45 protein-coding genes are annotated in these 56,582 nt (G+C 67.7%); 18 read left to right on the top strand and 27 right to left on the bottom strand.

The window, feature by feature from the left end:
- Positions 1 to 1,040: saccharopine dehydrogenase family protein (locus tag NON22_RS00510; RefSeq protein ID WP_257384924.1), on the top strand; the 1,040-nt coding region annotated here is incomplete at its 5' end.
- A 54-nt stretch (positions 1,041 to 1,094) separates the two neighbouring features.
- On the opposite strand, the gene NON22_RS00505 is transcribed toward NON22_RS00510, so the two are convergent.
- The 3 genes from NON22_RS00505 to rluD are packed head-to-tail and all read right to left on the bottom strand — an operon-like array spanning position 1,095 to position 4,023.
- Positions 1,095 to 1,502, bottom strand: coding sequence for a thiol-disulfide oxidoreductase DCC family protein (locus tag NON22_RS00505; protein ID WP_257384923.1), 408 nt, complete (start codon positions 1,500 to 1,502; stop codon positions 1,095 to 1,097).
- Positions 1,495 to 3,021: a peptidoglycan editing factor PgeF gene (gene pgeF / locus NON22_RS24770; RefSeq protein ID WP_306673565.1), complete on the bottom strand. Its 1,527-nt coding sequence runs from the start codon at positions 3,019 to 3,021 to the stop codon at positions 1,495 to 1,497. Before pgeF ends, NON22_RS00505 begins: the two co-directional genes overlap by 8 nt.
- Before the next feature lie 3 nt (positions 3,022 to 3,024).
- Positions 3,025 to 4,023 carry a 23S rRNA pseudouridine(1911/1915/1917) synthase RluD gene (rluD, locus tag NON22_RS00490; RefSeq protein ID WP_257384922.1) on the bottom strand — a complete coding sequence of 333 codons (999 nt, stop codon included), beginning with the start codon at positions 4,021 to 4,023 and terminating at the stop codon, positions 3,025 to 3,027.
- A 95-nt stretch (positions 4,024 to 4,118) separates the two neighbouring features.
- Here rluD and NON22_RS00485 point away from each other — a divergent pair, with 95 nt between their 5' ends.
- From NON22_RS00485 to glk, 3 genes are all read left to right on the top strand, one after another.
- On the top strand, positions 4,119 to 4,928 hold the full coding sequence (locus NON22_RS00485) for an outer membrane protein assembly factor BamD (protein WP_257384921.1): 810 nt from the start codon (positions 4,119 to 4,121) through the stop codon (positions 4,926 to 4,928).
- Between the two features lie 77 nt (positions 4,929 to 5,005).
- On the top strand, positions 5,006 to 5,530 hold the full coding sequence (locus NON22_RS00480; RefSeq protein ID WP_257384920.1) for an ECF-type sigma factor: 525 nt from the start codon (positions 5,006 to 5,008) through the stop codon (positions 5,528 to 5,530).
- A 183-nt stretch (positions 5,531 to 5,713) separates the two neighbouring features.
- A complete protein-coding gene (gene glk / locus NON22_RS00475; protein WP_257384919.1) occupies positions 5,714 to 6,703 on the top strand; it encodes a glucokinase in 990 nt (329 codons plus the stop codon).
- Positions 6,704 to 6,820: 117 nt separating this feature from the next.
- On the opposite strand, the gene NON22_RS00470 is transcribed toward glk, so the two are convergent.
- The 5 genes from NON22_RS00470 to sucC all read right to left on the bottom strand — a co-directional run bounded on the left by NON22_RS00470 (position 6,821) and on the right by sucC (position 16,691).
- Positions 6,821 to 8,452: an NAD+ synthase gene (locus NON22_RS00470; RefSeq protein WP_257384918.1), complete on the bottom strand. Its 1,632-nt coding sequence runs from the start codon at positions 8,450 to 8,452 to the stop codon at positions 6,821 to 6,823.
- Positions 8,453 to 8,730: 278 nt separating this feature from the next.
- On the bottom strand, positions 8,731 to 9,027 hold the full coding sequence (locus NON22_RS00465) for a hypothetical protein (RefSeq protein WP_257384917.1): 297 nt from the start codon (positions 9,025 to 9,027) through the stop codon (positions 8,731 to 8,733).
- Positions 9,028 to 9,569: 542 nt separating this feature from the next.
- Positions 9,570 to 14,426, bottom strand: coding sequence for an RHS repeat-associated core domain-containing protein (locus NON22_RS00460; RefSeq protein ID WP_257384916.1), 4,857 nt, complete (start codon positions 14,424 to 14,426; stop codon positions 9,570 to 9,572).
- 217 nt (positions 14,427 to 14,643) lie between these two features.
- Positions 14,644 to 15,519, bottom strand: a complete 876-nt coding sequence (sucD, locus tag NON22_RS00455; RefSeq protein ID WP_257384915.1) for a succinate--CoA ligase subunit alpha — start codon at positions 15,517 to 15,519, stop codon at positions 14,644 to 14,646.
- Positions 15,520 to 15,530: 11 nt separating this feature from the next.
- Positions 15,531 to 16,691: an ADP-forming succinate--CoA ligase subunit beta gene (sucC, locus tag NON22_RS00450; RefSeq protein WP_257384914.1), complete on the bottom strand. Its 1,161-nt coding sequence runs from the start codon at positions 16,689 to 16,691 to the stop codon at positions 15,531 to 15,533.
- Positions 16,692 to 16,944: 253 nt separating this feature from the next.
- On the opposite strand from sucC, the gene NON22_RS00445 reads away from it, so the two are divergent.
- The 3 genes from NON22_RS00445 to tfpZ all read left to right on the top strand — a co-directional run bounded on the left by NON22_RS00445 (position 16,945) and on the right by tfpZ (position 20,889).
- The gene (locus tag NON22_RS00445; RefSeq protein ID WP_257384913.1) at positions 16,945 to 18,585 is read left to right on the top strand and encodes a sensor histidine kinase; all 1,641 of its coding nucleotides are present in this window, start codon (positions 16,945 to 16,947) and stop codon (positions 18,583 to 18,585) included.
- A gap of 77 nt (positions 18,586 to 18,662) precedes the next feature.
- The gene (locus NON22_RS00440; RefSeq protein WP_257384912.1) at positions 18,663 to 20,063 is read left to right on the top strand and encodes a sigma-54-dependent transcriptional regulator; all 1,401 of its coding nucleotides are present in this window, start codon (positions 18,663 to 18,665) and stop codon (positions 20,061 to 20,063) included.
- 79 nt (positions 20,064 to 20,142) lie between these two features.
- Positions 20,143 to 20,889 carry a TfpX/TfpZ family type IV pilin accessory protein gene (tfpZ, locus tag NON22_RS00435; RefSeq protein WP_257384911.1) on the top strand — a complete coding sequence of 249 codons (747 nt, stop codon included), beginning with the start codon at positions 20,143 to 20,145 and terminating at the stop codon, positions 20,887 to 20,889.
- 262 nt (positions 20,890 to 21,151) lie between these two features.
- Here the strand turns inward: tfpZ and NON22_RS00430 are convergent, their stop codons facing one another.
- Positions 21,152 to 24,160, bottom strand: a complete 3,009-nt coding sequence (locus NON22_RS00430) for a fused MFS/spermidine synthase (protein ID WP_257384910.1) — start codon at positions 24,158 to 24,160, stop codon at positions 21,152 to 21,154.
- A gap of 190 nt (positions 24,161 to 24,350) precedes the next feature.
- On the opposite strand from NON22_RS00430, the gene NON22_RS00425 reads away from it, so the two are divergent.
- From NON22_RS00425 to NON22_RS00400, 6 genes are all read left to right on the top strand, one after another.
- A complete protein-coding gene (locus NON22_RS00425) occupies positions 24,351 to 24,782 on the top strand; it encodes a pilin (RefSeq protein WP_257384930.1) in 432 nt (143 codons plus the stop codon).
- A 403-nt stretch (positions 24,783 to 25,185) separates the two neighbouring features.
- Positions 25,186 to 25,638, top strand: a complete 453-nt coding sequence (locus NON22_RS00420) for a pilin (protein WP_306673563.1) — start codon at positions 25,186 to 25,188, stop codon at positions 25,636 to 25,638.
- 72 nt (positions 25,639 to 25,710) lie between these two features.
- Positions 25,711 to 27,708: a tetratricopeptide repeat protein gene (locus tag NON22_RS00415; protein ID WP_257384909.1), complete on the top strand. Its 1,998-nt coding sequence runs from the start codon at positions 25,711 to 25,713 to the stop codon at positions 27,706 to 27,708.
- 85 nt (positions 27,709 to 27,793) lie between these two features.
- Complete coding sequence (locus NON22_RS00410; protein ID WP_257384908.1) at positions 27,794 to 29,674, top strand: tetratricopeptide repeat protein; 1,881 nt, start codon at positions 27,794 to 27,796, stop codon at positions 29,672 to 29,674.
- A 28-nt stretch (positions 29,675 to 29,702) separates the two neighbouring features.
- Positions 29,703 to 30,575 (top strand): glycosyltransferase family 2 protein, encoded by an 873-nt coding sequence (locus NON22_RS00405; RefSeq protein ID WP_257384907.1) that lies wholly within the window; start codon positions 29,703 to 29,705, stop codon positions 30,573 to 30,575.
- Positions 30,575 to 31,483 carry a hypothetical protein gene (locus NON22_RS00400; protein WP_257384906.1) on the top strand — a complete coding sequence of 303 codons (909 nt, stop codon included), beginning with the start codon at positions 30,575 to 30,577 and terminating at the stop codon, positions 31,481 to 31,483. The genes NON22_RS00405 and NON22_RS00400 overlap by 1 nt, the downstream gene beginning before the upstream one ends.
- Positions 31,484 to 31,488: 5 nt before the next feature.
- Here NON22_RS00400 and NON22_RS00395 read toward each other — a convergent pair whose 3' ends face one another.
- The 8 genes from NON22_RS00395 to NON22_RS00360 are packed head-to-tail and all read right to left on the bottom strand — an operon-like array spanning position 31,489 to position 38,688.
- Positions 31,489 to 32,289, bottom strand: a complete 801-nt coding sequence (locus NON22_RS00395; protein WP_257384905.1) for a cephalosporin hydroxylase family protein — start codon at positions 32,287 to 32,289, stop codon at positions 31,489 to 31,491.
- Positions 32,286 to 33,353, bottom strand: a complete 1,068-nt coding sequence (locus NON22_RS00390; protein WP_257384904.1) for a class I SAM-dependent methyltransferase — start codon at positions 33,351 to 33,353, stop codon at positions 32,286 to 32,288. The genes NON22_RS00395 and NON22_RS00390 overlap by 4 nt, the downstream gene beginning before the upstream one ends.
- Positions 33,350 to 34,189 (bottom strand): NAD-dependent epimerase/dehydratase family protein, encoded by an 840-nt coding sequence (locus tag NON22_RS00385; protein WP_257384903.1) that lies wholly within the window; start codon positions 34,187 to 34,189, stop codon positions 33,350 to 33,352. Before NON22_RS00385 ends, NON22_RS00390 begins: the two co-directional genes overlap by 4 nt.
- A complete protein-coding gene (locus NON22_RS00380) occupies positions 34,189 to 35,415 on the bottom strand; it encodes a class I SAM-dependent methyltransferase (RefSeq protein ID WP_257384902.1) in 1,227 nt (408 codons plus the stop codon). Before NON22_RS00380 ends, NON22_RS00385 begins: the two co-directional genes overlap by 1 nt.
- Positions 35,412 to 35,975 carry a dTDP-4-dehydrorhamnose 3,5-epimerase family protein gene (locus NON22_RS00375; RefSeq protein ID WP_257384901.1) on the bottom strand — a complete coding sequence of 188 codons (564 nt, stop codon included), beginning with the start codon at positions 35,973 to 35,975 and terminating at the stop codon, positions 35,412 to 35,414. Before NON22_RS00375 ends, NON22_RS00380 begins: the two co-directional genes overlap by 4 nt.
- Positions 35,972 to 37,057 (bottom strand): CDP-glucose 4,6-dehydratase, encoded by a 1,086-nt coding sequence (rfbG, locus tag NON22_RS00370; protein ID WP_257384900.1) that lies wholly within the window; start codon positions 37,055 to 37,057, stop codon positions 35,972 to 35,974. Before rfbG ends, NON22_RS00375 begins: the two co-directional genes overlap by 4 nt.
- Positions 37,042 to 37,812, bottom strand: a complete 771-nt coding sequence (gene rfbF, locus NON22_RS00365; protein ID WP_257384899.1) for a glucose-1-phosphate cytidylyltransferase — start codon at positions 37,810 to 37,812, stop codon at positions 37,042 to 37,044. The genes rfbG and rfbF overlap by 16 nt, the downstream gene beginning before the upstream one ends.
- 24 nt (positions 37,813 to 37,836) lie before the next feature.
- Positions 37,837 to 38,688, bottom strand: coding sequence for a glycosyltransferase family 2 protein (locus NON22_RS00360; protein ID WP_425507944.1), 852 nt, complete (start codon positions 38,686 to 38,688; stop codon positions 37,837 to 37,839).
- A gap of 178 nt (positions 38,689 to 38,866) precedes the next feature.
- Between NON22_RS00360 and pilB the strand changes: the two genes are divergently transcribed.
- Genes pilB through coaE form a run of 4 tightly spaced genes read left to right on the top strand, consistent with a single transcriptional unit; the run spans position 38,867 to position 43,401 of the window.
- Positions 38,867 to 40,594: a type IV-A pilus assembly ATPase PilB gene (gene pilB, locus NON22_RS00355; RefSeq protein ID WP_257384898.1), complete on the top strand. Its 1,728-nt coding sequence runs from the start codon at positions 38,867 to 38,869 to the stop codon at positions 40,592 to 40,594.
- A 2-nt stretch (positions 40,595 to 40,596) separates the two neighbouring features.
- Positions 40,597 to 41,877 (top strand): type II secretion system F family protein, encoded by a 1,281-nt coding sequence (locus tag NON22_RS00350; protein WP_257384897.1) that lies wholly within the window; start codon positions 40,597 to 40,599, stop codon positions 41,875 to 41,877.
- Between the two features lie 10 nt (positions 41,878 to 41,887).
- Positions 41,888 to 42,763 (top strand): prepilin peptidase, encoded by an 876-nt coding sequence (locus NON22_RS00345; RefSeq protein WP_257384896.1) that lies wholly within the window; start codon positions 41,888 to 41,890, stop codon positions 42,761 to 42,763.
- Positions 42,760 to 43,401 (top strand): dephospho-CoA kinase, encoded by a 642-nt coding sequence (gene coaE, locus NON22_RS00340; RefSeq protein ID WP_257384895.1) that lies wholly within the window; start codon positions 42,760 to 42,762, stop codon positions 43,399 to 43,401. Before NON22_RS00345 ends, coaE begins: the two co-directional genes overlap by 4 nt.
- 133 nt (positions 43,402 to 43,534) lie before the next feature.
- Here the strand turns inward: coaE and NON22_RS00335 are convergent, their stop codons facing one another.
- The 3 genes from NON22_RS00335 to NON22_RS00325 all read right to left on the bottom strand — a co-directional run bounded on the left by NON22_RS00335 (position 43,535) and on the right by NON22_RS00325 (position 48,376).
- Complete coding sequence (locus NON22_RS00335) at positions 43,535 to 44,521, bottom strand: Nudix family hydrolase (protein ID WP_306673562.1); 987 nt, start codon at positions 44,519 to 44,521, stop codon at positions 43,535 to 43,537.
- A gap of 26 nt (positions 44,522 to 44,547) precedes the next feature.
- The gene (gene secA, locus NON22_RS00330; RefSeq protein WP_257384894.1) at positions 44,548 to 47,277 is read right to left on the bottom strand and encodes a preprotein translocase subunit SecA; all 2,730 of its coding nucleotides are present in this window, start codon (positions 47,275 to 47,277) and stop codon (positions 44,548 to 44,550) included.
- Positions 47,278 to 47,434: 157 nt separating this feature from the next.
- Positions 47,435 to 48,376: a M23 family metallopeptidase gene (locus tag NON22_RS00325; protein WP_257384893.1), complete on the bottom strand. Its 942-nt coding sequence runs from the start codon at positions 48,374 to 48,376 to the stop codon at positions 47,435 to 47,437.
- 35 nt (positions 48,377 to 48,411) lie between these two features.
- Here NON22_RS00325 and NON22_RS00320 point away from each other — a divergent pair, with 35 nt between their 5' ends.
- A complete protein-coding gene (locus tag NON22_RS00320; RefSeq protein WP_257384892.1) occupies positions 48,412 to 48,903 on the top strand; it encodes a DciA family protein in 492 nt (163 codons plus the stop codon).
- A gap of 44 nt (positions 48,904 to 48,947) precedes the next feature.
- Here NON22_RS00320 and lpxC read toward each other — a convergent pair whose 3' ends face one another.
- The 7 genes from lpxC to NON22_RS00285 form a co-directional block, all read right to left on the bottom strand.
- On the bottom strand, positions 48,948 to 49,859 hold the full coding sequence (gene lpxC, locus NON22_RS00315) for a UDP-3-O-acyl-N-acetylglucosamine deacetylase (protein ID WP_257384926.1): 912 nt from the start codon (positions 49,857 to 49,859) through the stop codon (positions 48,948 to 48,950).
- 466 nt (positions 49,860 to 50,325) lie between these two features.
- Entirely contained in the window at positions 50,326 to 51,501 is a 1,176-nt protein-coding gene (ftsZ, locus tag NON22_RS00310) for a cell division protein FtsZ (protein WP_257384891.1), read from the bottom strand.
- Between the two features lie 177 nt (positions 51,502 to 51,678).
- Entirely contained in the window at positions 51,679 to 52,914 is a 1,236-nt protein-coding gene (ftsA, locus tag NON22_RS00305) for a cell division protein FtsA (RefSeq protein WP_257384890.1), read from the bottom strand.
- On the bottom strand, positions 52,911 to 53,684 hold the full coding sequence (locus NON22_RS00300) for a cell division protein FtsQ/DivIB (protein ID WP_257384889.1): 774 nt from the start codon (positions 53,682 to 53,684) through the stop codon (positions 52,911 to 52,913). Before NON22_RS00300 ends, ftsA begins: the two co-directional genes overlap by 4 nt.
- The gene (locus tag NON22_RS00295) at positions 53,681 to 54,613 is read right to left on the bottom strand and encodes a D-alanine--D-alanine ligase (RefSeq protein ID WP_306673561.1); all 933 of its coding nucleotides are present in this window, start codon (positions 54,611 to 54,613) and stop codon (positions 53,681 to 53,683) included. The genes NON22_RS00300 and NON22_RS00295 overlap by 4 nt, the downstream gene beginning before the upstream one ends.
- The gene (gene murC, locus NON22_RS00290) at positions 54,613 to 56,055 is read right to left on the bottom strand and encodes a UDP-N-acetylmuramate--L-alanine ligase (RefSeq protein WP_257384888.1); all 1,443 of its coding nucleotides are present in this window, start codon (positions 56,053 to 56,055) and stop codon (positions 54,613 to 54,615) included. The genes NON22_RS00295 and murC overlap by 1 nt, the downstream gene beginning before the upstream one ends.
- Positions 56,052 to 56,582, bottom strand: a 531-nt coding sequence (locus NON22_RS00285) for a UDP-N-acetylglucosamine--N-acetylmuramyl-(pentapeptide) pyrophosphoryl-undecaprenol N-acetylglucosamine transferase (protein ID WP_306673560.1), incomplete at its 5' end; no start/stop codon positions are given. The genes NON22_RS00285 and murC, both read right to left, overlap by 4 nt.

Raw genomic sequence — 56,582 nt, 5'->3', positions numbered from 1 at the left:
CCCTGCTGCTGGCCGGGCGCGACGCGCGGCGCGCGCAGCAGTGCCGCGAGCGGCTCGCCGCCGATCCGCAGTGCCGCGCCGCGCTCGAGGCCGTCGCCGTCGACGCACAGACGCCGGCGCTGGCGGAGCTGCTGAAGCGGGACCGGCCCGATCTCGTGATCCATTGCGCCGGGCCGTTCCAGGGCCGCGACTACGCAGTCGCCCGGCAATGCCTCGACATGGGCGCGCACTACGTCGACCTCGCCGACGCGCGCGACTACGTCGGCGGCTTCGCGGCGGCCGTCGACGGTCCGGCCCGCGCGCGCGGCCTGCTCGCGGTCGCCGGCGCGAGCACGGTGCCCGGCGTTTCCGCGGCCGTGATCGACCGCTACCGCGGCGAGTTCGCGCGGCTCGACGGCATCGCGACCGGCATCAGTCCCGGCAACCGCACCGAGCGCGGCCTGGCCACCGTCGCGGCCATCCTGTCCTATGTCGGGCGACCGCTGCCGTGGCGCCGCGACGGGCGCGATGTCGCCGTGCACGGCTGGCAGCGGCTGCAGCGGCAGCGCTATTCCGCACCGGTCGGCATGCGCTGGCTCGCAGCCTGCGATGTGCCGGACCTCGATCTGTTCGCGACGCGCTACGGCCCGCTGCAGGAACTGAGCTTCCGCGCCGGGCTCGAACTGCGCCGGCTGCATTTCGGCCTCTGGCTGCTGTCCTGGCTCGTACGTGCGGGACTGGTCCGCGATCTCGCGCGCCACGCGGCGCTGCTCAAGCGGCTCAGCGAAAGGTTCGCCGCAGCCGGCAGCGATTGCGGCGCGATGCACGTCGAGCTGCGCGGCGCCGGCACCGACGGCCGCGCACTGCGCCGGCGCTGGGAGATCGTCGCATGCGGCGGCGACGGCCCGGAGATTCCGGCCACGGCCGCGGTCGTGATCGCGCGCAAACTCGCGCGCGGCGAACTCGGTGTCCGCGGCGCGCGGGCCTGCCTGGACCTGTTCACGCTCGACGAATGCCTGGACTCGCTGGCCGGGTATGCGATGCGCGTGCGCGTCGATTGACTGAATCGGGAATCGCGGCGACGGGCGGACTTCCCGGCGACGCGGCGTCCGCGTTCAGTCGAGGAACCGCTGCGCGCTCGCCGCATCCGGCACGAGGCACTGCGCCGCGCGGCCGAACCAGCGGTAGCGGTTGCGCGCGATCAGGCGGTAGCCGGCGTCGCGCAGCGGCGCCGGAACGGCGCGCACCAGCGCGAGCAGACGCCAGGCGCCGCCGAAGCCGGCGACGAGGCGCAGGATCGCGTCGCTGTTGCGATAGCCGCGTCCGTCCGTGACGAGCAGGAACGAGGTCGGATCGTCCGGGTCGAGGCCATGCTGCAGCAGCAGCGCGCGCCCGGTGCGGCCCTGCATCGCGGCGAAGCGCAGGCATCCGTCGCGATCGTGCGCGAGCAGGAACGCCACCCAGCGGCTGCACAGGAGGCAGACGCCGTCGAAGACGACGACGGGCGCGCAGTTCTCAGTCATCGGCGTCGAAGCCGTCGCCGTCGTGATGATGCGCGGAGCCGGAGTCGTCGCCGTCGTCGTCCGGACCGTCGATTTCCTCTTCGCCGTCCTCGTCGGCGCGCGGCGTGGTGTTCCGGTGCGGATCGACCGCCAGCCAGCCGGCGTAGTGCACGAGCTCGCCGGCCAGCGGCAGCGCCGCGGCGACCTCGAAGTGATAGCGGCCTTCGGATTCCCACTCGCGCGCCCGCACGCCGCGGAACCAGCGCGCCGGCAGCGGAATGCCGAGCGCGCGCACGGAGTCGACCTGCCAGCGCAGCGCGCCGCGATCGACCCGCAGCGCGAAGCGGAACGTGACGAGGCCGAGGCGTTCGCAGAGACGGCGGTTGCGGCGCCAGAGCCGCGAACGCATGCGGTGGCCGTCGAAATGGCGTGTCCATTCCTCGCTGCGCCCGGTCGCGCGTATGTCCACGCCGAGCGGCGCATCGCTCATGGCCGGCGGCATGCCGGTGACCAGCGCGCAAAGGCGCGCGAGCGCGCTGCCGCCGCGGCGTATCGTGACGCGGCCGTGATAGCGGCTCAGTCCGCGTGCGAGATGCAGCGCCCGCACGGTCGGCGGCAGCCGCGCGAACGCGTCGCCGAGCAAGGTCGGGAACACGAGCCGCGAACGGCTCGCCGGCCGCGTCGTCGCCGGCGAGTATTCCTGCGTGAGCCCGGCCGGCGACGAAGACCCGTCGTGCCGGCCGGCCGGCGGCGCGACAGGCTCGATCCAGATCAGGCTCGCGAAGCGGCCGGTGGGCCGCTCGCGGCGGTGCGAATAGAAGCGCGCATCGGTAAAGGTATCGAGACCGCCGCCGCCGACGCGGCCGACGCCGGCCGACTGCAGGCGCCGCCGCGCGAGCGTGTAGAGATCGCACAGCCAATGGCCCGGCCGCGTGGCCGTGAACGCCTCGGTCGCGCCCGGATCGCGCTCGAGGAAGGCCGCACGGACTTCGTCGCCGACCTCGTAGCTGGTCGCCGCGATGGCCGGTCCGAGCCAGACGCGCAGCCGCTGCGGTGGCGCGCGGAACCGGGCGAGGGTCGCCTCGATGACGCCGGCCGCGAGCCCGCGCCAGCCCGCATGCACGGCGGCGACCTCGCCGCCGTCGTCGCTCGCGATCAGCAGCGGCAGGCAGTCGGCCGTCTGCACGGCGCAGACCAGGCCCGGCCGGTCCGAGTAAGCCGCATCGGCCATGGGATCGTCATGCGCGTCGCGCGCCGGATTGCCGGGCAGATCGAGCACTTCCACGGCCGTGCCGTGGACCTGGCGCAGCCAGACCGGCTCGGACGGCAACGCGAGGAACTCGCGCAGCGCCGCGCGGTTGGCCGCGACGTTCGCCGGCGCGTCGCCGCAGCGCGCGCCGAGGTTGCAGGCATCGAACGGCGACGGCGACACGCCGGGCATGCCGCGCGTGGTCACCGCCGCGCGCACACCGGGCGGCCAGGCGAAATCCGGGAGCAGGGCTCCGGCTGTGGACGGCGCGGCGAGCGGCGGCTCGGCCATGGCCTAGCGGCGCAGCCGCACGTCGCCCTCGCTGCCGCTGTGCGCCTGGGTATCGGCACGCAGCGCGAGGACCAGCGCGGCCAGATCGGCCGGACGCTCGGCTTCGACCGCGATGGTCTTGCCGCCGACCGGATGGGCGAATTCCAGCCGTTCCGCATGCAGGGCCTGGCGGCGGAAGCCGCGCAGGACCTCGGCCAGCTCCGCGCTCGCGCCCTTGGGCAGGCGCAGGCCGCCGCCGTACAAGGTGTCGCCGACCAGCGGATGGCGGATGTGCGCCATGTGCACGCGGATCTGGTGGGTGCGGCCGGTCTCGAGGTTGCACTGGACCAGGGTGTGGGCGCGGAAGCGCTCGCGCACGCGGTAATGGGTCACGGCCGGCCGGCCGGTCGGTTCGTCGACGACGGCCTGCTTGACGCGGTCCTTCGGGTGGCGGCCTACCGGCGCGTCGACCGAGCCGCCGGAGATCATCAGACCCATGACCAGGGCCTCGTACTGGCGGTGCATCGCGCGCTCGGACAGCTGTTCGACCAGGGCCGTATGCGCGCGCAGGGTGCGCGCGACGACCATCAGGCCCGACGTGTCCTTGTCGAGGCGGTGGACGATGCCGGCGCGCGGGATCTCGACGAGCCTGGGATCGTGGTGCAGCAACGCATTCTGCAGGGTGCCCGCCGGGTTGCCGGCGCCCGGATGGACGACGAGGCCCACGGGTTTGTTGATGACGAGGACGTCGGCGTCCTCGTAGCGGATGTCCAGGCTGATGGCCTCGGGCGCCAGCGGCACCTCCTGCGAGGCCACGGCGCGGACGCTGACCGTCTCGCCGCCCTTGACGATCTGCCGCGGCGGCGCAATCGCGCCGTCGAGCAGGGCGTCGCCGGACTTGATCCAGGCGGTCAGGCGCGAACGGGAATAATCGGGAAACAGCTCCGCGAGGACCTGATCGAAGCGGCGGCCGGCCTGAGCCAGCGGGATCTGCAGGGTCTGCGGGGGGATGGAGTCATTCATGCGGGATTTGGCCTGGCCGGGGCGCGGGCGTGGTTCTTTGGGCTATGATCGCGGCCCGCATTTTCGCAGAGCGTGGCCGTCCCATGCGAGTTTCCGTGCTGATCCGACTGGTCTTTGTCGTCGCGCTCCTGGCCCTCGGCGCCTGCTCGCGCGGCGGCAAGAAGGCCGATCCGGTCGAAACCCTGCCGGTCGATCAGGTCTATGCCCTCGGCAAGGAAGCCTTGCAGAACGGCAATCTCGACCGCGCCGCGCGCACGTACGAACGACTGGTCGCGCGCTTCCCGTTCGGTCCGTATACCGAGCAGGCGCAGCTGGAACTGGCCTATACCCAGTACAAGGACCACAAAGAGGAAGAGGCCTATTCCTCGGTCAACCGCTTCATCAAGACCTACCCGACCCACAAGCACATCGACTACGCGTTCTACCTGCGCGGTCTGATCAACTTCGGCCGTTCCGACGGCCTGCTCGAGCGCTACATCAACCGTGACGAGACCAAGCGCGACCAGGCCTACGCGCTGCAGTCGTTCGAGGATTTCAGCGAGCTCGTCAAGCGCTACCCGGACAGCCGCTACGCCGGCGAAGCGCGCCAGCGCATGATCTACCTGCGCAACAACATGGCTCAGGCCGAAGTCGGCGTCGCGCTGTTCTATCTGCGCCAGAAGGCCTATGTGGCCGCCGCCAACCGCGCCGAGAAAGTCGTCGAGACCTACCAGCGCACGCCCCAGGCGGGCGACGCGCTCGCGATCATGAGCGAGGCCTATGCCAAGCTCGGCCAGGAAAAGCTCAGCGCCGACGCGCGCCGCGTGCTCGAGCTCAACTACCCGGAACACCTCTACCTGAAGGGCCAGTACCCGCCCAAGCGCCATGCCTGGAAGCGCCTGATCCCGTTCACCGACCGCAGCTGAGCCGCCCCGCGCCGCGCCCGCCGTGCGGCGCGGACGACGGTACACTGCCGGCGGCGCGCAACAGGGATGGGAATGCGGTGAGCGAACTGACGAGGCTGCTGGAGCAGGCCAGGGACGGCGATGCGACAGCCTGGCAGCGCCTCTCGACCCTGTTGCAGGACGACCTGCTGCGCCTGGCCCGCTGCGCGAGCACCTCGGACAACCCGGCCGGTCTCGACGCCCCTGCCCTGGCCCAGGAATGCTACCGGCGCATCGCCGGGGAGATCGGCAATGGCGCCGTGGCCAACCGCTCCGAATTCCTCGCCTTGGCCGGCCGTGTGCTGCGCGAAATACTCGTTGATCATGCGCGCGGCCGAGAGGCTGCGGGCGACGGCTTCGCGGCCTCGGCGGTCGGCCGCGAAACCGGCGATCTGCTGCAGCTCGACACCGTGCTCGCCGAACTCGCCGAGGAAGACCCGCGCCTCGTGCAGATCATCGACGGCCGCGTGTTCGGCGGCCTCGGCGAAGTCGAGCTCGCCGAAGCGCTGCACCTGCCGCTGCGCACGGTGCAGCGCCTCTGGGACCGCGCGCGCAGCCGCCTGCGGAGCCTGTCGGGCACCTGACGCAACGGCCGCGGCAGCCGTGTCGCCAGACCGTCTTTCCTGCTGCGCCTAGGCGACATCCCCCACGTCAGCCGCATCGCCGCCGGGCCCTGTCGGCCGGAGACCGCCATCGGCCGTCCGGCCAGGCTGCAAGGACGCCCGCGCGGCAGCTATGCTTGCAGGTCCCTCAGCACGGAAGCGGCCATGTCCGATGCCAACCTGATCCTGCTCGCCGACATCGGCGCGACCAATCTGCGCTTCGCGCTCTGCGAGTCCGCAGCCGTGCCGCTGCGCGCCGGCAGCATCCGCCGCTACCGGGCCGCCGACCATTCCAGCCTGTCCGAAGCGGCCGCGCGCTATCTGCAGGACGTCGGCGCGCGGCCGAGCCATGCCGTGTTCGCGATCGCCGGCCGCGTCGACGGCTGCGAAGTGAAGATCACCAACCTGCCGTGGACGGTATCCGCGGCCGAAGTTGCGCAGACGCTGGGCTTGGACTCGGTGCGCCTGGTCAACGATTTCGCGGCGCAGAGTCGCAGTCTGCCGCTGCTGCAGGCCGCCGATCTCGAAGTGCTCGGCACGCCGCCGGCGCCGCTGCTGGACGGCCGCATCGACCGCTGCGTCGCCGTGGTGGGTCCGGGCACCGGTCTCGGCGCCGGCGCGCTGCTGCTGCGCGGCGGGCAGGCTATCGTGCTCGAAACCGAAGGCGGCCATCTGGGCTTCGCGCCGGGCACCGACGAGGAAGATGCGATCCTCCATTACCTGCGCCGCGAGTTCGGCCGCGTCTCCAACGAACGCCTGCTCTGCGGCAGCGGCCTCGTCAATCTCTACGGCGCGCTATGTCAGATCCGCACGTCGCCGCGGCTCGCGACGACGCCGGAACGGGTCATGCAGAGCGCGCTCGACGGCAGCGATGCGACCGCCGTGCGTGCGGTCGACCTGTTCGCCGAACTGCTCGGCGACGTCGCCGGCGATCTCGTGCTCGCCTGCGGCGCCTGGGACGGCGTATTCCTCGGCGGCGGCCTGCTCGAACCGCTGCTGCCGGTGCTGCGCCGCGGCGGCTTCCGTGCACGCTTCGAAGCCAAGGGGCGCCTCGCCGCGACGATGGCGCGGACGCCGACGGTCGCGATGCGCCATCCGAACACGGGCCTGCTCGGCGCCGCCGGCATCGCGCTGGACGCGCGCGCGGCGCGTTGAAGCGATGGCAACGCTGTCCACGTCGACGCCCTGCCGGACGTCGGTCCGGACATTCCTGTCAGCACGCCGATCCGCAAGCGAAGCCGCACCGGCAACCGCCGCGAACGGGCAGCGCGCTCAGCGCCAGCCCGACGTGATCGGATAACGCCGCTCGCGGCCGAACGCGCGCCGCGACACCTTCGGACCGGGCGCCGCCTGGTGCCGCTTCCACTCGCTGATGCGTACGAGGCGCAGCACGCGGTCCACGGTCGCGGCGTCGAAGCCCGCGCGCACGATGTCGTCGCGCGACTGCTCCTGGTCGACGTGGCGCAGCAGGATCGCGTCGAGCACGTCGTACGGCGGCAGCGAATCCTGGTCGGTCTGGTTCTCGCGCAGTTCCGCCGACGGCGGCCGCGTGATCACGACTTCCGGAATCACCGGCGCGCCGGCGATCGTGTTGCGCCAGCGCGCGAGCGCGAACACCTCGGTCTTGTAGAGGTCCTTGATCGGCGCGTAGCCGCCGCACATGTCGCCGTAGATCGTCGCGTAGCCGACCGCGTACTCGCTCTTGTTGCCGGTGGTCAGCACGAGGCCGCCGAACTTGTTGGCCAGCGCCATCAGGATGCTGCCGCGGCAGCGCGACTGCAGATTCTCCTCGGTCGTGTCGACCGCGCTGCCGGCGAACAGCGGCGCGAGTGCATTGAGGAAGCCGCGGAACGGCGCCTCGATCGGTACTTCGAGAATCTTGACGCCGAGCACGCGTGCCTGCTCGTCGGCGAGATCGTTGCTGAGCCCGGAGGTATAGCGCGACGGCAGGCGCACGCCGGTCACATTCCCGGCGCCCAGCGCGTCTACCGCAATGCACAGCACCAGCGCCGAATCGATGCCGCCGGACAGCCCGAGCCAGACCTTGTCGAAGCCGTTCTTGCGGCAATAGTCGCGCGTGCCGCGCACGATGGCGCGCCAGGCCAGCGAATCGCGGCTCTCGTCGCCGTCGACGGGCCAGGCCTGCGGCGTGAAGCGGCGCGTCGCGGCATCGAAGTCGGCGACCAGCCAGTGGTCCTCGAACGCGCATGCGGCCGGATGCACGTGGCCGTCGGCGTCGGCGAGCACCGAGGCGCCGTCGAACACGAGCGCGTCCTGGCCGCCGACGACGTTGAGATACGCGAGCGCGACGCGCGACTCGGCCACGCGCGCCGCGAGCAGCGCGTCGCGCTGGGCATGCTTGTCGCGCTCGAACGGCGAGGCGTTCGGCACGAGCACGACCTCGGCGCCGGCGCGCACGCTCGCGGCCAGCGGCTCGGAGAACCAGAGATCCTCGCAGATCACGAGGCCGACGTTGACGCCGTTGACCTCGACCACGCAGGGCTCGCCGTCGGGATCGACCTCGAAATAGCGGCGCTCGTCGAAGACGGCGTAATTGGGCAGCTCGCGCTTGCGATAAGTGCGCTCGACCGCGCCGTCGCGCAGCACGCTGGCCGCGTTGTACACCACGGCGCCAGCCGACTCGGGCCAGCCGACGACCGCGACGATGCCGCGCACCTGCCCGGCGATGCGCTGTATCGCCGCCTGGCACTCGGCCAGGAAGCCTGGCCGATACAGCAGGTCCTCGGGCGGATAGCCGCTGAGCGCGAGCTCGGGAAACAGCACGACGTCGGCACCGTGCCGATCGCGCGCTTCATGGATCAGCTCGACGATGCGCTGCTCATTGCGCAGCACGGCGCCGACCGGGAAATCGAACTGGGCGAGAGCGATGCGTAGAGCGGCCATGGCTTACCGACGGGTGACACGGAGGCAGCGAATCATAGCCTAGGCGGCCGGTTCGGGTCCGCCACGCGGCTTGGGGTAATGAAGTGCAGTGGGCCATCGCTCGCCCGCACCGCTAGAGATCATCGAATCTCGCTCATTTAACTTATTGCCGGCCGCTGCGATGCAGCGGCCGGCCTGACACCTCATGTCCTCGTATCGAAACCCTGAGCTACGCCGCCTCGAATTCGGGCTACTCGCTCATTGATCACTTCAGACCATCTTCTAGTGATCAGGAGTAGTCACTCAGGCGGATGAGAAAGCCTCCCAGAAAAACTAAGCTCCAAAAAGCGCAGTAGTTGGGGTTTATCGAGTACGAGATCAGAAACATCTTCCTTACGGACAAAAAAAGGGGTTTCATTTCCCGCATGACCAAGCTGAACAAAGTAAGCGCGCTGACTGTCACGCTCTCTTAAGTGCTCTCCAACGTAGCGAAGTGTTTGGATGATCGGAATAGAAAGCTGTTCGTCATCGAACATGACAACGAAATACGTTTCTCCGGCCTTGAGACCGTCGAAGCTCATTTTTTCAGGAAACATGAAAAACCTAATTAGTCACACCGACAAAACTTCCCTCTATCGATACACCTATCAAACACCCGACCCCGATCGCGATTCCAGCGTTACATAAAATGGGATTGTTCTGACAGAAATCTTCTTCGCAGTTACACAGCTCGTTTGACAGACCCAGTCGATGATCACTTTTATCACCGACTTGGCCTTTATTAGCAGCACCTCCATTCTATGCAGCTGCACTGAAGAGTCATTGCACAGCCATCATGCTCAAGGCAGTTTCGAATGGGGAACATCAAAGAAAACGAACCCCTCGTTTACAAACAACATCCAAAAACCCAATCCGCACTCAATCTCATCCACTATCAGATCGATCGACCCGTCCTCTGGAAAAACAACCCCAATCTTCGTTCGCAACCGACAAAGAACGCGACGCTTGGCTTTTTTCACAGCAGCCGTTTCCGACGTAGCAAAGACGTACTCTGTCTTTACAAAACCGCAAATCTCGCACCCACGACCGGCGGCGACAAATACGGCGCAACCGCTAAGCATTACGCGAAATACACCCATCATTCGAATTCATCAATAATATCGAGAACGTCTTCACCCGTACTCAATGGATTAAAGAAATCCAGCACTTCAAACAGTGTTTCTTTTGTGCAGTCTTCACATTCGGAATAGTTCGCCAGACTCAATGCAGCCGAAATACTGTAAAAAACATGAACCCCTGTGCGTGGACTTGGATGGTAGTGTGGCATACGGCCTTCAATACTACCCGTAATTGGATCCGGATGTACCGGATCGCGGATAGGCTTCTTTTGCCTGCTTGCGGCCCTCGCAATCTTTCTTGCCTCTGCGTGAGAACTTGCTTTGATCTCCCCACTACCTTTGCGAACAATCTTTACTGCCTCCCAAAAACTGACATTACGGATGGTCTTATATCCTCCGACGCACAACTTGATTAACTTGATCGGACCAAGGCCATCTGGGTCTACTGCACCAATAGGACTAGCTTCAACGTAAAGATATGTGTTCCCACCCCCGTTCAGTCCAACCGGGTCACTTTGGATATAACGTCCAACAAGCGGATCGTAATCTCTAAAGTAGTTTTGAAAAAGTTGAGTTTCCGCATCCTGCCACTGTCCTGGATATCGCAGATTGATATCCTTCCCAGCAACAAAGCTTGTTGCAAAGTCTTCACCAAACAACTTACCCAACAGATCCCAACTCCACTCCTTTGCGTTGGTATTCGGATTAGCCGCAACACGCGGCGTGCCGAGGTGGTCGGTTTCGAGGTAGCTCAGCCCCGTAGTGCGCGAAACGGCGATCGGCAGCGCATCGATAAACAGATACTCCGTCGATGCCGTATTGCCGCTCGCACTGGCGAAGCGCCTATCGAGCAATATCTGACCGCTTTCGTTGTAGAGATATCGATTCTCGACCGGAGTCCCACCGGATGCCTGCACTTTGTAGGTGCGCTCACCGCGACCGGAGTAGTCATACGTGGTCGCGTTACCCGTTACCGCCGCACTAGCCAGCCGGTTGCGGTCGTCATAGCCCAGGGTCACCCCGTCGCCGCGATCGGTCGTGTTGCCGTTCGCGTCATAGGTACGAGCGGTGCCGGCGACGCTGCCGAGACGGTGCGTACCGACGAGATAGGCGTAGGTCTGCGCAGGCTGACCTGCGAACTGCTTGAGCGTGCGGTCGCCGGTCTTGGTGTAGTTGTAGTCCTCGAGCATCGCCCCGGTCGAATCGTTGACCTGGGTCAACCGGTAGAGCTTGTCGTAGACATAGCTACGGTCAGGTGGCGATGCACCCAGTGTGCCGCTCGCGCTCGTGATGTTGGCCATGACGTCTCGGCCGAAGTCGAGCTTCAGTCCGTCGGTCACCGAACTCGCGACGCTGTCGATCTGGTAATCCTGGTCGTAGGTCTTGGTCAAGGTGCGGCCGTTGCCGTAGGTCAGCACGTTGGCCGGGCCGAACGGGTAGTAGCTGATGCCGCTGACGACGGTGACGGTTGTCGCCGACGGCGACTCCTTCCAGGTCAGCAGATTCACGCGACCTGCTGCGTCATAGCCGTACGTCGCCAATCCGCCGCTGGGATAGGTGATCGTCGAGACACTGTCGGCCAGGGTATGGCTGTAGGCCACAGCCAGAGTCTCGCCGGCCGTGACCTGCGTCTTGCCGATCACGTTGCCGCGCCGGTCGTAGCAGTAGGTCGTCGAGCCCGTCGCATCGGTCATGCGCGTCAGGCGACCTTGCGGGTACGAGCTCGCACAGCCCGTCGTGCCGTTGCCCTCGTCGTAGTGGAACGCGACGTCGAGCACGCTGGTCGGGTAGCCGATTCCGACCAGCCGGCCCAGTGAGTCATAGGTATAGCTGCTCGTCGTGCCGCGGTTGTCGGTCTGGCTCACGCGATTGCCGGCGCGGTCGTAGGCATAGTCCGTATGGCCCGTGTCCGGACTGTCGAGCGCCGTCTGATTGCCGAGGCCGTCGTAGGTATACGTCGTCGTCAGGTTGTCCGGGTCCTTGACCGTACGCAGGTTGTCGCGCGCGTCGTAGGTGTATTCCGTCGTCGCGTTACCGGTTTCGGGATCGGTGCCGGTGTAATCCTGGATCGTCTTGACGAGGCGATTCAGCGCGTCGTAGGTCTGCTGGGCCTGGACGTTGAGGCCGTCCTTGAACTGCACGGCGTTGCCGTTCGGATCGTAGCCGTCGGCCAGGCCACCCGAGTCGTAGGGCGTGGAATCGCGCGTGGCCGCATTGGCCGCATTGAGCTCACGCACGAGCCGACCGAGCGTGTTGTACTGGCGGGCAAGTGCCCGTTTGAGACCTTGTCCGGGAATGCCCGGATTGTAGGTCGCATCGAAGGTCTCTTCCTTGACCCGATTGCCGGCGTTGTCCAGGGTGTAATGGAGGCGGTTGCCGAGCGTGTCGACGACATCGGTCAGGCGATGCGCGTTGTCGTAGACGTAGTCGAGATAGACGCCGTCGGGCTGCGTGACGCGCGTGACCTGGCCCACGTTGTCGTAACTGAATGCCGTCGTCGCGTCGTTCGCATCCGCGCTGCCGCTGGCCAACGCACGGACCGTGCGCTGCGTGAGCCAGCCGCGCGCGTTGTAGCTCAGATCGGTGATCGTGCCATTCGCGTCGCGCGTGCGCGTGGCGCGCCCCATCTTGTCGTAGGCCAGGTATTCGGTCGTCTGCCCGAGTGCGTTCGTGACTGTCTGCAGATCGCCTTTGCGATGGCACGTGCCGCCGACCGTGGCGCAGCCGGTTTCGTCGGTCGCTGCGTAGTAGCTGTACGTCGTGATGTCGTCGAGACCGCCCATGCCCGAGTCGGTCGTGGCGCGTGGGCCATTAGTGATCTTGGGCAAGCCGAGCAGCGGGCAGGTCGATCCCGGCGCGGCGACATCGGCAGCCTCGCAGTAATCGTAGGTCCAGCGCCGCACTTTCGCCGCTGCCGCGGGCGCCGTCGTAGCGCTACAGGAATAGCTCATGGCCAGGCTGTCGGCCGGATCGATCTCGCAGCGGGCCGTGACCTGGCCGCGGGCGTTGTAGACCCATTGCGACTTGGCCTCGAGCGTGCCGGCCGCGTTGTAGGTACGCCGTTCGACGGGCTCGCGGTAGCTCGAATGCCAGACGGTCTGGATCGTGCGCTTGGGCGACGAAGCGCCGCTCACGTTGGACGCTTCGACACGCTGGGTTTCCAGCGCGCGCGGACCATAGTCGTGGTCGGTGATGTTGCCGCGGTAATCGATGACGAGATTCGGCAGACCGTTCGCGTCGTAGGTGCGGTATTCGATGTCGGTGGCGCAACCTGGACAGGTACGATGCCGCTGTATCAGACGCTGGGATTTGGCATAGGTCTGGTAGTAGTACCTCGTGATGCCGCCCAACGGATCCTCCACGCTCATGCTCACGCCGTCGATCGGAGTGATCACGTAGCGGTTGACGCCGCCGTTGTACTGCGTCGACGAGGCCGAGTCCGCACTCGTGTAGCCGAACTGGGCGTAGTTGATGCCGTTTTCGTCGGTGATGCCCGCCAGCTTCAGTGGCGCACGATTGGATGCGTAGCTGTAGCTGCGGCCGGCACCGCCGGGCAACGACACCGACTGGATGTCGCCGAACTCACCATAGGTATAGCTGACGGCAGTTCCATCCGGCAGCGTGACGCTACTGACACGCTCGGAGGCACCGATATAGTCGAAGGTCACCGTACGACCGGACGGGCTATGGATCGCCGCCAGACGGTTGCCGGAGTCGTAGTCGAACGTCGTGACGAGTCCCTGCCGGTCGAGCCGGGTCAGGCGTCCGCTCAGCGAATAGTCTTCGTCGATATCGTTGGTCGTGCGGTAGCGATAGCCGACGACTGCACCGCCGCCGTCCAGCAGCGTGATGAACGTGCCCGGCTCGTCGGGAAGACCGACCCAGCCGCCTGTCTCCAGGAAGAAGTAGCGCATGCTGCGGTCGGCGCGGTACAGGCGCGCCACCTGTTTGCCGGTCACCGGCGAGGTGATCAGGGACAGCCGGTGGTCGAAGCTCAAGGTCCAGCTGCCGTCGAGCTGGGTCATGCGCGTACCGGTCGAGTAGACCGGCGCGAGCAGACCGCCACTGTTGTATAGACGGCTCAGCTTGATGCCGAACTCGGCCGGCAGCAGCGCGTCGGTTTCCTCCTGCTCCTTCTCTCGCGCGGCGATGCTGATGGGGTTGCCGACCCGCGTGGTGGGGCCGCCACCCAGCTCGCAACACGCCGGTTTCGGCTTGGCGCAGAGCACTCGCGTCGACGTTGGGATTTCGCTGAATCCCGGCGGACACAGCATCGGTCGGTCCACGCACATGGAAGTATCTTTCGTCGCCGGATCGTTGCAGCCCGTGCCGCCGACTTTGGCCGTTTGATAGTCCCAGGTAATTCCGCCGCCGGTGCCGGATGGACCGGTACGGCATTGCCATTTCGGTTCGAATCCCGGCTCCGTCACTCCGCTGCCCCAGCCATGTAGTGTCGGTGTCGGCAGCTGGCAAAACGCCTGCGGATAACCGCAAATCAGACTGTTCCGGATGTTATCCATCGCGTCGTCTTCAGTAGCGAACCTGCCGACATAAGGCGCTGGAGCCGCCGGCGGCTGCGGCACAGTGGGGCAGCTCGAATAGTTGCCCGGATGGAAGCGCTCGGGCAGCTGGATACGGTCGACGCATTCATTGGTGCCGCCGTCGTCGATGCAGGTTTGTGCCTGCGCGACGTCTGGCCGGAAGAAAGAAAATGCCAGCAACACGCCGACTGGCCAGAGCCGGCGCGAGCGGCGATGAACCCAGGAAAGAGCAGGCACGAGCGGGGTCGTGCCGCGGGTTGGTGCGACAGCCATGGAAAACACTCCGTCGATGTCGAAAGCCGCTGCGACTTCCTCTGCCTTCCAACGGAATTGCACGCCGCGGATGATCGGCTGCGCGTGCCCGATACTTTCCTGGCAAGCGCCGCGCGAGCGCAGCTCCCCTATGGCACCGTGGTCAAGACGAGGATTTCATGCCCCGGAGCCTCCACCCGTAGCACGCAACTGTCAATCCTGCGAAGCAGGCGCGCCAAAAATCAAAAGGCCGCGGATCGCTCCGCGGCCTTCGTCGTTCGACAGCTTTTGGCGGAGCGGATCAGCCGCCCAGGCGCGCCGTGATCGCCTTGCCGAGATCGGCCGGCGACTTGACCGTCGTCACGCCGGCCTTTTCGAGCGCGGCGAACTTCGCGGCAGCGGTGCCCTTGCCGCCGGAGATGATCGCGCCGGCGTGACCCATGCGCTTGCCGGCCGGAGCCGAGGCGCCGGCGATGAACGCAACGACGGGCTTGGTCACGTAGTCGGCGATGAACTCGGCCGCTTCTTCCTCGGCGCTGCCGCCGATTTCGCCGACCATGATGATGCCTTCGGTCTGCGCGTCGTCCTGGAACAACTTCAGGCAATCGATGAAGTTCAGGCCGTTGATCGGGTCGCCGCCGATGCCGATGCAGGTGGACTGGCCGAGGCCCGCGTTCGTGGTCTGGAACACGGCTTCATAGGTCAGGGTGCCGGAGCGCGACACGATGCCGACCTTGCCCGGCTTGTGGATGTGGCCCGGCATGATGCCGATCTTGCATTCGCCCGGCGTGATGACGCCGGGGCAGTTCGGGCCGATCAGCACGGCGTCAGGATAGCCCTTCAGCGCGTTCTTCACGCGCAGCATGTCGAGGACCGGAATGCCTTCGGTGATCGCGACGATGACCTTGATGCCCGCGTCGGCGGCTTCGAGGATCGCGTCGGCCGCGAACGGCGGCGGCACGAAGATCATCGAGGCGTCGGCGCCGGTTTCGTCGACCGCGTCCTGCACGGTGTTGAAGACCGGCAGGCCGATGTGCTGCGTGCCGCCCTTGCCCGGCGTCACGCCGCCGACCAGCCTGGTGCCGTAGTCGACGGCCTGTTCGGAGTGGAAGGTGCCCTGCTGGCCGGTGAAGCCCTGGCAGATGACCTTGGTGTTCTTGTTGATCAAGACGCTCATGGCTGGATTCCTTACGCTACGGCCGCAACGGCTTTCTGGGCCGCATCGTTGAGATCGGTCGCCGGGGTGATCTTCAGGCCGCTGTTGGCCAGCAGCTCCCGGCCCTTTTCGACATTCGTGCCTTCCAGGCGCACGACGACCGGAATCTTGACGCCGACTTCCTTCACCGCCGCGATGATGCCCTCGGCGATCATGTCGCAGCGGACGATGCCGCCGAAGATGTTGACGAGGATGGCTTGCACTTTGTCCGAGGACAGGATCAGCTTGAACGCCTCGGAGACGCGCTCCTTGGTCGCGCCGCCGCCGACGTCGAGGAAGTTGGCCGGTTCGCCGCCGGCGAGCTTGATCACGTCCATGGTCGCCATCGCGAGGCCGGCGCCGTTGACCATGCAGCCGATGTTGCCGTCCATGGTCACGTAGTTCAGGTTGTGCTTGACCGCGATCGCCTCGGCCGCGTCTTCCTGCGATTCGTCGCGCATCGCGGCCAGGCGCGGATGGCGGAATTCGGCGTTGTCGTCGGAGTTGACCTTGCCGTCGAGCGCCATGAGGTCGCCCGAGCCGACGATGGCCAGCGGATTGAGCTCGACCAGCGCCAGATCCTGGTCGTTGAACAGCTTGTACAGGCCCAGCATCATCTTCGTGAGCTGGTTGACGTGCTTGGCCGACAGGCCCAGCGCGAAGCCGAGCTTGCGGCACTGGTAGGGCTGCAGCCCCTGCACGTAGTTGACGTCTAGGGTCTGGATCGCTTCGGGGTTCTCCTCGGCGACCTTCTCGATCTCCACGCCGCCTTCGGACGAGGCGATGAAGGTCACGGCCTTGGTCGAGCGGTCCACGAGCACCGACAGGTAGAGTTCCTTGACGATGTCGTTGGCTTCGGAGATCAGCACGAGGTTGACCGGCAGCGCGCGGCCCGCGGACTGGTAGGTTTCCATGTTGCGGCCGAGCATGCCCGCGGCGGCGGCCTTGACCTCGTCCAGCGACTTGCAGAATTTGACGCCACCGGCCTTGCCGCGGCCGCCGGCGTGGATCTGGGCCTTGACCATCCACTGTTCGCCACCGAGCGCCTTGGCCGCTTCGACGGCGGCCTCCGGCGTAGCGGCGACCTTGCCGGCCGGCACGGCGATGCCGTACTCGGCGAACAGTTCTTTGGCCTGGTACTCGTGGAAGTTCATGCGAACACCTTGCGGGAAGTGAAACGGATTGCTGGGCGAGAAGCGGCCGCCGGCACATGGCGCCGACGCCTGCGGGCTTCCCGGTGACTGCGCGGCGAGGCGGCACAGCACACCCCGGGCAGAATGGGCGCGTATTCTGAGCAAAGGCCGGGGCAAAGGAAAGTCTGGCGCCCCCGACCTTGGGCTAAGCCCTCGTCCGGACCCGGCCCGGCAGGCCTTGCCAAGCCGTGCAAAACTGGCGACGCTCGGCCGCATGGGCACAGTGGCTAGGCCGCGCAGCATCTTTTCCGTCGGCTCGGCGACGACCGGGGAAACCACCCGGCGCGAGCTGTATTTCTTCAACCTGTTCCGCGTGCTGCAGGCCTGCATCTATGCGGGACTGGCGTTCAGCCCGCTGGCGATCAACTGGCTGGAGCTGCGCTTCCCGCTGCTCGGCCGGTTCAATGCGCTGGTCTATCTCGGTTTCGCGACCCTGCTGTTCCTGCGCACCGAGCACCAGCTGCGCCGGATCGTCCCGACGGTCACCCTGGCGGTGGTCTACGACATCGTCGCCGCCGTGGTCGCGGTGGCGAGCATCCGCGAGCCGCAGTCGGGCATCGCGATCCTGCTGATGTTCAACATCGGCGCCGGCGCGCTGCTGCTGCCGCCGCGCCGCGCCGGCCTGCTCGCGGTGTTCGGCGCCGGCCTGCTCGTCTTCGGCCTGGCTCTCGTGCGCCTGTACGACAGGCACTACGAGATCGGCCCGCTCGAGGCGCTGCTGTTCGGCGTCGCCTATCTGGCCTCGTACGGCATGTTCAACGTCCTCGGCAAGCAGATGCGCGCGACCGAGGCGCTGGCCGAGCAGCGCGGCACCGACCTGGCCAACCTGTCCCAGGTCAACGACATGATCATCCGGCGCATGAAGACCGGCGTGCTCGTCGTCGACGACGCCAACCGCATCCACCAGCTCAACGAGTCGGCCTGGATGCTGATCGGCAGCCCCAAGCCCGAGCTGCGCGACCTCGGCGCGGTCGCGCCGGAGCTGTCGCGCCGGCTCTACCACTGGCGCACGACGGGCAAGACCGACACCCGCGCGGTCGCGCTGGCCGAGGACGTGCCCGAGGTGCTGCCGCGCTTCACCCGGCTGTCGCCGAACGAGGCGACCAACGTGCTGATCTTCCTCGACGACACCTCGCTGGTGTCGCGCCGGGCCGAGGAGCTGACCTTGAGCTCGCTGGGCCGCCTGTCGGCCTCGATCGCGCACGAGATCCGCAACCCGCTCGCTGCGATCAGCTATTCGGCCCAGCTGCTGGCCGAATCGGAGGACCTCGTGGAGGCGGACCAGCGCATGGTCGAGATCATCAACAACCACTGCGCGCGCGCCAACGACGTGGTCGAGAACATCCTGCAGCTGTCGCGGCGCGAGCGCTCGCGGCCCGAACTCGTCGACGTCAACGCCTGGGTCACCAATTTCATCGAGGAATACAAGGCCAGCAACGACCTCGGCATGGACCAGCTGCGCGCGGTGACCCAGCCGCGGCTCATCGACGGGCTGTTCGACCCGCAGCAGCTGCAGCAGGTGGTCTGGAACCTGGTGCAGAACGCGATCCGCTACGGCCGCCTGCCCGGGGAGCCGGCGCGCGTGGCGGTCGTCGCACGCATGCTCGGCGACAAGGGCCCGCCCGTGGTCGAGGTCGTCGACCGCGGCCCCGGCATTCCGCCCAAGGTCGCCGCGCAGATCTTCGAGCCGTTCTTCACGACCCACGAGTACGGCACCGGCCTGGGCCTCTATCTCGCGCACCAGCTCTGCGAGGCCAACCAAGCGGCGCTGGAATACGTGCCCGTGGCCGGCGGCGGCAGCTGCTTTCGCATCACCCTGGTCACGCAGATGGCGGCCACGGCGCCGCGCCGGTGAGGCCGCGTCTTTACCCGTAAGGTCGTGCGCATTACCCTGCCGGGCCAGGGGCGGACGGCAGCAGGATTGCACACGCGATGAGTAGACAAACCGCTCTGGTGATCGACGACGAACGCGACATCCGCGAACTGCTGACGATCACATTGGGCCGCATGAATCTCGACGTGACCACGGCCGGCGGCGTCGCCGAGGCTCGCAGCCGGCTGGCCGAGCGCAAGTACGACCTCTGCTTCACCGACATGCGTCTGCCCGACGGCTCGGGTCAGGAAATCATCGAGCTCGTCGCGCGGCAGTACCCGGAAATGCCGATCGCGATGATCACGGCCTACGGCAACGTCGACGCCGCCGTCGTCGCGCTCAAGGCCGGCGCATTCGATTTCGTGTCCAAGCCGGTCGACCTGGCCATGCTGCGCCGGCTCGTGCAGACCGCGCTGAAGCTCGGCGAGGAGCGCCGCGCCGGCGCCAGCGCGACCGAAAGCAAGCTGATCGGCGATTCGCCGGCCATGGAGCACGTGCGCGCGACGATCGCCAAGCTCGCGCGCAGCCAGGCGCCGGTCTACATCAGCGGCGAGTCCGGCGTCGGCAAGGAGCTCGTCGCGCGCCAGATCCACGAGCTGGGCCCACGGGCCGGCGGCGCGTTCGTGCCGGTCAACTGCGGCGCGATCCCGTCCGAGCTCATGGAGAGCGAATTCTTCGGCCACAAGAAGGGCAGCTTCACCGGCGCGCACGCGGACAAGGACGGCCTGTTCCAGGCGGCGCACGGCGGCACCCTGTTCCTCGACGAGGTCGCCGAGCTGCCGCTGCACATGCAGGTCAAGCTGCTGCGCGTGATCCAGGAGAAATCGGTGCGTCCGATCGGCGGGCGCAGCGAAGTCGCGATCGACGTGCGCATCCTGTCGGCGACCCACAAGAACCTGGCCCGGCTCGTCGAGCTCGGCCAGTTCCGCCAGGACCTGTTCTACCGCATCAACGTGATCGAGCTGCGCGTGCCGCCGCTGCGCGAGCGCAAGGAAGACATTCCGAAGCTCGCCGGCCGCGTGCTCGAACGCCTCGCGCGCGACCACGGCAGCAGTCCCGCGCGGCTCAAGCCCGAAGCGCTCGCGGCGCTGCTGTCCTACAACTTCCCCGGCAACGTGCGCGAGCTCGAGAACGTGCTCGAGCGCGCCGTCGCGCTCTGCGAGCACAACATCATCGAGGTCGACGATCTGCAGCTGGTGCAACAGCTGCATACGCGCCCGGCGCCCGAAGGCATGCCCGCGCCGGCCGCGGCACCGATACCGGCCGGCAACCTCGCCGTCGACGACATGGACGACGACGGCCAGCCGCAGGGACTGGACGATTTCATCAGCAACATCGAGCGCGAAACGATCATGAAGGCGCTGGTCGAGACGCGCTACAACAAGACCGCAGCGGCCAAGAAGCTCGGCATCACGTTCCGCGCGCTGCGCTACAAGCTCAAGAAACTGTCGATCGACTGATCCTGCCCGCGCCGCCGACATGAGCACTGCGACCCCGGCCTTTTCCGCTCCAGCGTCGTCCTCTGCCCTTCGTCCTTCCATGACCCGCCGCAAGGCCGTGCTGCTGCACCTGGGTATCAGTGCGGCCATCGGCGCCGCCGCGCTGATGCTGCTGTTCGGCCTCTGGTATCCGCCGCCGTATTTCGCCGCCGCCGGCGCCGAGCGGCTCGCGCTGCTGCTGATCGGCGTGGACGTGGTCATCGGACCGCTGTTGACCCTGATCGTCTTCAAGCCCGGCAAGAAGGGACTCACGTCCGACCTGTGCGTGATCGCCGGGCTGCAACTGGCGGCACTGGCCTACGGATTGCACGCGATGGCGGCGTCGCGCCCCGTGTTCGTCGTCGCGGCGGTCGACCGCTTCGAGCTCGTCGCGGCCAACGAGATCACCGACGCCGACCTCGCCGCCGGCAAAGAGGCGGGCTTCGGCGAGCGCTCCTGGTCCGGGCCGCGCCTGGCGTCGGTCAGCGTGCCGACCGACGCCAAGGAATACGACCACGTGCAGAGCCTCGCGCTGGCCGGACTGGACCTGCACCGGCTGCCGCGCTACTACCGCGACTACGCCGCCAATGTCGCCGCGCTGCGCGAGCGGGCGCGGCCGCTGGATACGCTGCTCGCGAAGAATCCGGCCGCCAGGCCGACGGTCGACGCCTGGCTGCAGGCGCAACGCCGCAACGCCGCCGACGTCGTCTGGCTTCCGCTGGCGGCGCGCCGGAAAGACATCGTCATGCTCATGGACAAGGCCACCGGCCAGGTGCTGGATCCGCTGGACGTCGACGCGGTCTGGTGAGCGCCGCGGATGCGCATCCGCGGATCGAAAGCGCGCACGTCATGCATGGTCCCGCTCATCCGGTTCCGGATCGGCTCATCGAAAGCGCCGGCTGACACAACGCCGCCGGTGAAACCATCGAGGCGAGTCGCGCGGAGACCGAGCAGGTTTCCGGAACGCCGGCGACGCCGTCGCAAGCGCCGGCAGAGCCTGCCGGCGCAAGGACGATACGCTGACGGCGCCGATGACGGCCCCTCGGGCCGGCGCGCGCCGGCCCGGAACCTCAGGGAGCCGCGGCGGCCTTCTGGCCGCCCTGTCCCGCACGCGCGATGTTGACCATCCAGCCGCGGTGCAGCAGCGTGACCGGCGTGCTGTGCACGGAGTCGCGATAGGTCTCGGCCAGACGCAGCACGGCCGCATAGTCCTTGGCCGCGACGCCGCCGAGCATGCCCGCGCGCAGCACGTAGTCGGCGACCGGGTCCGGCAGCTCGGCGCGGTGTTCCTCGAGCAGCCGGTCGGCCTTCGCCAGTGTCTGGCTATGGTCGCGCGCGGCCTGGGCCGCGATCAGGTCGAGCAGCCCGGCGACGGCCGGCGCCATCTGCTCGCAGCGGCCCCAGTCGCGGTCGATCCAGAGACCGCGCATCTCACCGGGCTTCAGGTACGGCACGGTCTCGGCGGCGAGGTCGTGCAGCGCCTGGAGCTGGCTGGCCGTGTCGGTGCCGTCGCGGCAGCGCCCGACGCGCTCGCGCACGAAGCCGAGTTTCTGGCTCAAGTCCAGCCCCAGGCCCGGCGCGTCGGCGCCGCCGCGCGACTGCACGATACGCAGCGCCATGGTGCGATACATGACGCGCGGATAGGCCGGATTCGGCGAAAGCTCGCCGTCCGGCAGCGCAACGCCGTTGAGCAGCTCGACGAACGGCAGATCCGCGGTCGGCAGGCCGACCAGCGTCGTCGCCATCGTCGAGCGGAAGCGCGTGCGCGGCGCCTCCAGCGAGAGGATCGGATAGAAGTCGGAGTTGGCGCGGTCGCCGATCGCCTCGATCAGCGGCGCGATGCCGCTGCGGCCGCCGACGGCATGGAAGCCCAGGTCGGACGGCTTGTCCAGGGAAACGCGGCTGCGGACCAGATTCAGTTCCTCGCCGTCGATGCGGCTCATGTCGATGTCGCCGATCGGCCCGTCGGCGCTGGCGACGATCATCATGTCGCCGAAATTGGCCATGTAGACGCGGTAGTCGACGAAGGTCTCGCTGAGCGCGTTGATGACGGTGGATACCAGTTCGTCGTTGATTTCGTACAGCTGTATCCACTGCACGAACAGGCCCCTGGGCTTGAGGTGGCGCGGAACGAAGCGGTAGAACTCGCGGCTGAACAGGCTCGCGACGCCGGAGACCCAGGGGTTCGAGGGCTCCGAGATGATCACGTCGTACTTGGACTTGTGCGCCGTGAAATAGCTGCGCGCGTCCTCGATGTGCAGGTGCGAACGCGGGTCGGTATAGGCGTGTTCCACCGCCGGACGGAACATCTTCGCACCTTCGATCATCGCCGGCTCGATCTCGATCGTGTCGACACGCTGCACGCGCGGATCCGTCAGCACCGTATGCGTGGTCAGGCCCGAGCCGAAGCCGATGTTGGCCACATCCTGCGGTGCCGGATGCAGCGACAGCGGCAGCAGCGCCGCCGTGATCATCGTGAACTCGTCAACGCTGGCCTCGGTGCCGGGCTTCATGTTGATCGCGGCGTCGGGCTTGCCGTTGGTCGCGATCGTGCGGCGCCCCATGCGCGTCTCGCGCACGCCGATGCTCGCGGTCTTGCCGTCGCGGTAGAACACGATCTTCTGATCTTCGTTCATGAGACGTGCATTGCCGGTGCGGTAGACGCCCGCGGACATGGCCAGCGGATCGAAACGCGCGCCGAGCAGGGTGACGGCCGTGGAAACCGCGATGACGACCAGCGCGGCGAGATACGGGCCGCGCTGCTCCTGGGCGCTCGGCGCGGCGCGCAGCAGGTAGGCACCGAGCACGAGGTCGGCCAGCGCCGCGATGATCATCGCAAGCTTGAGCCCGAGACCCGGAATCAGCAGATGCACGGCGCAGAACACGCCGACGATCGCGCCGATGGTATTGGCCGCATAAATGCGGCCCACCGCCGCCTCGCCGGTGCCGCTGCGCAGCAGCGCGAGGGTGAACAGAGGCAAGGTCATGCCGGCAAAGAACGCGGCCGGCGCCATGATCGCGACGGCGACAGCGGCGCTGACGACGTTGTAGGCGACATAGGCCGGCTCGGTGCGCGCCAGCGCCTGCATGAACCAGGCGACCCAGTCGAACGAGCGGTCGTAGAGCAGCAGGCTGGCCAGCGCCGCGAGTCCCATCAGCAGCTGCACGTAGCCGCCGACCTTCATCGCATCCGCATAGCCGTCGATGCGCTTGCGGATCCACCAGCCGCCGAACGCCAGGCCGCCGATGAACGCGGCGAGCATCAGTTCAAACGCGTGCACGGTGGAGCCCAGCGCGAGGCTCAGCATGCGCACCCAGCCGATCTCGTAGACGAAGGAGCTCGCGCCGGTGATGAAGGCGGCGGCCAGCAGCACGCGCGACACCGACGTGACTGTCGCCGTGTTGCCGGCGGACGACGCTGCCGGCACGGCGCCGGGCGCCGCCGCGGCGAGCAGATAGGCCAGCAGCGCAACGACGATGTTCAGCGCCGCGCCGATCCGCATCGCGCCGGGGAGGCCGATCCACGGCAGCAGCACGAAGGTCGCGACCAGCGCGCCGATCGCCGCGCCCATGCTGTTGCTGAAGTAGAGGCCGCCGAGAATGGAGCCGCCGCCGGCCGACGAGGCGCGCATGACGCCGTTGCTCATCAGCGGGAACGTCATGCCCAGCAGAATGGATTGGGGCAGGATCAGCACGACGGCGCTGATCCATTTGAACGCGGTGGTCAGCCAGCCGGCGCTGAGCGCCGGGAAAACGTGCGAGTAGGCCAGGTCGGTGACGCCGAGGAACTCGTGATGGAACAGCAGGGCCGCGATGCCGATGACCAGCTCGACGTGACCGTAGGCGCGCAGCAGGTTGCGCCAGCCGGTGCCGTGGCGACTGACCCACCAGGCACCGAGCGCCATGCCGCCCATGAAGATCGCGAGGACCAGGCTCTGTGCGTAGGCGGCGTGTCCGAGAAACAGGCCCAGGTACTGCGACCAGATCGCCTGGTAGATCAGCCCGGCCGCACCGGACAGCGCGAACACCGTCAACGCCCCGGTCACCAGCCAGCGCGACACGCCCCTGCTTCCACTCATTAGTCTGTTCCCGTCCGCATTAAGCGCGCAGAATAACGGGAAACCAACACGACCGTGCGCGCATCCGACCGTCCTGCGCCGATGTTCCGGTCGTCGGCGGTTTTCGCTCGCCGGGCGGCTGACAGGGGAGCGCCGTATGCATTGGCACGGTTGGTGCTCTAGCCCCCTCGGACCGCCCGAGGACGCAACCATGCGCCGCGCCAGACAGACCGGATTCACCCTGATCGAACTGATGATCGTCGTCGCGATCATCGCCATCCTGGCCGCAATCGCACTGCCCGCCTACCAGGACTATCTTGTCCGCTCGCAGGTCGCCGAAGGGTTGAGCCTGAGCACCGGCGCGAAAGCATCGGTATGGGATTTCATCTCCAATCGCGGACGCCTGCCGCCGAGCAACCTCTCGGCTGGAATCGCGCAGCCGACCAGCATCACCGGCAGCTACGTTACTTCGGTCACGATCAATGTCACCGGCATCGACGTGACGTTCGGCAATCAGGCCAATACCGCCATCGTCGGCCGCGTGCTGCGGCTGTCGCCAGTGACGTCAGCCGGCAGCGTGGACTGGCGCTGCCTGAGCACGACGATAGAAAAACGCTACCTGCCGACGTCGTGCCGGCGCTGATCAGCACAATCTCCTACGTTTCTCAAGAAGCGGTGCCTCAGGCACCGTTCTTGCTATAGGGGACACGGAAAGCCCCGTCGCCGCCGCAGCTGCCGCTTTTGGCTCGCCATCGGTGTCAGTAAGTGCCGCTGAGCGACACATCTGCCGTCAATACCGGAAACAAGACGTTACAGACCCGGGCAATTCGCTCTCCGTCGCGTGACTGAGTTCTCAAATACGCCGACAAGTTCCCAGCTGACCGCCGTTGTTAAACGCAATGGCACGGAATATGCTGAACAGCACGCGGATCGATGGGGAACTTGGCCTGAGGCCAAGGATGCCGATACCGAGCGCCGCCACGGTTCGTTTCAAGGGCGACACGAAGTTAGCTAACTGACGTACCTCCACTCTGAAGGAAACACTCATGAACGTGATTAAGAGCAAGGGCTTTACCCTTATCGAACTGATGATCGTCGTCGCGATCATTGCCATCCTCGCCGCGATCGCCCTGCCGGCCTATCAGGACTACCTGATCCGTTCGCAGGTGTCCGAAGGTGCGGTTCTGTCCGACGGCGCCAAGACCGCCGTGGCGGAGTTCTACAGCAACACCGGCCGCTTCGCGATCAGCAACACCTCGGTCGGCCTGGCGCAGCCGACCTCGATCGTCGGCAAGTACGTCATCTCGCTGAATGCCGCCAACGGCAAGATCCTGGCGACGTATTCCTCGGGCGCTCCGCACGAGGCCAACGCCAAGATCAACAACGCCGTCCTGGCCTATTCGGCCGTGACCGCGACGGGCTCGGTGAAGTGGAACTGCAAGCCTGCCGCCGGCACGACCGTCGATCCGAAGTACCTGCCGACCATCTGCCGTCCGTAATCCGGACCCAGGGTCGTCAAGAAAGGGCCGCATCCGCGGCCCTTTTTTTTCCCGCCCGTTTTCTTTCTTACGATGCCGCCACGCCACTACCGCGCCGTATTGCTGCTGCTCGCTGCGCTGCTGCTCGGCTGGTGGGCCTATATGCCCGGGCTCGGCGGCGGTTTCCTGTTCGACGACTACATCAACCTGACGGCGCTGGGCACGTATGGCCGCGTCGACGACGCGCCGACGTTCTGGCGCTACATCACCAGCGGTTCGGCCGACACCACCGGGCGCCCGGTCGCGCTGCTGAGTTTCCTGCTCGACGCGCAGAACTGGCCTGCCGATCCCTACCCGTTCAAGCGCACGAACGTGCTGCTGCACCTGGGCAACGCGGTACTGCTCGCCGTGTTCCTGACCCAGCTGGGCCGCCGCCTGCGCGGTGCCGACATGCAGGGCCGCGCCGCCGCCGATACGGCCGCCGTGCTGGCCGCAGCGCTGTGGCTGCTGCATCCGCTGATGGTTTCCACGACGCTCTACGTCGTGCAGCGCGAAGCCATGCTGCCGGCGACCTTCATGCTGATCGGCCTGATCGGCTTCGTGCACGCGCGCACGAAGCTCGCGCACGGCGCGGCGCATGCGCTGACCGAAGCGACCGCCTGGATAGGCGCAATGACCGTGCTGGCCACCCTGAGCAAGGGCAACGGCGCGCTGCTGCCGCTGCTGGCCTGGCTGGTCGAACGCATCCTGCTCGCGCGCGCCGAACCGCTGGCGCCGGCGCAAGCCCTGCGCTGGCGGCGCTGGCAATGGATCGTTCTCGGCCTGCCCACCCTCGCCGTCCTGCTGTGGCTGGGCGCCAACGCTTACACAGGGCTGAGCCACGGCCTCCCCTATCGATCCTGGACGCTCGGCGAGCGTCTGCTGACGCAGAACCGCGTGCTGCTCGACTATCTGCAGCAGCTCTGGCTGCCGCATCCCTATTCGGTCGGTCTGTTCAACGACTCGCTGCGCATATCCCGCGGCTGGCTCGATCCGGCGAGCACTCTGTTCAGTGCGTTGGTGCTGCTCGCGCTGCTCGTCGGCGCCTGGCTGCTGCGGCGCCGGCAGCCGACCTGGGCGCTGGCCGTGCTGTTTTTCTTCGCCGGCCATCTGATCGAATCCACGGTCGTGCCGCTGGAGATGTATTTCGAACACCGCAACTACGTGCCGACGCTGCCGATGTTCTGGCCGCTCGCGCTGTGGCTTTGCTCGCCGGCGGTTTCGGTGCGGTTCGTCCGCCGCCTGTTGGCGGTAGTGCTGCCGCTCGGCCTCACGATGCTGACCCGACTCGGCGCCGCACCCTGGGGCAACGTCGAGGACCAGGGTTTGCTCTGGGCCTACCGCAATCCGGATTCGGCCCGCGCACAAGCCAACGCGGCGCAGATCGAGATCGCGCGCGGCGATCCGGCGGCGGCGGCACGGCGACTGCAGCGCGCGCTGCAGCGGCAACCCGACGATCTGCAACTGTCGTTGAACCTGATCGGCGCCCGGTGCCGGCTCGGCGGCGTCGGCGCCGAGGATCTGGACCGGGCCGAACGGTCGCTGCGCGAAGCGCGCGATGTCGGTCGCATGGGGTTCGAATGGTTCGAGCCGAGCCTGGCGTTCGCCGCGAGCGGCGCCTGCCCGGGACTCGACCTGTCCGTCATGGAACGGCTGCTCGCGGCGGCGGAGTCGAATCCGCGCGGCATGGCGAGCGCCGGACGACGCCAGGACCTGCACTATCTGCGCGCCCGCATCGCGCTGATCCGCCGCGACGGCGACCTCGCGCTGACCGAGTTCAACGCGGCGCTCGACGCCAAGCCCGGCCCGCATGCGGCCATGGCCCAGGCGGCGGAACTCGGCCAGAATGGCTTTCCGGCCCAGGGACTGCGCCACCTCGACCGCGCCGACGCACTGATGAAATCGCCGGACTGGATCTGGAACGGCTATTCGATGGTGACCGTGCACAACTGGCTGCTGGTCAAGCAGGGCTATTGGTGCAACGAACTGGATCATCTGCGCGGCGTGCTGCAGAGCGATCTCGACGCCGCGGCGCCAGAAGCCAAACCGTGAACATGCCCTTCTGATGCCGGCAGACTCTTTCGACAACGCACCTGCCCGGCCATCCGTCGCAGCACCGAATCCGTCCCGGGCGCTCGTGCCGGCGCTGCTCGTGCTGATCGTGCTGATCTATCTGCCCGGCCTGGCCGGCGGCTATGCCTTCGACGATTTTCCCAACATCGTCAATAACGTGACGCTGCACGTCACGACGCTGAACTGGGCCGACTGGTCGGCCGCCGCGTTTTCGTCGCCGGCGAGCGACCTGCAGCGTCCGCTCACCATGCTGACCTTCGCCGCCAACCACGTCCTGTTCGGCCTGGATCCGTGGTGGATGAAGGCCGGCAACCTGCTGCTGCATCTGCTCAACACGGTGCTGGTCTTCGCGATCGTCCGTCGCGTGATCGGCCTGCTCGCACCGCAGCAGGATGCGCGGCTGCCGGCCCTGTGGACCGCGGCGGCCTGGGGACTGGCGCCGATCAACGTCATGGCTGTCCTGTTCGTCGTGCAGCGCATGGAGAGCCTCTGCCACCTGTTCGTGTTCGGCGGACTGCTGCTCTATCTGATCGGGCGCCAACGCCTGCGCGCGGGCCGCGGCGGCATCGCGCTGCCCGTGTTCGCCCTGGCCGGCGGCGCAGCAGCGGGATTGCTCGCGAAAGAGTCGGCGGCGCTGCTGCCGCTGTATGCCGCCAGCGCCGATCTCGTGCTGTTCGGTCTGCGTCGCGCCGATGGCCGCATCGACCGGCGCATCGCCGCCGTGTTCGTCGCATTGCTGGTGATACCCGCCGTCGCCGGCGCGTTCTGGCTGTTGCCGAAGATGCTGAACCCCTCGGTCTGGGCGACACGCGATTTCACGCTGACCGAACGGCTGCTCAGCGAAGCACGCATCGTGCTCGACTATCTGCGCTGGACCGTCGTGCCGGAACCGTCGCAACTGAGCCTCTATCACGACGACTACCCCATCTCGCGCGGCCTGCTGCAGCCGCCGGCGACGTTGCCGGCCGTGATCGGCATCGGCGCGCTGGCCGCCGCATCCCTGGCGCTGATCCGGCGCCGGCCGCTGACGGCGCTCGGCCTGCAATGGTTTCTCGGCGCGCAGCTGATCACGGCGACCGTGATCCCGCTCGAGCTCATGTTCGAGCACCGCAATTATTTTGCGTCGCTGGGCGCGCTCCTCGTTCTCGCCGATCTGCTGCTGATCGCCCCGTCCGGCCGAACGGCACGGCGCGCGGGCGTCGGGCTGGCGCTGGTCCTGCTCGTGTTCGGCGCGGCGGTCACCCACATGCGCGCGCGCGAGTGGAGCGATCCGCTGCGCTTCGCCGTCAGCGAAGCCGCCAAACATCCGCAGTCGCCGCGGGCGCAGTTCGCGCTGGCCTATGCGCTGATGGCCGTGCGGATGCGCGCGCCGGAAACGATATCGGCCGAGCGCGTGCTCGATGCGCTGGAACGCGCGCGCGCGGCTCCCGGCGGCAGCATCCTGGCCGAACAGGGGTCGATCATCTTCGCTATGCGCGAGAAACGGCCGGTCGATCCGCAGTGGTGGCAGCAGATGCGCGCCAAGCTCGAGCGCCGCGCCGCCGGCCCTCAGGACGTCGCCGCCCTCGGCGCGCTGACCGACTGCGCGGTCGAAAACGTCTGCGAGCTGCCACCCGCGGAGATGGTCGCCGTGTTCGCGACGGCGCTGAGCCACGGACCGCAAGCGAACCTGCTGAGCGTCTACGCCAACTACGTGCTCAACGAGCTTAACGACGCTACGCTCGCCCTGGGCCTGATGCAGGAAGCCATCGAGCTGGCGCCGCGCGAGCCTCAGCATCGCGAGAATTTCGCCCGCCTGCTGATAGCGCTCGGCCGCTACGGCGAGGCGCAACGGCAGATCGACGCGCTGCGTCGCCTCGGGCGGTTCGACCAGTATCGCGGAAAGGCCGACCTGCTCGTGCAGCGCCTCGAGGCGCGCCGCGCGGAAGACTCGCCGCCACAATGAGCGCAGCCGCACCGACAGGAGCAATCGCTTGAACGCAACCGCATCGCCTGCGCTGGTCAGCATAGGGCTGCCGATCTACAACGAGGAACGCTTCATCGACGAAGCGCTGCGCTCGCTGCGCGCCATCGACTGGCCCAACCTCGAAATCATCGTCTGCGACAACGCATCCACCGATGCCACCGGCGAGATCGTGCGGCGCCATGCCGCGGAAGATCCGCGCCTGCGCTATGAGCGCTCCGCGACGAACATCGGCGTCATCGCCAATTTCCGCCGCGCCGCCGACCTCGCGCGCGGAGACTATTTCCTGTGGGCCGGCGGTCACGATCTCTGGACCGCCAATTTCGTGCGCGAATGCGTGGCGCTGCTGCAGACGCATCCGCAGGCTAGCCTCGCGTTCGGCAGTTCCCGCTGGATAGGTCCCGACGGCGCGCCGCTGCCGCGCGAGTCGGGCTGGAGCGACACGCGCGGCATGGCCGCGGCAGGACGCTTCTTCACCGTGCTCTGGGGCAACATGCATCCGATCATGGGCGTGATGCGGCTGAGCCGACTGCGTGCCTGCCGTCCGCTGCCGAATCTCGTCGGCGGCGACCTCGTGTTGCTGTCGGAACTCGTGCTGCACGGCGATTTCCTGCACGCGCCGGCGGCGGTCTGGTCGCGGCGCGAGATCCGCGACGAAACCCACCACGACGACAAGATCCGGCGCTACGCGAGCGCGGAATCCGGCATCAGCCGTTCGCGCCTGTCCAAGCTCTTTCCGCTGGTACGTCTGCCGCTGGCGCTCTGCGGCGTCGTGCTGCGTTCGCCGCTGGGCGCGGCCGACAAGATCGCGACATTGGCGACCTTGGCGCCGAGTCTCGCGCTGCGCTATCTGGTCGGGCGGCGCCGGCCCGGCGCCGGATGATGTCGACCGACACCTTGCGCCGGATGCTGCGCCCGCTGCGCGCGGTGTTCACGCCGCTCGCCGCGCTGTTCCTGCTGGCCGCCGCGTGGAGCGCGCGCGGCATCGTCGAGGACACCTTGCGCCAGGCGCAATGGCCGTTCTTCATCGCCGCGACGCTGCTGTGGGCGGTTTCGCATCTGATCGCGCCGGCCCTGGCCTGGGTCGTGCTCGGCGCCGGCGGCGTGCACCTGAGCTATCGCAAGGCGCTGGCCATTCATGCGAGCCGGCTGCCCGCACGCTACCTGCCGGGCGGCATCTGGCACACCGTGTCGCGGGTGGCCGACTACAGCGCGGCCGGAGCGACGCGTGCGCAGCTCACCGTTCTCGTCGCGATCGAGAACGCCTTGCCGGTCGCGCTGGCCGCTGCGCTCGGCGGCGGCGGCCTGCTGCTGTTCGGCCGCGGCGGAGCCGCCGCCGGCGCGGCACTCGCGCTGGGCCTGGTGCTGCTGGCCGGAATTCCGTTCGTGCTGCGCCACCGGCTGTTGTCCTCCGGCGCGCCGCCGACCTGGGCGACCTACGCCCGCGCAGCCGCGGTCATGCTCGGGTTCTGGATCACGGCCGCGCTCGCGTTCTGCGGCTATTGGAACGCCTTTCCGCTGCCGGCTGACGCGCCTTCCCTGCCGGTGGTCGCGGCCGCCTATCTGCTGTCCTGGGCGGCCGGCTTCGCGATGGTGCTCGCGCCGCAGGGACTCGGCGTGTTCGAAGTGTCGATCGCGGCGCTGCTGCGCGACGGCGCCGGAACGCCGTTCGTCGACACGGTCGTGCTGGCCGCGGGCTTCCGCGCGGCCGTGCTCGGCGCCGACCTGCTCGCCTATGCGCTCTATCTGACCGTGCGCGCGCTGCGCCGCCGCGACGCGCAGGACGGCTGAAGCGCTCAGACCCGGCGCAGGTAGCCGTCGGGCGCGACGGTCAGCAGCAGCTTGCCTTCGATCTCGCGGTCGATCTCCAGGCGCAGCGGTGCGCCGTCGGCCGCGCGGCGACCTTCGCTTTCCAGCCGGCGCAGGTATTCGTGCAGCGCCGTCTTCGGATTGTCGCCGACGCTCCAGGGACGCTCCGGATAGGCGTCTGCGGGCAGATCCTCCACGATGCTGTCGAACACGACGCAATAGCTTCCCGGCGACACCAGCGGGGCATAGGCCTCGAGTTCGGCGAGCACGTGTTCGTGCGTGTGATTGGAGTCGAGGCAGACCAGCACGCGCTTGCCGGCGGCGGCGGCGGCGACCTGGCTGACGATGGCCTGATCCGTCGACGAACCCTGCAGCATGCGGATGCGGCCGGCGAGCGGATGCGCCTCGATCGCGCTGCGGTTGTGCGCGCGTATGTCGATGTCGACGCCGAGCACGCTGCGTCTGGGCTGGCGCGGGTCGAGCAGTTCGCCGCTCTGTGCGGCATCGCAGTAGTCCAGCAGCGCGAGCAGCGAGGCGCTGAGGATCAGCGAGCCGCCGTGAGCGATGCCGGTCTCGACGATCAGGTCGGGGCGCACGTTCCAGACCAGTTCCTGCAGCGCGACCATATCCTGGGGATACTGGATGATCGGCCGGCCCTGCCAGAAGAAATTGTAGGAATAGCTCGCTTCGATCGAGCTCTGCATCAGAGCCTGCGCCTTGGACTGCAGCGCGGCATTGCCGCGTATCGCCTCGATGCGCCGGCGTGACTCTGCGGGAAAATCGCTCATGTCTGATCCAATGCTACATAGTTGAAATGGGGACCGGCCGCACGCTGGATCTCGTCGAGATAATTGGAGTTCATCACGATGATGTTGGCGCCCGGCTGCAACTGCGCGAGCGCCGCCGACGGAGCGAGCACCGGCAGCGCGCTGACCGCGAGGAAGCGGCCCTGCTTGGCAGGGTTGATGTCGATCGCGAAGTCCAGATACTCGCCGCGCAGGCGCAGATGATGCGAGAACATGACACCCTTGGCCGCCGCGCCCCAGACCGCGCGCTGACCCGGCCGCAGGCGGGCGAGACATCGTTCGACGCTGCCCCGGAAATCCTGCGGGGGAGCCAGCGCGGCCGGCACCGGGAGCTCCGCGGAAGCCGGATCGCGCAGGCTCGCGAGATCGGCCACGACGTAGATGTACTGCCCGCCGAAGACATGACCGGCCTCCACGACGCGGCCGAACAGGCGGCGGAAATCCTCGATCCTGAAATAGTTCACATGTTCATAGAACACGTCGAACCAGGCCCGGCGCTCGAGTATCCAGTCGAAACAGGGCACTTCGATGTAGATCAGGCCGCGGCCGCCGTTGGCCTCGCGCACGGTCTCGAGAAAATCCCGCGGAGCCGGAATGTGCTCGAGCACGTGGCGCATGACGACGGCGTCGCCGGTCAGGCCGAGCGCCGGCGCGAAATGCGCCTTGACGATGTACGGTGAATCGCCTTCGTAGGCGGGATCCACGCCGCGCGCGTCGTAGCCCGCATGACGCAGGCTGTCGACGAAATCTCCCTTGCCGCAGCCGATTTCCAGCACGCGGGCGCCGCGGAAATGCCGCGCCAGCACGCCGAGGACCTCGTCGAGATGACTGCGGAACACGGCCGAATGGCCCTGCTCGTTCTGATAGCTGTCGTCGTACTGCAGCAGGTCGGGGTCAAAGGCCGCATTGGCTACGAGGCCGCTGGCCGGATCCTGCACCAGCACGACGTCGCCGCGCGGGCAGGCCAGCGCGGCGGCGACGGTGTCGAACATCTTGTTCTGGTATACGGGAAGTTGTTCGATGCGGATCAGTTCGCGCGCGCTCATGCCGTCCCCAGCAGGGTGTCTAGCCGGCGCCGGTCTCCCCAGAACTCACGCGGCTCGTAATCGGGATAATCATACACACCGCAGTCGAGTTCGATCCGCGCGCCCCATTCCTGCAGCCATTGCCGCACGAGGTCGACGACCGCGGTCGGCCGGCCGCTGCAGATGTTGACGACGCCTTCCGCCGAGGCATGGAGCGCGACCGCCGCAATCTGCGCCGCCGCCGCCGTCAGCGGCTGGAAGTCTCGTCGCTGGTCGCCCGGGGACATCGCAAAGCGCGCATCGCCGCGCGCGACGGCGGCACGCAGCTGCGAATACAGCGACGTCGACGCCTGGCCTTCGCCGTAGAGGTAGAACAGACGCAGCCAGCTCGTGCGCAGCGAGGTTTCGCGGGCGAGCGCATCCAGTGCGATGCGCAGGTGGTCCTTCGCCAGCGCATACGCCGTCGTCGGCTGCGCCGGCAGATTCTCGGCGAGGCAGCCCTCCTGCAGGCCGTATTCGAGGCAGGTGCCGGAAACGACGAGGCGCTGCAGCCCCTCGCCGGCGCAGCGCCGCAGGAACGCCAGCTGTCGCGGCAGTTCTTCGGCGACGTGACGCTCGGCGCGATAGTTCGGCAGGCCGTCCCAGGCCAGGTGCAGAAGAACGTCCGGCCGCCCCAGCCGATCGAACAGCCGCGGCGGCGGCGCAGCGATGTCGAGCACGCAATAGGACAAGCCGCGCGGGAGCGTGCCTTCGGGCGGCTTTCGGGACACGGCGAGGACCTCGACGCCGCGCCGCAGCAGCTCGGCGACGGCGGCCTTGCCGACGAAGCCGCTGGCACCGGTCACGGCGACGCGCATCACTGCAGCGCGAGAGCCGGAACCGCCGTGACGAAACGCGCGCCCCAGCTGCGGCAATAGGCCAGCTGGATCTGCAGCTCCGGCGCGAGATTCCAGGGCAGGATCACCACATAGTCGGGCTGCCGCCGCCGCAGTTCGTCCTCGGTGACGATGGGAATGCGGCTGCCGGGAAGGAATTTCCCCTGCTTGGCGGGATTGCGGTCCACGACGAACGCGAGCAGGTCCGACCGCACGCCGGCGAAGTTCAGCAGGGTATTGCCCTTCGCCGCGGCACCGTAGGCAGCGACCGTCTCGCCGCGCCGCCGCGCCTCGATCAGGAACGCGAGAAAATCGTTCTTGACCTTTTCGGCCGCCTGCTGGAACGAACCATAGAACCCCGCATCGGTCATTCCGGCATCGCGTTCGCGCGCGCTCAGCTCATCGACGGCCGCGGTGCGCTGGCGCGGCGCGGTGTCGCTGCGCTGGACATAGACGCGGAGGCTGCCGCCGTGGGTCGGCAGTTCCTCGACGTCGAACACCTGCAGCCCGTTGGCCGCGAACAGCCGCTCGACCGCGGTCAGCGACAGATACGAGAAATGCTCGTGGTAGATGGTGTCGAACTGGTTGCCGGCGACGAGGCGCAGCAGATGCGGAAACTCGAACGTCGCCACACCGCCGGGCTTGAGCAGCAGCGCGAAGCCGCGCACGAAGTCGTTGATGTCCGGCACATGGGCAAGCACGTTGTTGGCCGCCATCAGGTCGGCCGAACGGCCCTGCCCGGCCAGCCGCCGCGCGAACTCGGCGCCGAAGAACTCCTGCTCGATCGCAATGCCCAGGGCACGGGCCGCGGCCGCGGTGCTGGCCGTCGGCTCGACGCCGAAACACGGAATGCCGCGCGCCTGGAAATAGCGCAGCAGCGAGCCGTCGTTCGCGGCGATCTCCACGACCAGGCTGGAAGCGTCCAGTCCGAAACGCTCGGTCATACGCTCCGCGTAGTGCTCGCAGTGGGCGAGCCAGCTCGCCGAGAAGCCGCTGAAATAGGCGTACTCGGCCGAGAACAGTTCGTCCGCTCCGGCCATGTCCTCGGTCTGCACCAGCCAGCACTCGCGACAGACGAGCACGCGCAGCGGGTACCAGCGTTCCGGCGCGCGAAGCGCCGCGGAATCGAGATAGGCGTTGGACGGCGGCGAGCTGCCGAGATCGGCAAACACCAGGTCCAGATTCGCGGCGCAGAAACGGCATTTCATGCAACGACCCCATCGAAATCCGAAGACAGCAGCGGCCGGGTCGCATCGCGCTCGGACAGCCCGACCGGCGGCTGGGGCCAGGCGATGCCCACCCGCGGATCGAGCGCGTGCAGGCCGCGCTCCGCGGCGGGCGCATGCGGCGCCGAATGCAGGTAGAGCAGTTCGCAGTCGTTCTCCAATGTCTGGAAACCGTGCGCGAAACCGGCCGGCACGAGCAGGCTGCAGTGGTTGTCGGCGCTGAGGATCTCCGCATGCCAGCGCAGGAAGGTCGGAGAATCGCGACGCAGGTCCACGGCAATGTCGAAGACCCGGCCCCGCAGGCAGCTGATCAGCTTGACCTCGGCCTGCGGCGGCAGCTGGTAGTGCAGACCGCGCACGGTGCCGCTCAGCCGCGTCAATGTGCGGTTGATCTGCGCGATGCGCCCGTCGGGAAAATAGTCCGCGAGCTCGCTGTCGCAAAACACGCGCTCGAAATAGCCGCGCGCGTCGCCCAGCGGCCGGCGCCGGATCACTGTCAGGCCGGCCAGCGGCGTGGCCGTGATCTCGAAGCGTGCGCTCACGGCACGCCCGCCGGCGCGTAATCGCGCAGCTGGGCCCTGCCGACTTCGCGCATGTCGCTGCCGGCGTGCCAGGCCTGATGCCAGGCCACCGTCGCCGCCAGCGCCTGTTCTAGGCTCCACCGCGGCCGCCAATCGAGCTCGCGCGCAGCGGCGCCGCTGTCCAGACGCAGCAGTCCCGCTTCGTGCGGATGCTCCGCGGCGTCGACGGTGACGGCTGCCGCGCCGCCCCAGAGCCCGGCGAGCCGCTGCGCGACTGTGTGCACCGTGGCATCGTCCGCCGCCGCGGGTCCGAAATTCCAGGCACGCGCGAAGCGTGGCCCGTCCTCGGTCAACAGCGCCCCGGCCAGGCGCAGGTATCCGCCCAGCGGTTCCAGCACGTGCTGCCAGGGGCGCACGGCGCCCGGATAGCGCAGATGGACCGGCCGGCCCGCCGCGAACGCGCGCAGACAGTCCGGCACGAGCCGGTCGCCGGCCCAGTCGCCGCCGCCGATCACGTTGCCGGCGCGGGCCGTCGCCAGGCACGGACTGCCCGGCGTGCCGAAGAAACTCGCACGGAAACTCGCGGCCACGATCTCGCAGGCGGCCTTGCTCGCGCTGTAGGGATCGTTGCCGCCGAGCGCGTCGCCCTCGCGGAACGCGCGACCCGTCTCGTGGTTCTCGTACACCTTGTCGGTGGTCGCCACGACGACGGCGCGCACGGTCGCGCTTTCGCGCGCCGCCTGCAGCAGATGCGCCGTGCCCATCACGTTCGTCGCGAACGTCGGCAGCGGAGCGGCATAGCTTTCGCGCACGAGGGACTGCGCCGCGAGATGGAACACCACCGAGGCACGGCTCCGCACGAGGCAGTCGCGCAGCGCAGCGAGATCGGCCAGGTCGGCGCGCGTATCGGACGCGAGTAATCCGCCGAGATCGAACGCATCGAACAGATTCGGCCGGGTCGGCGGCTCCAGCGCGTAACCGTGCACGCGTGCGCCGAGCAGGTGCAGCCAGAGACAGAGCCAGCCGCCCTTGAAGCCGGTGTGGCCGGTCACGAGTACGTCGCGGCCCTGCCAACCGCCCGGCATCGTCACCAGACCCGCCACGGCGCGCGTCCGGACTGCCAGAGGTCCTCGAGCAGGTTCTTCTCGCGCAAGGTGTCCATGGGTTGCCAGAAGCCGTGATGCTCGAACGCGCGCAGCTCATCGCGCCGCGCGAGCTCGGCCAGCGGCTCCCATTCCCAGCTCGTCGCGTCGCCGTCGATCAGGTCGATGCAGCGCGGCGACAGCACGAAGAAACCGCCGTTGATCAGACCGCCGTCGCCGCGCGGCTTCTCGCTGAAGCCGGCGACACGGTCGCCGTCGAGCTGCAGCGCGCCGTAGCGGCCCGGCGGCTGTACGGCGGTCACCGTGGCCATACGGCCGTGCGCGTGGTGAAACTCGATCTGGCGCCGGACGTCGACGTCGGCCACGCCGTCGCCGTAGGTGAAGCAGAATGCGCTCTCGTCCTGCACGTAGGCGGCGACGCGACGCAGGCGGCCGCCCGTCAGGGTTTCATCGCCCGTGTCGACGAGCGTCACGCGCCACGGCTCCGCATGGCGCTCGTGCACCTGCATCTGATTGGCGACCATGTCGAACGTGACGTCGGACATGTGCAGGAAGTAGTTCGCGAAGTACTCCTTGATCACGTAGCCCTTGTAACCGCAGCAGATCACGAAGTCGTTCACGCCGTGCGCGGAATAGATCTTCATGATGTGCCACAGGATCGGCTTGCCGCCGATCTCGATCATGGGCTTCGGCCGCAGGTGGGTCTCTTCCGAAATACGGGTGCCCATGCCGCCCGCAAGTATCACAGCCTTCATCTGTGCTCGTCCCCGGCCACGGTCTCAGTCGCTGCGAGTATAGGTGAGCGCAGTGATTTGCTCGGAGACGAGCCCGATCAGGAAGACGATCACGGCCGCGCTGAACAGCAGCGCGCTCATGTTCGTGAAGCGATGCATCGTGAAGAAGGTATAGGCGTAGTAACTGAAGCCGAGCCCGAAGAACGCCATGCTGACGGGCAGGAAGAGCTTCAGAGGCGAATACAGGGTCGCGATCTTGAAGATGATCAGCAGGAAGCGGATGCCGTCGCGCAGCGGCCGGATGTGGCTCTTGCCGGTGCGCTTGCCGACCGCGATGGGCTCGTAGGCGATCGCGTAGGCGCTGCGGAAGAATGCCATCGTGATCGTCGTCGGGTACGAGAATCCGTTCGGCAGCAGGTGCAGGAATTCCCGGAATTTTTCCGCCCGTACCGCGCGGAAGCCCGAAGTGAGATCGAGCACCGCATGGCCGGTCATCCAGCCGGCCAGGTTGTTGTAGAGGGTGTTGGCAAGACCGCGCCCGACGCCGGCCTGGCCCGACCAGTCGCGCGCGCCGACCGCCATGTCGTAGCCCTGCTCGAGCCGCGCGAGCAGCCGGTCGATGTGCGCCGGGTCGTGCTGGCCGTCGGCGTCCATGAAGACCAGCACGTCGCCGGAGGCGGCGCGGGCCCCGCGCTTGATCGCCGCGCCGTTGCCCATGGAATAGGGGCCGCACAGGCATTGCACGCCGGCCTCGCGGCACAGCTGCCGGGTTTCGTCGGTGGAACCGTCGTCGACGACGATGATCTCGTCATCCGGACGCATCTGGCGCAGCCGGGGCAATAGCTGACGCAGTGCCGGCGCCTCGTTCTTGGCGGGCAGGATGATACTGATTGGCATCAACGGGCTTCCTCGATCCTGGGCCGGATCATACGCGAAGCTCGCTACCCGCCGGGACCTGCCGGGGCCGGTCCGAGGCGGTTCTTGAGGGCGGTCACAGTTTTGCGCCGCCTGATTCAAAACGGCACGGAACTGGAGTACATTCCGCCGTAGTTTCGAGGGTTTACGTGGAATTCTTATGGCTACGCAAATCAATCCGGCGAATCTCGTCGGCCTGAGCGGCATCGCACGACGCCTCGTCGCCGAAGGTTCTCTCGCGGAATCCGATGCCCGTCGCGCCGTGGAGACCTCGGGCAAGCAGAAGATTCCCCTCGCAACGTATCTCATCGAAAACGGCATGGCCGACAGCCGCGTCGTGGCGATGGCCTCGTCCGCGGAATTCGGCGTGCCGATCTACGACGTCAGCGCGATCGATTTCGGCCAGCTGCCGCTCAAGCTGGTCAGCGAAGAACTCATCACCAAGCATCGCGCGCTGCCGCTGTTCAAGCGCGGCAACCGCCTGTTCGTCGGCCTGTCGGATCCGACGAACCTGCGCGCGCTCGACGAGATCAAGTTCCAGTCCAACCACAGCGTCGAACCCATCCTCCTCGACGAACAGGGTCTGGCGCGGGCCATCGAACAGGCCCTGGCGCAGAGCAGCACGTCGATCGCGAGCGAAGGCGACGAGGAGCTGGAGAGCCTGGACCTCAACGCCGGCGACGACGACGGCGATGCGAACGCCGGCGGCGTCGACGCGACCGGCAACGACGACACGCCGATCGTGCGCTTCGTCAACAAGGTGCTCGTCGACGCAATCAAGCGCGGCGCATCGGACATCCATTTCGAGCCGTTCGAGACCGAATACCGCGTGCGTCTGCGCATGGACGGCATGCTGCGCAAGGTCGCCGCGCCGCCGCCCAAGCTCGCCCCGCGCATTTCCTCGCGCCTGAAGGTCATGTCGGGCCTCGACATCGCCGAGCGCCGCGTGCCGCAGGACGGGCGCATCAAGCTCAACCTGTCCAAGGGCAAGTCCATCGACTTCCGCGTCAGCACCTGCCCTACTCTGTTCGGCGAAAAGGTCGTGCTGCGCGTGCTCGACGGCTCGGCGGCCAAGCTCGGCATCGAGAAGCTCGGCTACGAGGAAGACCAGAAGAAGCTGTTCCTCGACGCGATCGAGAAGCCCTACGGCATGGTGCTCGTGACCGGACCGACCGGTTCGGGCAAGACCGTGTCGCTGTACACGGCGCTGAACATCCTCAACACCGAAGGCCGCAACATCTCGACGGTCGAGGATCCGGTCGAAATCCGCGTTCCGGGCATCAACCAGGTGCAGCAGAACCAGAAGCGCGGCATGACCTTCGCCGCGGCGCTGCGCTCGTTCCTGCGCCAGGACCCGGACGTCATCATGGTCGGCGAGATCCGCGACCTCGAGACCGCGGAAATCGCGGTCAAGGCCGCGCAGACCGGCCACATGGTGCTGTCGACCCTGCACACGAACGACGCGCCGCAGACGATCGCGCGCCTGATGAACATGGGCATCGCGCCGTTCAACATCACCTCGTCGGTCACCCTGGTCATCGCCCAGCGCCTCGCGCGGCGCCTGCACGACTGCAAGAAGCCGCTGATCCTGCCGCCGGCGGCGCTGCTCGCCGAAGGCTTCACCGAGCAGGAGATCGCAACCTTGCAGATGTTCGACGCGGCCGGCTGCTCCGGCTGCAACGAGGGTTACAAGGGCCGCGTCGGCGTCTACCAGGTCATGCCGCTGGCCGAGGACATCGCCAAGATCATCCTGGCGGGCGGCAACGCGATCCAGATCGCCGAGGCGGCGCGCGCCGCCGGCATCCGCGACCTGCGCGAGTCCGCAATGCTCAAGGTCAAGCAGGGCGTCACGAGCCTGGCCGAAATCAACCGCGTCACCAAGGACTAACCATGGCCACCGCAACGGTATCCCGTAAGCCCGCCGCCGATTCCGCGCAACGCGGCCGCGCCCGTGCCGAAGTCAGTCAGCTGCAGACCTTCGTCTGGTCCGGCAAGGACAAGCGCGGCCAGGCCATGAAGGGCGAGTACTCGGCCAAGAACATCAGCCTCGTCAAGGCCGAGCTGCGCCGCCAGGGCATCAACCCGACGGCGGTCAAGGCCAAGGCGAAACCGCTGTTCGGCGCGGCCGGCAAGGCGATCAAGGCGCGCGACGTCGCCGTGTTCAGCCGCCAGATCGCCGTGATGATGCAGGCCGGCGTGCCGCTCGTGCAGGGCCTGGACATCATCGCTAGCGGCCAGAACAACGTGCGCATGAAGAACATGCTGACCTCGATCAAGAACGACATCGAGGGCGGCTCCACCCTGTACGAAGCGCTGGGCAAGTTCCCGATCCAGTTCGACGAGCTGTTCTGCAACCTGGTCAAGGCCGGCGAATCGGCCGGTGTGCTCGACACCGTGCTCGACACGGTCGCGACGTACAAGGAAAACATCGAATCGCTGAAGGGCAAGATCAAGAAGGCGATGTTCTACCCGGCCATCGTGTTCGCGGTCGCGATCATCGTGTCGGCCATCCTGCTGATCTTCGTCGTGCCGCAGTTCGAGAGCGTGTTCAAGGGCTTCGGCGCCGACCTGCCGGCGTTCACCCAGATGATCGTCGCCGCGTCGCGCTTCATGACCTCCTACTGGTGGGCCATGCTGCTGATCACGGCCGGCGTGATCGGCGGCCTGATCTTCCTCTACAAGCGCTCCAAGTCCTTCGCCCATCTCTGCGCCCGCGGCGTGCTCAAGCTGCCCGTCGTCGGCCAGATCCTGCACCAGTCGGCCATCGCGCGCTTCGCCCGCACGCTCGGCGTGACGTTCCGCGCCGGCGTGCCGCTGGTCGAAGCGCTCGACTCCGTCGCCGGCGCGACCGGCAGCCCCGTCTACAACGCCGCCGTCAAGCGCATCCGCGAAGACGTCGCGATCGGCCATCAGCTGCAGCTGGCCATGCGCCAGGCGCAGCTGTTCCCGAACATGGTCGTGCAGATGGTCGCGATCGGCGAGGAATCCGGCGCGCTCGACAAGATGCTGTTCAAGATCGCCGAGTTCTACGAAGAAGAGGTCAACAACGCGGTCGACGCGCTGTCCAGCCTGCTGGAACCGTTCATCATGGTCATCATCGGCACCCTGGTCGGCGGCATGGTGATCGGCATGTACCTGCCCATCTTCAAGCTCGCCGCCGTCGTCGGCTGACCGGACCGCGATGATCGAATACCTCGGCGAAGGCTGGCCGCTCTATCTGGCGGCCGGCCTGTTCGGCCTGCTGGTCGGCAGCTTTCTCAACGTCGTGATCCTGCGTCTGCCGGCGCGGCTCCTGCACGACTGGCGCACGCAGAGCCGCGAGCTGCTCGGCCTCGACGTCGACATCACCGCACCGGCAGAGCCGGCGCCGCCGGACCTCGTGTTCAAGAGCTCGCACTGTCCGCACTGCAAGCACACGCTGTCGCCGCTGGACAATATCCCGCTCGTGAGCTGGCTGGCCCTGCGCGGACGCTGCCGCTACTGCCGCGCGCCGATCTCGGCGCAGTACCCGCTCGTCGAGCTGCTGACCGCCGTGGCCAGCGTCGTCGTGGTCTGGAAGTTCGGCCTGTCGCTGCAGGCCGCGGCCGGCCTGGCGTTGAGCTATCTGCTGATCGCGCTGTCGGGCATCGACTTCCGCACGCAGCTGCTGCCCGACAACCTGACCCTGCCGCTGCTGTGGCTCGGCATGCTGCTGTCGCTGCAGCCGCTGTTCGTCAGTCCGGTCGACGCGATACTCGGCGCGAGCATCGGCTATCTGAGCCTCTGGAGCGTCTACTGGGCCTTCAAGCTCGTGACCGGCAAGGAAGGCATGGGCCACGGCGACTTCAAGCTGCTCGGCGCGCTCGGCGCGTGGATGGGTCCCAGGAGCCTGCTGCCGATCATCCTGCTGTCGTCGCTGGTCGGCGCGGTGCTCGGCAGCATCCTGCTCGCGACGGGCGGCAAGGACCGCTCGACGCCGATCCCGTTCGGCCCGTTCATCGCGGTCGCCGGCTGGGTGCAGTTCATCTGGGGCGAGCAGCTGCTGCAGCTGTATTCGAGTCTGCTGCTGACGCGATGAGCGCGGCCTCCGGCGGCGTCGACGCACATTTCGTCGTCGCGGTCAGCGGCGGCATCGCCTCGGGCAAGTCCGCGGTCACGGCCGCGTTCGCGCGCCGCGGCATCGTCTGCTACGACGCCGACGTGGCCGCCCGCGAGGTGGTCGAGCCGGGCCAGCCCGCGCTGGCCGAGATCGCCGCGGCGTTCGGCGCCGGCCTGCTCCAGGCCGACGGCAGCCTCGACCGCGCGGCGATGCGCCGGCTCGTGTTCGGCGACGACGACGCCCGCCGCCGGCTCGAAGCGATCGTGCATCCGCGCATCCGCGAGCGCCTGCGCGAACAGGTCGCGGCGGACCGCAACGCCTACTGTCTGCTCGCGATTCCGCTGCTCGCGGAAACCTGGCCGGCCTATGCCTGGGCCGACCGCGTGCTCATCGTCGACGTCGCGCCGGACGTCCAGCTCGAGCGCCTGCAGCGGCGCGACGCGATCGAGCGCGAGCTCGCGCTGAAGATGATCGCCGCGCAGGCGACGCGCGAACAGCGCCTCGCGATCGCGACCGACGTCGTCGACAACAGCGGCAGCCTAGAACGGCTCGACGACGCGGTCGCGGTGCTGCATCGGCGTTTTCTCGCACTCGCGGCGGCTCGGCAGGCTGTTTGAAAACCGGCCTGCCGGAGCGATTCCGGCGGGGATAGCCCGGCCGCCGGTCGCGCGGCGCCCGAAGAACGTGCGCGAGCTTGGCTGGCGCCGCTCGATCGAGAAACGCACACGAGCCGGTCTTCTCGACGCCGCGTCAGGCTCCACCGAGACCGGAAATTCCGGCGATGCCCTGCGCGCCGGCGGCGAGCGCCATCGCGAGATCGTCGCGACGCATGCCGCCGAGCGCATAGACCGGCACCGTCGCCGCCCCGCACAAGGCTGCGAACGCATCCCAACCCAGCGGTTCGCGATCGGCATGGCTCGCGGTCGCGGCGACCGGGCCGAGCACGGCGAAGTCGACGCCGAGCGCCTGGGCCAGCGCGAGCTCGCGCGCATCGTGGCAGGACGCGGCAAGCCAGCGCCGCGCGGCGACCGGACGCTCGGCGAACCCGGACAGCTGCGCGGCGGTCAGGTGGACGCCGTCGAGGTCGAGTTCCTCGACGAGATCCCAGCGGGAATTGATCAGCAGCTGGCCGCCGGCCGTGCGCACGCGCGCGAGGCAGGCGCCCGCTAGGCGGCGCAGGCGGTCGCCGTCGCAGCGCTTCGCGCGCAGCTGCACCAGCCGCACGCCGCGTTCCAGCGCCGCGTCGAGCCGGGCCAGGAACGCCGCGTCGTCGGCGTCGGGTTCGGCGGTGATCAGGTAGTGCGGCGGCAGCGCCAGCGCATGGATGACGGCGTGATCGGCCGGCGGCATCTCGGCCGGATCCAGCGCCGCGGCCGGCACCCATTTGAGCGCCTGGCCTTCGCAGGAGTGCGGCTGACCGTCGAAGGCGAGCACGCGATAGACGTCGAGCAGGATGAACTTGCTCGCATAGCGCCAGGGAATGCGGATCAGCGGGTCGGCCGCGCCGATGCGCACGCCGACTTCCTCGATCAGTTCGCGCTGCAGCGCCTGCAGCGGCGTCTCGCCGGGCTCTACCTTGCCGCCCGGAAATTCCCAATAGCCGGCCAGGTGCTTGCCTTCGGGCCGTTGCGCGAGCAGCACGCGACCGTCAGCGTCGATCAGCGCCGCGGCGACGACGTGGACCGGCGCCGCCTCAGCGGCGGACACCGCCACGGCCTGAGCCGTCGCAGCGTTCATGCGGCGACTCCCTCAGGTCTTCGCACTCAGGCCAGCCGCCCGTGGCACTGCTTGTACTTCTTGCCCGAACCGCAGGGGCACGGATCGTTGCGGCCGACCTTCGGCCCCTGGTTGAACTGGGCTACGGCCGGCGCAGTCGCCGCGACCGTCGCCGCCAGCACTTCGCCTTCGCTCGCGAAGCCGCTTGCTTCGGCGTGGGCGAAGTTCAGCGGCGATTGCTGCTGCTGACGGCGCTGGGCTTCCTCGATCTGCTGCACTTCCTCTTCGCTGCGGATGCGCACGCGCGCGAGCAGGGTCGTGGTCTCGAGCTTGATGCGCTCGAGCATGGACTGGAACAGCTCGAAGGACTCGCGCTTGAACTCCTGCTTGGGCTGCTTCTGCGCATACGAGCGCAGATAGATGCCCTGGCGCAGGTAGTCCATGCTGGCCAGATGTTCCTTCCAGCAGTTGTCGAGCGTGCTCAGCATGACGTGGCGCTCGAGCGCGCGCATGACCTCCGAGCCGAGCATGGCTTCGCGTTCGCGGAAGTAGCGGTCGACGGCCGCCTGCACGTGTTCGAGCACGTCTTCCGAATCGGCTTCGCTCTGCGTCTCGAGCCAGCGCTTGAGATCGATCTCGATGCCGAAATCGTCCGCGAGCTTCTTCTGCAGACCCGGCACGTCCCACTGCTCGTCGATCGAATGCTGCGGCACGTGGCTGCGCACGAGGTCGGCGAACACGTCGCTGCGGATAGCCGCTGCGGTCTCGGTGAAGTCGTCCTGCTCCAGCAGCTCGTTGCGCTGCTCGTAGATGACCTTGCGCTGGTCGTTGGCGACGTCGTCGAATTCGAGCAGGTTCTTGCGGATGTCGAAGTTGTGCTGCTCGACCTTGCGCTGCACCTTCTCGATCTGCCGGCTGACCATGCGGTCCTCGAGCGCGTCGTCTTCCTTCATGCCGAAGATCTGCATCCACTTCGTGACCCAGTCGGGCGAGAAGATGCGCATGAGGTTGTCTTCGAGCGACAGGTAGAAGCGGCTCGATCCCGGATCGCCCTGGCGGCCCGAACGGCCGCGCAGCTGGTTGTCGATGCGGCGCGACTCGTGGCGCTCGGTGCCGACGATGTGCAGGCCGCCGGCGGCGATGACTTCGTCGTGGCGCTTCTTCCACTCGGCCTTGATGCGCGCGCGCTCGGCGTCGCTGGCGTCTTCGGGCAGCTCGGCCAGTTCGGCGTCGAGGCTGCCGCCGAGCACGATGTCGGTACCGCGGCCGGCCATGTTCGTCGCGATCGTGACGGCGCCGGGGCGGCCGGCCTGGGCTACGATGTGCGCTTCGCGCTCATGCTGCTTGGCGTTGAGCACTTCGTGCGCGACGCCCTGTTTCTGCAGCATCTTGGACAGGAATTCGGACGCGTCGATCGACGCCGTGCCGACGAGCACCGGCTGGCGGCGCTTCTGGCAGTCGCGGATGTCCTCGACGATCGCGTTCCACTTGGGCTTGTGCTTGAGGAAGACCAGATCCGGCGAGTCCTTGCGGATCATCGGCCGGTGGGTCGGGATCACGACGACTTCGAGGCCGTAGACCTGCTGGAATTCGTAGGCTTCCGTATCGGCCGTGCCGGTCATGCCGGACAGCTTCTTGTACATACGGAAGTAGTTCTGGAACGTGATCGTCGCGAGCGTCATGTTCTCGCGCTGGATCGGCACGCCTTCCTTGGCTTCGACGGCCTGGTGCAGGCCGTCGGACCAGCGGCGGCCGGCCAGGGTGCGGCCGGTGAATTCGTCGACGATGATGACTTCACCGTCGCGCACGATGTAATCGACGTCACGCTGGTACAGCGCGTTGGCGCGCAGGGCGGCGTTCAGGTGATGCACGACGACGAGATGCTTGGCGTCGTAGAGCGCCTCGTCGGCGCCGATCACGCCTTCCTTGCGCAGCAGCTGCTCGGCGTGCTCCATGCCCTCTTCGGACAGATGCACCTGCTTCTGCTTCTCGTCGACCCAGTAGTCGCCGACCGTGGAATCTTCCTTTTCCTGGCGCACGAGCTTCGGGACGATGCGGTTGATCTTGACGTAGAGCTGCGGCGATTCCTCGGACGGACCCGAGATGATCAGCGGCGTGCGCGCCTCGTCGATCAGGATGGAGTCGACCTCGTCGACGATGGCGTAGTGCAGGCCGCGCTGATAGCGCTGCTCCTTGGACAGGGCCATGTTGTCGCGCAGGTAGTCGAAGCCGAATTCGTTGTTCGTGCCGTAGGTGATGTCGGCGGCGTAGGCTTCGGCCTTGTCGGCGTGGTTCATGCCGGGGTAGACGACGCCGACGGTTAGGCCCAGGAAGTTGTACAGCTTGCCCATCTGCGCCGCGTCGCGCTTGGCCAGGTAGTCGTTCACCGTGACCACGTGCACGCCCTTGCCTTCGAGCGCATTCAGGTAGACCGCGAGCGTCGCGACGAGGGTCTTGCCTTCGCCGGTGCGCATTTCGGCGATGCGGCCCATGTTCAGCACCATGCCGCCGATCATCTGCACGTCGTAGTGACGCAGGCCGAGCACGCGGACCGAGGCCTCGCGCACGGTCGCGAACGCGTCGGGCAGGATCTGGTCCAGGGTCTGCCCTTCGGCCAGTCGCTGCTTGAACAGGTCGGTGCGAGCGCGCAGTTCCGCGTCGGACAGGGCCTGCATCGCCGGCTCCAGCGCGGCGATCTGCGCCACGACCTTGTTGAGCTGGCGCAGCACGCGATCGTTGCGGCTGCCGAAAAGGCTCGTCATGAGACGGTTGAACATGGAATGGGTCGCTCAGCAGGAAAGGAAGAAACGCGCAAAGCCCGCGCGGTGCGCAGGCGCGAGCGGACCGCCGATGATAAGCCGGCGGCCGCGTCGGGAAAAGAATGGTGGGTTGCCGACCCCTGGATTCAAGGGCCGCCGGCCGTAGAGCCCGCTGTCAGGCCTTGCGCTGGCTGCGCACGTAGGCGATGGGGTTGACGGCCTTGCCGTTGAGCCAGACCTCGAAATGCACGTGCGATCCCGTGGATCGGCCGGTGGAGCCGACCTTGGCGATGACTTCGCCGACGCGGACGCGCTGGCCGACCGTGGCCAGGTTCTGGGAGTTGTGTGCATAGCGGGTCATGTAGCCGTTGCCGTGATCGACTTCGACCACGTTGCCGTAACCGGGGCGCGTGCCGGACCAGGTCACGACGCCTTCGGCGACCGAGTGGATGTCCGCACCCGTGTTGGCGTCGAAGTCGATGCCGGAGTGGAAAGCGCTGGCGCCGTTGAACGGATCGGGACGGCCGCCGAAATACGAGGAGATGTAGCCGGTGTTGACCGGCATGCCGCTGGGCAGCAGGTCGGATTCGATCTTGCGGTCGAGCAGCAGGTTTTCGAGCACTTCGAGCTGGGCCTGCTGGCGCACGAAGCGCTGGTGCAGCTCTTCGATGGAGTCGGTCAGCTGCGGTGCCGCCGTGTGCGCGATCGGGGCCTGCGGATCTTCGGGGCCGCCGACGGCCGGCGCTTCGGAGAAGCGGAATTCGCCGTCATCGAGCTTGCCGGCGCGAGTCAGGCGCTCGCCGAGCGCGTTGAGGCGGGTGGCGTGCGCCTGCAGCGCACCGAGCTTCACGGCCAGCGCATCGAGGTCGCGCTGCGTGCTTTCCTTGACCTGCTCGAGCTCGCGCAGCCGCGCTTCGCTCTGTTCGCGCAGCTCGCGGACTTCCGCCAGGGTGCGCGTCTTCGGACCGGCCACGCTGTAGGCCACGCTGACACCGAGCAGGGCGCAGGCAAGGGCGGCACAGCCGAGTATCGCTCCGCATTTGAGCCGGGTACGCCAGCAGCCGAGGTCGATGGTCTGCGGCACCGCATGCGGCTTTGCGACGATAATGATGTTCATGCCCGATTCGTTCTGATTCTGCCTGGGTTTCCGTGATGCGAACCAAGCCCCCGACAACCGCGACCAAGCCGCGGCGCCCGACGACCGGCCCCAAACCGGTCAGCGAGACCTCCCCCGTCGCGTCGCTCATCGAGCGGGCGCGAGCGCTGGAAGCACTGGATCTTCGTTTGCGCCTGACGCTTCCCCCCGCGCTGCGGCCGCATTGCTGCCTGGCCGATGCGCGACAGGGTCGCGTGGTTTTTCTGGCGGACTCCTCGACCTGGGCGGCGAAGCTCAGGCTTCACCAGACCCCGGTCCTGGCCGAAGCGCACAGGGCACTCGGCCAGCCTTTCAAGTCGTTCGCCGTCAAAGTGGCACCCTTGCCGTCCGTTCCCCCGGAGCCTGCAAGGCGGAAGCCGCTTTCACACACCGCTGCCGAGCATCTGAGCAAGGCGGCGGTCACACTGGCAGACCCCGAACTCAGGGCCCTCTTTCTACGAATGGCGTCCCTCGCCGAACCCGCTGATTCCAATGACGCGGAAGACTGACCGCGTCGCGTTGCGGCTGGCTGGAGCCGCGAGGTGTTGCTTTCCTACATCGCCTGGGCAGGGTGGGCGTAGGAAATGGGCGCCGTGGCCGGGTCGTCGAAGCAGACCTCTTCCCAGGCACTGGTGTCCGCCAGCAGATTGCGCAACAGCTGGTTGTTCAACTGATGGCCCGACTTGTGCCCGTAGAACGCGCCGATGAGGCTGTGTCCGAGCAGGTACAGGTCGCCGATCGCATCGAGGATCTTGTGTTTGACGAATTCGTCCTCGTAGCGCAGACCATCTTCGTTGAGGACGCGATAGTCGTCGAGGACGATCGCGTTGTCCATCGATCCGCCGAGCACGAGATTGCGCTCGCGCAGCATTTCGATGTCGCGCATGAAGCCGAAGGTACGGGCGCGCGAGACTTCCTTGACGAAGGAGGTCGTCGAGAAGTCGATTTCGGCGCGGGACGTCTGCGCCGTGAAGATCGGATGGTTGAAGTCGATCGAGAAACCGACCTTGAAGCCGTCGAAGGGCTCGAAACGGGCCCATTTGTCGCCGTCCTGGACGGTCAACGGCTTTTTGATCCGGATGAAACGCTTGGCCTTGGATTGTTCTTCGATGCCGGCCGACTGCAGCAGGAAAACGAAGGGGCCGGCACTGCCGTCCATGATCGGCACTTCGGAGGCCGAAAGGTCCACGTAGGCGTTGTCGATACCCAGGCCGGCCATCGCCGACAGCAGGTGTTCGACTGTCGATACCCGGATCGTTTCCTTGGTCAGGGTGCTGGAGAGACTGGTATCGCCGACGTTTTCCGCACGGGCGTGGATCTCGACCGGCGGATTCAGATCCACGCGGCGGAACACGATGCCCGTGTCCACGGCCGCCGGACGCAGGGTCATGTAGACCTTTTCGCCGGTGTGGATGCCGACGCCTGTCGCCCGAATTACATTTTTGAGCGTGCGCTGTCTAATCATTCTTTTTTTGTCCCCTGGGGCAGGAGCCAACAAAACGGGCCGGATGCTAGCACAGGGCTTTATGACAGAAAAGCAAAACGACGCGCCCGGCCCACAATCTGTTGCGCGGATACAACAAATCGGCTGTTGTGAATCCACATCGGGTTCACGCGGCCATCCTTGCATCCTCGCAACCCCGCCAGCGCCGATACGTTGGCGTCTGGCCGCCCCTTTGGCTGAGAGGCTCCGATCAAGCTAAGGGCTGGTCAGGCCTTTTCGGAGTCGGCTCGTGCGTGCGACAGGGCGAAAAAAAGGCGGCATGCCGTCGGCAAGCCGCCTTCAGGAGGACGTAGCATGACGGATGACGGCGCCTGTCGTCACCTGTCTTTGACACTTTCTGCGCGAACCCCTCACACGGCCGGCACGGCAACGCCGCAGCCTCGGCTGCGGGGCGTTGCGCCGGACACGCGCGGCGAGGCCGCGCGGTTCAGTCGGCCTGGCGTCGCAGGAAGGCCGGGATGTCGAGGTAGTCCATCGCCGGTTCCGCCGCGACGGCGGTCTCGCTGACGCTGACCTGGCGCGCGGCCGGACCCGCGACGCGCACGGCCGGCTGGGCGTAGTCGACGACTTCGTTGCCGGTACCCGTGCGCAGCACGAGACGCGGACGCGGCTCTTCGCGGCGCGTCATGACCGGCTGGCGCACGGCCGCGCGGTTGAGTCCCGTCGCGACCACGGTCACGCGCACTTCGTCCTGCAGCTCGGTATCCAGCGCCGTGCCGATCACGACGGTCGCGTCTTCGCTCGCGAAGCCGTGGATGACCTGGCCGATCTCGTCGAACTCGCGCATGGTCAGGTTCGGACCCGCAGTGACGTTGACGAGGATGCCGCAGGCGCCGGCGAGGTTGACGTCTTCGAGCAGCGGATTGTTGATCGCCGCTTCCGCCGCGGCGACCGCACGGTCGTCGCCCTTGGCCGAGCCGGTACCCATCATCGCCATGCCCATTTCCGACATGACAGTGCGCACGTCGGCGAAGTCGACGTTGATCAGGCCCGGGCGCGTGATCAGGTCGGCGATGCCCTGCACCGCGCCGAGCAGCACGTCGTTGGCCTGCTTGAACGCGCTGAGCAGGGTCACGTCGCGGCCGAGCACGGTCAGCAGCTTTTCGTTCGGCACGGTGATCAGCGAGTCGACGTGCTGGCTCAGGTCCTCGATGCCCTTGAGCGCGACCTGCATGCGCCGGCGGCCCTCGAACGGAAATGGCTTGGTGACCACGGCCACGGTCAGGATGCCGAGTTCCTTGGCCAGCTGGGCCACGACCGGCGCCGCGCCGGTGCCGGTGCCGCCGCCCATGCCGGCGGTGATGAACACCATGTCGGCGCCCTGCAGCATCTCGACGATGCGCTCGCGGTCCTCGAGCGCGGCCTGGCGGCCGACTTCCGGATTCGCGCCGGCGCCGAGTCCCTTGGTGACGTTGCTGCCGAGCTGCAGGCTGAACTTGGCACCCGAGTTCTTGATCGCCTGCGCGTCAGTGTTCGCGCAGACGAAGTCCACGCCCTCGACGTGCTGCTGGACCATGTGGGCAACTGCGTTGCCGCCGCCGCCGCCGACGCCGATGACCTTGATGACCGCGTTCGGCGCGATCTTTTCGACGAATTCAAACATGACTCCCATCCTCCGGTTTTATGACTTGCTGGTTGTGTGCCGCGCGCGTCGCCCTGACACGCCGACCGGACGGAGAACAGGCGCGTTCTCCGGTTCGCGCAGCGTCTCGCTGCGCACCGCGGCGTCCTGCCGCGGGTGTTGCCGGCGCCGCCCCCAGCGGCGCCGCGATGTCCGTCGTCAGAAATTGCCCTTGAACCAATGCATCACCTTGTCCCAGAGCCCGCCGACGCGCGCGACGCCGGCGCCCGAGGGACGGCGCACGGCTTCGCGGCCCGCGCCGTAGAGCAGCAGGCCCACGCCGCTGGCATGGATCTGGTTGGACACCACGTCGGAGAGGCCGCTGACGTGCTGCGGCACGCCCAGGCGCACCGGCATGTGGAACAGTTCCTCGGCCAGTTCGACCACGCCTTCCATCTTGGCGCCGCCGCCGGTCAGCACGATGCCGGCGCGGGTCAGCTCCTCCAGGCCCGAGCGGCGCAGCTCGGCCTGCACCATCTCGAAGATTTCCTCGTAGCGCGGCTGCACGGCCTCGGCCAGGGTCTGCCGCGCGAGGCGCCGCGGCGGCCGGTCGCCGACGCTGGGCACCTGGATGGTTTCCTCGGCCGTCGCGAGCTGCGCGAGCGCGCAGGCGTAGCGGATCTTGATCTCCTCGGCATTGGCCGTCGGCGTGCGCACGAACTGGGCGATGTCGTTGGTGACCTGGTCGCCGCCGATCGGCAGCGCCGCGGTATGGCGTATCGCGCCCTGGGCGTAGATGGCCAGGTCCGTCGTGCCCGCGCCGATGTCGACGAGGCAGACGCCGAGTTCGCGCTCGTCCTGGGTCAGCACCGCGCGCGCCGAGGCCACCGCAGAGGGCACCAGCTCGTCGACCGACAGGCCGCAGCGCTGTATGCACTTGCTGATGTTCTGCGCCGCGCTGGCCGCGCCGGTGACCAGATGCACGTTGGCTTCGAGGCGCACGCCCGACATGCCGACCGGATGGCGTATGCCTTCCTGGCCGTCGATCAGGTATTCCTGCGGCTCCTTGTAGAGCACCCAGCGGTCGCCCGGTATGGCCAGCGCGCTGGCCGCGTTGAGCACCGCGTCGAGATCGGCCTGGGTCACTTCCTTGTCGCGGATCGGCGCCGTGCCGTGGGAGTTGTCGTCCTTGATGTGGCTGCCGGAAATCGAGGCGTAGACCGAGCGGATCTCGCAACCGGCCATGAGCTCGGCTTCCTCGATCGCGCGCTGGATCGACTGCACCGTCGACTCGATGTCGACGACGACGCCGCGCTTGAGCCCGCGCGAAGCGTGCGAACCCACGCCGATGATCTCGACCGGCTCGCCCGGCTGGAATTCGCCGACGATGGCCACGGTCTTGGACGTGCCGATGTCCAGGCCGACGATCAGGGATTTTTCCGTCTTGCGGTTCATGCGTCTTCCACCGGCGGAGGAACAGGGCTGGCGGGCGGAGGCGGCGCCGACGCGGGCGCGGCGCCCTTGTCGCCGGGCCACTTCATGGCGAAGCCGTTGCTGTAGCGAAGGTCCACGTACTCGAACGCGCCGCGGCCGCTGCCGGCCACGCGCGGATACATCTGCAGGAAGCGGCGCAGCCGCTCCTGCGCGTGCTCGTTGCCGACGACGATGTCGGCGCCGCTGTCCAGATGCACGGTCCAGCTGCCGCGCGCGCTGAGGCTGACGCCGGCCACGTTCAGGCCACTGCCGCTGGCCTCGGCGAGCACCTCGTTGTAGAACGCGATCACGTCGTTGATGCGCTCGTCGGGGCCGTCCAGCCGCGGCAGGCTCTGGATCTCCGACGCGCCGGGCACCTGGAACAGGCGGCCTTCGCGATTGATCAGCCGCTCGCGGCCCCAGTGCGCGTACGGCCGCTGCTCGTAGACGCGCAGCACGAGCGTGTCGGGCCAGCGCTTGCGCGCCTCGACCTTCTCGACCCACGGCAGCTGCGCCACGCTCTTCTGCACGCCGGCCAGATCCACGGCGAAGAAGCCGATGCCGATGGCCGGCGCGGCGGCCGCGCGGATCTGCTCGGCGCTGACGTTGGCGAATTCCGCCTGCAGCTCGAGCTGGCGCACGGGCCAGCGATCGGCCGCGTACCAGCCGTTGAGCAGGCCGACCACGGGCAGCGCGACGAGCGTCAGCGCGATGGCCCAGGCCAGCAGGCGTTGGATCGCCGTCGCGCTCACGCCGCCGAATCTCCGAAGCTGGTTTCGAGAATGCGCCAGCACAGCTCGGCGAAGTCGATGCCGACCGCGCGCGCGGCCTTGGGCACGAGCGAATGGCTGGTCATGCCCGGCGTCGTGTTCACCTCGAGCAGCCAGTTGCGGCCGTCGCGGTCGCGCATGACGTCGACGCGGCCCCAGCCTGAGGCGCCGGCCGCGCGGAACGCCGCGAGCGCGAGCGCGCGCATCGCCTGCTCGGCTTCGCCCTGCAGCCCCGGGCAGATGTACTGCGTGTCCTCGGCGACGTACTTCGCGTGATAGTCGTAGAACTCGCCCTTGGGCACGATGTGGATGCTCGGCAGCGCCTCGCCGTCGAGGATGCCGACCGTGAACTCGTCGCCGACGATGAGCTGCTCGATCACGAGTTCGCCGTCGTAGCGCGTGGCCAGCTCCAGCGCGGCCGGCAGGTCGGCCTCGCCGTGTACGCGCGTGATACCGACGCTGGAGCCTTCGTGCGAAGGCTTCACGATGACCGGATAGCCGAGCTCGGTGATGATCGCCGCGATGTCCTCGCCCTTGCGCCAGGCGCGGAAGCGCGGCGTCGGCAGGCCCTTGGCGATCCAGACTTCCTTGGTGCGCACCTTGTCCATCGTCAGCGCCGAGCCGAGCACGCCGGAACCCGTGAACGGCACGCCGAGCGCCTGCAGCGCGCCCTGCAGCATGCCGTCCTCGCCGCCGCGGCCGTGCAGGATGTTGAACACGCGCGAGAAATGGCCGGCGCGCAGCGCGTCGAGCAGCGCCGGAATGCCGTCGACCGGATGCGCGTCGACGCCGCGCGAGCGCAGCGCCTCGAGCACGTTGCGGCCCGAGTCCAGCGACACGTCGCGCTCGGCCGAATTGCCGCCGAGGGCCACGGCCACGCGTCCGAACAGTTTGGGATCGGTGATTCGCATCAGCTCGCCTTGGTCTTGAGTTCGCCCAGCGCCGCCAGCTCCACGGCCGCCGCGCCGATGTCGCCGGCGCCCATGAGCAGCAGCAGGTCGCGGTCGCGCAGCAGCGCGGGCAGCGCGTTCTTGAGTTCGCGCGGATGTTCGATCAGCACCGGATCGACCTTGCCGCGCGCACGCACGGCGCGCGCGAGCGCGCGCGCGTCGGCGTTCGCGATCGGCGCTTCGCCGGCCGGATAGACCTCGGTCAGCACGAGCACGTCGACCTCGCTGAGCACGCGCGCGAAGTCGTCGAGCAGGTCGCGCGTGCGCGAATAGCGGTGCGGCTGGAACGCGACGACGAGACGGCGGTCGCTCCAGCCGCCGCGCGCCGCGGCGAAGACCGCGGCCAGCTCGCTCGGGTGGTGTCCGTAGTCGTCGACCAGGGCCACGCGGCCCTCGTCCAGCTGCAATTCGCCGCGCGCCTGGAAGCGCCGGCCCACGCCCTGGAACTGGGCCAGCGCGCGCTGAATCGCCGCGGCGTCGACGCCGAGCTGCCAGGCCACGGCCGACGCGGCCAGCGCATTGAGCACGTTGTGACGACCCGGCAGGTTCAAGGTGACCGGCACGAGCGCGTCGGCGCCGGGCAGCACGAGGTCGAACAGCATCTGCGCGCCCTGCTGGCGCACGTTCAACGCACGCACGTCGGCGTCGTCGCTCGCGATGCCATAGGTCAGGTTGGTGCGCGTGGTCTCGCGCGCGAGCGCGGCGACTTCGGCGTCGTCTATGCACAGCACGGCCAGGCCGTAGAACGGCAGCCGGTGCAGGAAATCGGCGAAGGCCTTCTTGACCTTCGCGAAGTCGCCTTCGTAGTTCTCCAGGTGATCGGCGTCGATGTTCGTGACGATCGCGACCATCGGCGAGAGCATCAGGAACGAGCCGTCGGATTCGTCGGCTTCGGCGACCAGGTATTCGCCGGTGCCCAGGCGCGCGTTCGCGCCGGCCGCGGTCAGCTGGCCGCCGATCACGAAGGTCGGGTCGAGGCCGGCCTCGGCCAGCACGCTCGCGACGAGGCTCGTCGTCGTGGTCTTGCCGTGCGTGCCGGCCACGGCGATGCCGCGGCGGAAGCGCATGAGTTCGCCGAGCATCTCGGCGCGCGGCACGACCGGGATGCGCCGTTCGCGCGCGGCCAGCAGCTCGGGATTGTCGGCCTTGATCGCGCTCGACACGACGATCGCGTCGGCGCTCGCGACGTGCTCGGCGGCATGGCCGCGATCCACGCGTATCCCCAGTCCGGCCAGGCGGCGCGTCGTGGCCGAGTCGGCCTTGTCGGAACCGGACACGTCATAGCCGAGGTTGTGCAGCACTTCGGCGATGCCGCTCATGCCGACGCCGCCGATGCCGACGAAGTGCACGCGGCGCAGCGCCTGGGTGATGTCGTCTTGCGGAGCGAGACGGCGCGGCGTCATGCGGCCACCTCCAGGCAATGATCGGCGATCGTCGCGGCGGCCTGCGGTTTCGCGAGCCCGCGCGCGGCCTGCGCCATCGCGAGCAGCGCCGCACGGTCGGCGAGCAGGCGGCCGAGCTCGCCGCACAGCCGCACCGGCGTCGCATCGGACTCAGCGATGCGCAGCGCGGCGCCGGCGTCGACGAAGGCGCCCGCGTTGCGCGTCTGGTGGTCGTCGACCGCATGCGGATACGGCACGAGCACGGCGCCGACGCCGGCCGCGGCGATCTCGGCCAAGGTCAGCGCGCCCGCGCGGCAGACGATCAGATCGGCCCAGCCGTACGCGGCGGCCATGTCGTCGATGAATGGTTCGACCTTCGCCTCCACGTCGGCGGCGGCGTACGCCGCGCGCGTCGCGTCGGCGTGTTTCGCGCCGGACTGATGGCGCACCTGCGGACGCGCGTCCGCAGGCAGTGCGGCGATCGCCTCGGGCAGGCGCGTGTTCAGCGCCTGCGCGCCGAGGCTGCCGCCGAGCACGAGCAGGCGCGG

Origin of the sequence: Tahibacter caeni, assembly GCF_024609805.1 — a bacterium.
Lineage (GTDB): Bacteria > Pseudomonadota > Gammaproteobacteria > Xanthomonadales > Rhodanobacteraceae > Tahibacter > Tahibacter caeni.
Note: the sequence above shows the minus strand (reverse complement) of the source record. Positions and strands in the feature narration are given on the sequence as shown.

Bases quoted from the DNA above. Each gene is read 5' to 3' on its own strand.
- glk (WP_257384919.1), top strand. From the start codon at position 5,714: ATGTCCGATGCCAACCTGATCCTGCTCGCCGACATCGGCGCGACCAAT.
- NON22_RS00385 (WP_257384903.1), bottom strand. From the start codon at position 34,189: ATGCGCGTCGCCGTGACCGGTGCCAGCGGCTTCGTCGGCAAGGCCGCC.
- NON22_RS00380 (WP_257384902.1), bottom strand. From the start codon at position 35,415: ATGAAATGCCGTTTCTGCGCCGCGAATCTGGACCTGGTGTTTGCCGAT.
- lpxC (WP_257384926.1), bottom strand. From the start codon at position 49,859: ATGATTAGACAGCGCACGCTCAAAAATGTAATTCGGGCGACAGGCGTC.
- rluD (WP_257384922.1), bottom strand. From the start codon at position 4,023: ATGAATGACTCCATCCCCCCGCAGACCCTGCAGATCCCGCTGGCTCAG.
- NON22_RS00390 (WP_257384904.1), bottom strand. From the start codon at position 33,353: ATGAGCGCGCGCGAACTGATCCGCATCGAACAACTTCCCGTATACCAG.
- sucD (WP_257384915.1), bottom strand. From the start codon at position 15,519: ATGAGCGTCTTGATCAACAAGAACACCAAGGTCATCTGCCAGGGCTTC.
- pgeF (WP_306673565.1), bottom strand. From the start codon at position 3,021: ATGGCCGAGCCGCCGCTCGCCGCGCCGTCCACAGCCGGAGCCCTGCTC.
- NON22_RS00295 (WP_306673561.1), bottom strand. From the start codon at position 54,613: ATGCGAATCACCGATCCCAAACTGTTCGGACGCGTGGCCGTGGCCCTC.
- NON22_RS00445 (WP_257384913.1), top strand. From the start codon at position 16,945: ATGGGCACAGTGGCTAGGCCGCGCAGCATCTTTTCCGTCGGCTCGGCG.
- murC (WP_257384888.1), bottom strand. From the start codon at position 56,055: ATGACGCCGCGCCGTCTCGCTCCGCAAGACGACATCACCCAGGCGCTG.
- NON22_RS00465 (WP_257384917.1), bottom strand. From the start codon at position 9,027: ATGTTTCCTGAAAAAATGAGCTTCGACGGTCTCAAGGCCGGAGAAACG.
- pilB (WP_257384898.1), top strand. From the start codon at position 38,867: ATGGCTACGCAAATCAATCCGGCGAATCTCGTCGGCCTGAGCGGCATC.
- NON22_RS00440 (WP_257384912.1), top strand. From the start codon at position 18,663: ATGAGTAGACAAACCGCTCTGGTGATCGACGACGAACGCGACATCCGC.
- NON22_RS00335 (WP_306673562.1), bottom strand. From the start codon at position 44,521: ATGAACGCTGCGACGGCTCAGGCCGTGGCGGTGTCCGCCGCTGAGGCG.
- NON22_RS00415 (WP_257384909.1), top strand. From the start codon at position 25,711: ATGCCGCCACGCCACTACCGCGCCGTATTGCTGCTGCTCGCTGCGCTG.
- NON22_RS00420 (WP_306673563.1), top strand. From the start codon at position 25,186: ATGAACGTGATTAAGAGCAAGGGCTTTACCCTTATCGAACTGATGATC.
- secA (WP_257384894.1), bottom strand. From the start codon at position 47,277: ATGTTCAACCGTCTCATGACGAGCCTTTTCGGCAGCCGCAACGATCGC.
- NON22_RS00345 (WP_257384896.1), top strand. From the start codon at position 41,888: ATGATCGAATACCTCGGCGAAGGCTGGCCGCTCTATCTGGCGGCCGGC.
- NON22_RS00350 (WP_257384897.1), top strand. From the start codon at position 40,597: ATGGCCACCGCAACGGTATCCCGTAAGCCCGCCGCCGATTCCGCGCAA.
- NON22_RS00325 (WP_257384893.1), bottom strand. From the start codon at position 48,376: ATGAACATCATTATCGTCGCAAAGCCGCATGCGGTGCCGCAGACCATC.
- NON22_RS00360 (WP_425507944.1), bottom strand. From the start codon at position 38,688: ATGCCAATCAGTATCATCCTGCCCGCCAAGAACGAGGCGCCGGCACTG.
- ftsZ (WP_257384891.1), bottom strand. From the start codon at position 51,501: ATGTTTGAATTCGTCGAAAAGATCGCGCCGAACGCGGTCATCAAGGTC.
- NON22_RS00470 (WP_257384918.1), bottom strand. From the start codon at position 8,452: ATGGCCGCTCTACGCATCGCTCTCGCCCAGTTCGATTTCCCGGTCGGC.
- NON22_RS00400 (WP_257384906.1), top strand. From the start codon at position 30,575: ATGTCGACCGACACCTTGCGCCGGATGCTGCGCCCGCTGCGCGCGGTG.
- sucC (WP_257384914.1), bottom strand. From the start codon at position 16,691: ATGAACTTCCACGAGTACCAGGCCAAAGAACTGTTCGCCGAGTACGGC.
- coaE (WP_257384895.1), top strand. From the start codon at position 42,760: ATGAGCGCGGCCTCCGGCGGCGTCGACGCACATTTCGTCGTCGCGGTC.
- tfpZ (WP_257384911.1), top strand. From the start codon at position 20,143: ATGACCCGCCGCAAGGCCGTGCTGCTGCACCTGGGTATCAGTGCGGCC.
- NON22_RS00430 (WP_257384910.1), bottom strand. From the start codon at position 24,160: ATGAGTGGAAGCAGGGGCGTGTCGCGCTGGCTGGTGACCGGGGCGTTG.
- NON22_RS00505 (WP_257384923.1), bottom strand. From the start codon at position 1,502: ATGACTGAGAACTGCGCGCCCGTCGTCGTCTTCGACGGCGTCTGCCTC.
- ftsA (WP_257384890.1), bottom strand. From the start codon at position 52,914: ATGAACCGCAAGACGGAAAAATCCCTGATCGTCGGCCTGGACATCGGC.
- NON22_RS00395 (WP_257384905.1), bottom strand. From the start codon at position 32,289: ATGAGCGATTTTCCCGCAGAGTCACGCCGGCGCATCGAGGCGATACGC.
- NON22_RS00425 (WP_257384930.1), top strand. From the start codon at position 24,351: ATGCGCCGCGCCAGACAGACCGGATTCACCCTGATCGAACTGATGATC.
- rfbF (WP_257384899.1), bottom strand. From the start codon at position 37,812: ATGAAGGCTGTGATACTTGCGGGCGGCATGGGCACCCGTATTTCGGAA.
- NON22_RS00320 (WP_257384892.1), top strand. From the start codon at position 48,412: ATGCGAACCAAGCCCCCGACAACCGCGACCAAGCCGCGGCGCCCGACG.